Annotated in this window: 53 protein-coding genes and 1 tRNA gene (1 of these 54 only partly in view); 22 read left to right on the top strand and 32 right to left on the bottom strand. The window is 61.8% G+C overall.

The window, feature by feature from the left end; genetic code table 11:
• Together QP990_RS09230 and QP990_RS09225 are read right to left on the bottom strand one after the other, a co-directional pair.
• A protein-coding gene (locus tag QP990_RS09230) for a tripartite tricarboxylate transporter TctB family protein (protein ID WP_023020474.1) crosses the window boundary here: on the bottom strand, positions 1-356 show its beginning. 715 nt of this gene lie to the left of the window's left edge; 356 of the gene's 1071 nt are visible here — the first part of the coding sequence; it begins with the start codon at positions 354-356; the stop codon falls past the left edge of the window.
• Between the two features lie 9 nt (positions 357-365).
• Entirely contained in the window at positions 366-1295 is a 930-nt protein-coding gene (locus QP990_RS09225) for a Ppx/GppA phosphatase family protein (RefSeq protein WP_080971159.1), read from the bottom strand.
• Between the two features lie 33 nt (positions 1296-1328).
• On the opposite strand from QP990_RS09225, the gene QP990_RS09220 reads away from it, so the two are divergent.
• Positions 1329-2255 (top strand): hypothetical protein, encoded by a 927-nt coding sequence (locus QP990_RS09220; protein WP_023020472.1) that lies wholly within the window; start codon positions 1329-1331, stop codon positions 2253-2255.
• On the opposite strand, the gene QP990_RS09215 is transcribed toward QP990_RS09220, so the two are convergent.
• From QP990_RS09215 to mshA, 4 genes are all read right to left on the bottom strand, one after another.
• Entirely contained in the window at positions 2252-2959 is a 708-nt protein-coding gene (locus QP990_RS09215) for a response regulator transcription factor (protein WP_023020471.1), read from the bottom strand. The two genes, QP990_RS09220 and QP990_RS09215, sit on opposite strands and share 4 nt — an antisense overlap.
• Positions 2956-4218 carry a cell wall metabolism sensor histidine kinase WalK gene (locus QP990_RS09210; protein ID WP_023020470.1) on the bottom strand — a complete coding sequence of 421 codons (1263 nt, stop codon included), beginning with the start codon at positions 4216-4218 and terminating at the stop codon, positions 2956-2958. Before QP990_RS09210 ends, QP990_RS09215 begins: the two co-directional genes overlap by 4 nt.
• A gap of 63 nt (positions 4219-4281) precedes the next feature.
• The gene (locus tag QP990_RS09205) at positions 4282-5028 is read right to left on the bottom strand and encodes a phosphoglyceromutase (RefSeq protein WP_023020469.1); all 747 of its coding nucleotides are present in this window, start codon (positions 5026-5028) and stop codon (positions 4282-4284) included.
• 40 nt (positions 5029-5068) lie between these two features.
• Positions 5069-6334: a D-inositol-3-phosphate glycosyltransferase gene (gene mshA / locus QP990_RS09200; protein ID WP_023020468.1), complete on the bottom strand. Its 1266-nt coding sequence runs from the start codon at positions 6332-6334 to the stop codon at positions 5069-5071.
• A gap of 66 nt (positions 6335-6400) precedes the next feature.
• Here mshA and QP990_RS09195 point away from each other — a divergent pair, with 66 nt between their 5' ends.
• From QP990_RS09195 to QP990_RS09180, 4 genes are all read left to right on the top strand, one after another.
• A complete protein-coding gene (locus QP990_RS09195) occupies positions 6401-8116 on the top strand; it encodes a long-chain-fatty-acid--CoA ligase (RefSeq protein ID WP_023020467.1) in 1716 nt (571 codons plus the stop codon).
• Between the two features lies 1 nt (position 8117).
• Positions 8118-8603, top strand: a complete 486-nt coding sequence (locus QP990_RS09190) for a methylated-DNA--[protein]-cysteine S-methyltransferase (protein WP_023020466.1) — start codon at positions 8118-8120, stop codon at positions 8601-8603.
• Between the two features lie 70 nt (positions 8604-8673).
• Positions 8674-10383: a long-chain-fatty-acid--CoA ligase gene (locus QP990_RS09185; RefSeq protein WP_023020465.1), complete on the top strand. Its 1710-nt coding sequence runs from the start codon at positions 8674-8676 to the stop codon at positions 10381-10383.
• A gap of 11 nt (positions 10384-10394) precedes the next feature.
• On the top strand, positions 10395-11924 hold the full coding sequence (locus QP990_RS09180) for an AMP-binding protein (protein ID WP_023020464.1): 1530 nt from the start codon (positions 10395-10397) through the stop codon (positions 11922-11924).
• Here the strand turns inward: QP990_RS09180 and QP990_RS09175 are convergent.
• A complete protein-coding gene (locus QP990_RS09175) occupies positions 11921-13177 on the bottom strand; it encodes a YihY/virulence factor BrkB family protein (protein WP_023020463.1) in 1257 nt (418 codons plus the stop codon). The genes QP990_RS09180 and QP990_RS09175 overlap by 4 nt on opposite strands.
• A gap of 71 nt (positions 13178-13248) precedes the next feature.
• On the opposite strand from QP990_RS09175, the gene QP990_RS09170 reads away from it, so the two are divergent.
• Positions 13249-13725, top strand: a complete 477-nt coding sequence (locus QP990_RS09170) for an S-ribosylhomocysteine lyase (protein ID WP_023020462.1) — start codon at positions 13249-13251, stop codon at positions 13723-13725.
• Between the two features lie 144 nt (positions 13726-13869).
• Here the strand turns inward: QP990_RS09170 and QP990_RS09165 are convergent, their stop codons facing one another.
• Positions 13870-14976, bottom strand: a complete 1107-nt coding sequence (locus tag QP990_RS09165) for a UDP-N-acetylmuramate dehydrogenase (RefSeq protein ID WP_023020461.1) — start codon at positions 14974-14976, stop codon at positions 13870-13872.
• 24 nt (positions 14977-15000) lie between these two features.
• On the opposite strand from QP990_RS09165, the gene QP990_RS09160 reads away from it, so the two are divergent.
• The 3 genes from QP990_RS09160 (at position 15001) to QP990_RS09150 (ending at position 17286) form a co-directional block, all read left to right on the top strand.
• On the top strand, positions 15001-15492 hold the full coding sequence (locus QP990_RS09160; protein WP_023020460.1) for a DUF2505 domain-containing protein: 492 nt from the start codon (positions 15001-15003) through the stop codon (positions 15490-15492).
• A 20-nt stretch (positions 15493-15512) separates the two neighbouring features.
• Positions 15513-16325, top strand: coding sequence for a hypothetical protein (locus tag QP990_RS09155; RefSeq protein WP_023020459.1), 813 nt, complete (start codon positions 15513-15515; stop codon positions 16323-16325).
• A gap of 109 nt (positions 16326-16434) precedes the next feature.
• Positions 16435-17286, top strand: coding sequence for a DUF2993 domain-containing protein (locus tag QP990_RS09150; protein WP_034655702.1), 852 nt, complete (start codon positions 16435-16437; stop codon positions 17284-17286).
• Here the strand turns inward: QP990_RS09150 and QP990_RS09145 are convergent.
• The 8 genes from QP990_RS09145 to QP990_RS09110 form a co-directional block, all read right to left on the bottom strand.
• Complete coding sequence (locus QP990_RS09145) at positions 17283-17786, bottom strand: hypothetical protein (RefSeq protein ID WP_023020457.1); 504 nt, start codon at positions 17784-17786, stop codon at positions 17283-17285. The two genes, QP990_RS09150 and QP990_RS09145, sit on opposite strands and share 4 nt — an antisense overlap.
• Positions 17786-18076 (bottom strand): DUF2516 family protein, encoded by a 291-nt coding sequence (locus QP990_RS09140; RefSeq protein ID WP_023020456.1) that lies wholly within the window; start codon positions 18074-18076, stop codon positions 17786-17788. Before QP990_RS09140 ends, QP990_RS09145 begins: the two co-directional genes overlap by 1 nt.
• A gap of 5 nt (positions 18077-18081) precedes the next feature.
• Positions 18082-18519: a CGLAU_01105 family protein gene (locus tag QP990_RS09135; RefSeq protein WP_023020455.1), complete on the bottom strand. Its 438-nt coding sequence runs from the start codon at positions 18517-18519 to the stop codon at positions 18082-18084.
• Between the two features lie 19 nt (positions 18520-18538).
• Positions 18539-19891: a DUF445 domain-containing protein gene (locus tag QP990_RS09130; protein WP_023020454.1), complete on the bottom strand. Its 1353-nt coding sequence runs from the start codon at positions 19889-19891 to the stop codon at positions 18539-18541.
• Between the two features lie 250 nt (positions 19892-20141).
• Complete coding sequence (locus QP990_RS09125) at positions 20142-20516, bottom strand: hypothetical protein (protein WP_023020453.1); 375 nt, start codon at positions 20514-20516, stop codon at positions 20142-20144.
• 56 nt (positions 20517-20572) lie between these two features.
• Positions 20573-21322 (bottom strand): succinate dehydrogenase/fumarate reductase iron-sulfur subunit, encoded by a 750-nt coding sequence (locus QP990_RS09120; RefSeq protein ID WP_023020452.1) that lies wholly within the window; start codon positions 21320-21322, stop codon positions 20573-20575.
• Positions 21322-23337 (bottom strand): fumarate reductase/succinate dehydrogenase flavoprotein subunit, encoded by a 2016-nt coding sequence (locus QP990_RS09115; protein ID WP_023020451.1) that lies wholly within the window; start codon positions 23335-23337, stop codon positions 21322-21324. The genes QP990_RS09120 and QP990_RS09115 overlap by 1 nt, the downstream gene beginning before the upstream one ends.
• 15 nt (positions 23338-23352) lie before the next feature.
• The gene (locus QP990_RS09110; RefSeq protein ID WP_023020450.1) at positions 23353-24108 is read right to left on the bottom strand and encodes a succinate dehydrogenase cytochrome b subunit; all 756 of its coding nucleotides are present in this window, start codon (positions 24106-24108) and stop codon (positions 23353-23355) included.
• Between the two features lie 369 nt (positions 24109-24477).
• Here QP990_RS09110 and ramB point away from each other — a divergent pair, with 369 nt between their 5' ends.
• Positions 24478-25887 (top strand): acetate metabolism transcriptional regulator RamB, encoded by a 1410-nt coding sequence (ramB, locus tag QP990_RS09105; RefSeq protein ID WP_034656197.1) that lies wholly within the window; start codon positions 24478-24480, stop codon positions 25885-25887.
• A 135-nt stretch (positions 25888-26022) separates the two neighbouring features.
• On the opposite strand, the gene lpdA is transcribed toward ramB, so the two are convergent.
• The gene (gene lpdA / locus QP990_RS09100) at positions 26023-27435 is read right to left on the bottom strand and encodes a dihydrolipoyl dehydrogenase (RefSeq protein WP_023027802.1); all 1413 of its coding nucleotides are present in this window, start codon (positions 27433-27435) and stop codon (positions 26023-26025) included.
• Positions 27436-27969: 534 nt separating this feature from the next.
• Between lpdA and QP990_RS09095 the strand changes: the two genes are divergently transcribed.
• From QP990_RS09095 to rfbA, 7 genes are all read left to right on the top strand, one after another.
• Positions 27970-29346, top strand: coding sequence for an alpha/beta hydrolase family protein (locus QP990_RS09095; protein WP_023020446.1), 1377 nt, complete (start codon positions 27970-27972; stop codon positions 29344-29346).
• Between the two features lie 51 nt (positions 29347-29397).
• Entirely contained in the window at positions 29398-30477 is a 1080-nt protein-coding gene (locus QP990_RS09090; protein WP_023020445.1) for an alpha/beta hydrolase family protein, read from the top strand.
• 45 nt (positions 30478-30522) lie between these two features.
• Positions 30523-31848, top strand: a complete 1326-nt coding sequence (locus tag QP990_RS09085) for a M1 family metallopeptidase (RefSeq protein ID WP_023020444.1) — start codon at positions 30523-30525, stop codon at positions 31846-31848.
• A gap of 122 nt (positions 31849-31970) precedes the next feature.
• The gene (locus QP990_RS09080) at positions 31971-33452 is read left to right on the top strand and encodes an HNH endonuclease signature motif containing protein (RefSeq protein ID WP_023020443.1); all 1482 of its coding nucleotides are present in this window, start codon (positions 31971-31973) and stop codon (positions 33450-33452) included.
• A 73-nt stretch (positions 33453-33525) separates the two neighbouring features.
• The gene (gene rfbB, locus QP990_RS09075; protein WP_284799080.1) at positions 33526-34521 is read left to right on the top strand and encodes a dTDP-glucose 4,6-dehydratase; all 996 of its coding nucleotides are present in this window, start codon (positions 33526-33528) and stop codon (positions 34519-34521) included.
• 2 nt (positions 34522-34523) lie between these two features.
• The gene (locus QP990_RS09070; RefSeq protein ID WP_023020441.1) at positions 34524-35879 is read left to right on the top strand and encodes a sugar nucleotide-binding protein; all 1356 of its coding nucleotides are present in this window, start codon (positions 34524-34526) and stop codon (positions 35877-35879) included.
• Positions 35880-36728 carry a glucose-1-phosphate thymidylyltransferase RfbA gene (rfbA, locus tag QP990_RS09065; RefSeq protein WP_023020440.1) on the top strand — a complete coding sequence of 283 codons (849 nt, stop codon included), beginning with the start codon at positions 35880-35882 and terminating at the stop codon, positions 36726-36728.
• A gap of 3 nt (positions 36729-36731) precedes the next feature.
• Here rfbA and QP990_RS09060 read toward each other — a convergent pair whose 3' ends face one another.
• The 3 genes from QP990_RS09060 to QP990_RS09050 are packed head-to-tail and all read right to left on the bottom strand — an operon-like array spanning position 36732 to position 39299.
• Positions 36732-37346, bottom strand: coding sequence for an MBL fold metallo-hydrolase (locus QP990_RS09060; protein ID WP_023020439.1), 615 nt, complete (start codon positions 37344-37346; stop codon positions 36732-36734).
• Complete coding sequence (locus QP990_RS09055; protein WP_023020438.1) at positions 37346-38431, bottom strand: S-(hydroxymethyl)mycothiol dehydrogenase; 1086 nt, start codon at positions 38429-38431, stop codon at positions 37346-37348. Before QP990_RS09055 ends, QP990_RS09060 begins: the two co-directional genes overlap by 1 nt.
• Positions 38432-38483: 52 nt before the next feature.
• Entirely contained in the window at positions 38484-39299 is an 816-nt protein-coding gene (locus QP990_RS09050) for a GDSL-type esterase/lipase family protein (RefSeq protein WP_023020437.1), read from the bottom strand.
• A 101-nt stretch (positions 39300-39400) separates the two neighbouring features.
• Between QP990_RS09050 and QP990_RS09045 the strand changes: the two genes are divergently transcribed.
• Entirely contained in the window at positions 39401-41068 is a 1668-nt protein-coding gene (locus QP990_RS09045) for an AMP-binding protein (RefSeq protein ID WP_282438252.1), read from the top strand.
• Between the two features lie 66 nt (positions 41069-41134).
• On the opposite strand, the gene QP990_RS09040 is transcribed toward QP990_RS09045, so the two are convergent.
• Together QP990_RS09040 and QP990_RS09035 are read right to left on the bottom strand one after the other, a co-directional pair.
• Positions 41135-41210: transfer RNA gene (locus tag QP990_RS09040), tRNA-Thr, on the bottom strand.
• Positions 41211-41298: 88 nt separating this feature from the next.
• Complete coding sequence (locus QP990_RS09035; protein ID WP_084278962.1) at positions 41299-42537, bottom strand: DNA polymerase III subunit delta'; 1239 nt, start codon at positions 42535-42537, stop codon at positions 41299-41301.
• Here QP990_RS09035 and QP990_RS09030 point away from each other — a divergent pair.
• Both QP990_RS09030 and QP990_RS09025 read left to right on the top strand, forming a co-directional pair.
• Entirely contained in the window at positions 42536-44068 is a 1533-nt protein-coding gene (locus tag QP990_RS09030) for an adenylate/guanylate cyclase domain-containing protein (RefSeq protein ID WP_034655698.1), read from the top strand. The two genes, QP990_RS09035 and QP990_RS09030, sit on opposite strands and share 2 nt — an antisense overlap.
• Before the next feature lie 36 nt (positions 44069-44104).
• Complete coding sequence (locus QP990_RS09025) at positions 44105-45325, top strand: DUF418 domain-containing protein (RefSeq protein ID WP_023020433.1); 1221 nt, start codon at positions 44105-44107, stop codon at positions 45323-45325.
• Here the strand turns inward: QP990_RS09025 and QP990_RS09020 are convergent.
• Positions 45269-45856, bottom strand: coding sequence for a hypothetical protein (locus QP990_RS09020; protein WP_023020432.1), 588 nt, complete (start codon positions 45854-45856; stop codon positions 45269-45271). The two genes, QP990_RS09025 and QP990_RS09020, sit on opposite strands and share 57 nt — an antisense overlap.
• An 18-nt stretch (positions 45857-45874) precedes the next feature.
• Complete coding sequence (gene topA / locus QP990_RS09015; protein ID WP_023020431.1) at positions 45875-48850, bottom strand: type I DNA topoisomerase; 2976 nt, start codon at positions 48848-48850, stop codon at positions 45875-45877.
• A gap of 248 nt (positions 48851-49098) precedes the next feature.
• Here topA and QP990_RS09010 point away from each other — a divergent pair, with 248 nt between their 5' ends.
• Complete coding sequence (locus QP990_RS09010; RefSeq protein WP_023020430.1) at positions 49099-49728, top strand: DedA family protein; 630 nt, start codon at positions 49099-49101, stop codon at positions 49726-49728.
• Between the two features lie 17 nt (positions 49729-49745).
• Here QP990_RS09010 and QP990_RS09005 read toward each other — a convergent pair whose 3' ends face one another.
• Entirely contained in the window at positions 49746-49949 is a 204-nt protein-coding gene (locus QP990_RS09005; protein WP_023020429.1) for a cold-shock protein, read from the bottom strand.
• Positions 49950-50126: 177 nt separating this feature from the next.
• Between QP990_RS09005 and QP990_RS09000 the strand changes: the two genes are divergently transcribed.
• Positions 50127-52490: a Zn-binding domain-containing protein gene (locus tag QP990_RS09000; protein WP_023020428.1), complete on the top strand. Its 2364-nt coding sequence runs from the start codon at positions 50127-50129 to the stop codon at positions 52488-52490.
• Between the two features lie 23 nt (positions 52491-52513).
• On the opposite strand, the gene QP990_RS08995 is transcribed toward QP990_RS09000, so the two are convergent.
• The 7 genes from QP990_RS08995 to ssd are packed head-to-tail and all read right to left on the bottom strand — an operon-like array spanning position 52514 to position 57033.
• Positions 52514-52840, bottom strand: coding sequence for an Rv3654c family TadE-like protein (locus QP990_RS08995; RefSeq protein WP_023020427.1), 327 nt, complete (start codon positions 52838-52840; stop codon positions 52514-52516).
• Positions 52833-53147: a hypothetical protein gene (locus QP990_RS08990; protein ID WP_023020426.1), complete on the bottom strand. Its 315-nt coding sequence runs from the start codon at positions 53145-53147 to the stop codon at positions 52833-52835. The genes QP990_RS08995 and QP990_RS08990 overlap by 8 nt, the downstream gene beginning before the upstream one ends.
• A gap of 56 nt (positions 53148-53203) precedes the next feature.
• On the bottom strand, positions 53204-53392 hold the full coding sequence (locus QP990_RS08985) for a DUF4244 domain-containing protein (protein WP_023020425.1): 189 nt from the start codon (positions 53390-53392) through the stop codon (positions 53204-53206).
• Positions 53393-53416: 24 nt separating this feature from the next.
• A complete protein-coding gene (locus QP990_RS08980) occupies positions 53417-54013 on the bottom strand; it encodes a type II secretion system F family protein (protein ID WP_023020424.1) in 597 nt (198 codons plus the stop codon).
• Positions 54010-54798, bottom strand: a complete 789-nt coding sequence (locus QP990_RS08975; RefSeq protein WP_023020423.1) for a type II secretion system F family protein — start codon at positions 54796-54798, stop codon at positions 54010-54012. Before QP990_RS08975 ends, QP990_RS08980 begins: the two co-directional genes overlap by 4 nt.
• Positions 54791-55969 (bottom strand): TadA family conjugal transfer-associated ATPase, encoded by a 1179-nt coding sequence (locus QP990_RS08970; RefSeq protein ID WP_023020422.1) that lies wholly within the window; start codon positions 55967-55969, stop codon positions 54791-54793. The genes QP990_RS08975 and QP990_RS08970 overlap by 8 nt, the downstream gene beginning before the upstream one ends.
• Positions 55966-57033, bottom strand: a complete 1068-nt coding sequence (gene ssd, locus QP990_RS08965; RefSeq protein WP_023020421.1) for a septum site-determining protein Ssd — start codon at positions 57031-57033, stop codon at positions 55966-55968. The genes QP990_RS08970 and ssd overlap by 4 nt, the downstream gene beginning before the upstream one ends.
• Between the last annotated feature and the right edge of the window lie 228 nt (positions 57034-57261).

The raw sequence follows: 57261 nt of genomic DNA, 5'->3' as shown, positions 1-57261 counted from the left end.
GGCTGTGCCGCGCGCTTTGCCGCCGGCTTTGCGGCTGGGTCCGCGGCGGGCTTCTTCGTGGAATCGGCACCGGCCTTCCCGGCAACCGCCTTCTCGGCACCGGCCTGTTCGGCTGACTTGGGGGAACGGATGACGGGGGCGTCTTCGTCGATAGAGACGGAGGTGTGCTTGGCCTCAGCAGGAGAAGCCTTGACCTTTTTGAGGTTGCCGGTCAGCTCGGCAACGGAAATGCCGCCTTCATCCAGGCTGCGGCGGTGGCGACGAGAACGGTTGTCTTTCTTGCTTTCCTTCTCGCCGCGGGCTTTGTTATTGCGAGCCAGCAGCTCTGCCACGGTCAACTTATTCTGGTCAGCCATGATCTCTTCCTATTCCAATCCCTTGTCGGTCCGGCGCAAAATGACGCCCTCACGCAGCGCCCACGGGCAGATTTCCAGCTTCTCGATTTCCAAGGCTCGCATGGATGCCTCGGCCACCAGAGCGCCGGCAACGATTTGGTGCGATCGGTTAGAACTTACACCTTCTAGGTCCGCTCTGTCTGCCGCAGTCATGCGGGAGATGAAGGAAATCAACTGACGCAGACCCGGTGCAGTCAGCGTGCGCTTGACGTATGGGCCGGCAGACGAGGGCGCAGAACCGGTAAGTCGTGCAAGCGTACGGAAGGTTTTAGAGGTGCCCACGGCGAGGCCGGCGGGACCCATCGCCTTCATCTGTGCGGCAACGTCCTCAAGCTCCGCATCAATAAAATCGCGCAGCGCACTTACCTTCTTCTTCTCTGGCGGGTCGGTATCGAACCAATTATGGGTCAACCGGCCGGCACCTAGGTCGAGGGAGAAGGCAAGGTCGGGGTGCTCATCAGTACCGGTGGAAAGCTCCAGCGAGCCACCGCCGATATCCAGGTTGGTGATACGACCGGCGGACCAGCCATACCAGCGACGAGCGGAGAGGAAGGTCAGCTGGGCTTCTTCCACGCCAGAGAGGATTTGCAGGCGCACGCCGGTATGCTTTTCCACCTCATCGAGCACCTCCTCCGAATTGGGCGCTGAGCGCACCGCCGAGGTAGCAAAGGCAATGAATTCAGCGCAGCCAAGCTTTTCACCCAGCTCGCTAGCTTCAGCTACGGCACTGACCAGCTTCTTTACACCCTTTTCATGGATGTTGCCCTTCTTATCCAGCTGTTCTACCAGCCGGAGCGGGGTCTTCCAATCACTCATCGGAGTCGGTCGTCCGCCCGTCGCGGCATCGACCGCAACGAGGTGGACGGTATTGCTTCCGACGTCTAATACACCTAATCGCACACTAATAGCGTAGTAGGTCTACCGTGGTTAGGTGTGAATCGCCCAAAATCTGACACGGTATATCTAGGTTTTCCCGCGAGCTCGCCCGCGGCGGCGTCGATAAGAGCAGGCCGCGAAGAGGCCCCCGATTTCCCGCGGGAGTGGTTTGAATTTACCAATCCGAACGACCCGCACCACGTCTTTTCCATCGACCTGACATGGGTGGAATCGCACTACAGCTGCCAATTTGGTACTTCGGCATGCCGGGGCATCGACAAGCGCCAGCCCGAAGTGGGCTGCTGCGTGCATGGCGCTTATATGGCCGATGAGGAAGACCGCGACCAGCTTTATGACGCCGTCGCGCGCATGCCCGCCGAATATTGGCAGCTGCGCCCAGCGGGGGTAGATGAATTCCTCGCGCAAGACGCTACGGATGAATTAGAGCCGTGGCTGGAATGGGACGAACTCGACGGCGAGGACGGGGAACCGGAGCCGGCCCTTAAGACGCCGATTGTGGATGGCGCGTGCATTTTTGCCAACCGCACCGGTTGGGCAACGGGCACGGGCTGCGCGCTGCACCAGTGGGCGGTGGATGCCGGCGAAGAACTCACGGTGGTCAAGCCGGAGGTGTGCTGGCAGCTGCCGCTGCGCCGGTACGAGGATTATGAAGAACGCCCGGATGGGCAGGAGATCCTACGCACCCAGATAGGCGAGTATGACCGTCGCGGCTGGGGCAATGGCGGCGAAGATTTTGATTGGTATTGCTCAGCCGATTCCGCCTGTCACGCCAACCCGCTGCCGATGTGGCAGTCGCACGAGGACGAGCTGGTAGCCCTGATGGGCCGCGAGTCTTATGAGATTCTGGCCGCGCACTGCAAGGCCCGAGCGGCGGCGGCCGAACACGGCGTCCAGCTCACGCAGCACCCGGCCAGTGTGAAGGCCGGGAGCCTGCAGGCGGAAGGCCCGCAGGCGGAAGATTAGAGCTCGAATTTATAGCCCAGACCGCGCACCGTGACCAAGTGTTTCGGGCGGGAGGGCTGTTCCTCGATCTTGGAGCGGAGGCGCTTGACGTGGACGTCGAGCGTCTTGGTATCGCCGACATAATCAGCGCCCCAAATGCGGTCAATGAGCTGACCGCGGGTGAGCACGCGGCCGGCGTTGCGCAATAGGTACTCCAAGAGGTCGAATTCCTTGAGAGGCATGGATACCGGCTCATCTGCGACGGTAACGGTGTGGCGCTCCACGTCCATCTTGACGCGGCCGCCTTCGAGGATCTGCTCGGCAACCTCTTCCTCGGCCTCGGCCTCGGCACCGGCTCCAGAATCATGGCCGCGGCGCAGTACCGCACGGATGCGGGCGATAAGCTCGCGGGAAGAATAAGGCTTGGTGACGTAGTCATCGGCGCCCAGCTCGAGGCCGACGACCTTATCAATCTCGGCGTCGCGCGCGGTGACCATGATGACGGGCACGGACGAAGTAGTGCGCAGTTGTTTGCATACCTCGGTGCCGGACATGCCGGGCAGCATGAGGTCCAAAAGGACGATATCGATGTCGTTTGCGGCAAACTTTTCCAGCGCGGTAGGGCCATCATGCGCGATGATGGGCTCAAAACCTTCCTTGCGGAGGAGGAATGCCAGCGGATCTGCCAGCGACTCTTCATCTTCAACGATGAGGATGGTGGTCATTGTGCTTTATCCTTTCGACGTGCTGCAACGCGTGCCACTGCACGCGGGAGCCCAGGCGCCGCCGCGTCGACGGCATCCCTTTTCTCATTATCCTTCATGCCAGCTTCCTGCGCTGGCTTTTCTTCCCTATAGATGGGCAATTCAATGGTGAATGTAGAACCCGTACCCGGCCGGGACCATAGTTTGATATTGCCACCATGGTTGGCCACCACGTGTTTAACAATTGCTAATCCTAGGCCAGTGCCTCCGGTCTGCCGCGACCGGGCTTGGTCTACACGGAAGAAGCGTTCAAAAACACGTTTCTGGTCATCCGGTGCGATGCCAATGCCACGGTCCGTGACGCGGATGAGTACGACCCCACCATCCACCACCTTTTGGGAGACAGACACCGGCATTTTCTCCGGCGAGTAGTTAATCGCATTGGAGACCAGGTTGGATAGTGCTGTTACCAGCAGGGATCGATCGCCTTTAACCTGCACGCCGACAGAGGCGCCGCGGTTGAGCTCGATGGAACGGGCTTCGGCAGCAAGGTGGTTGCGCGAGAGGGCTTCATCGATGAGATCATCTACGGCCAGCGGTTCCATCTCCGGCAGGGCCTCGGCGCCCTGCAGCTTGGACAGGGAGATAAGTTCGCTGACCATATCGGCCATGCGGTTGGCTTCCTTATAGACCTTATTGCCAAAGTACTCCACGGTCTCTTGGTCGCCGGGGTCTTGTAGCAGGGCCTCCGCCAGCAGGGCAATGCCGCCGACGGGCGTCTTGAGCTCGTGGGAGACGTTCGCCACGAAGTCACGGCGGGCGGACTCCATGCGGACATTTTCGCTTTCATCGGTGCCGTAGACGATGACAAAGCGGCCGTCATTAAGAGTCAGTGGCTTAATCACCGCCCTGACCTGCGTGACGCGGTGTCCCGTGCGCCGCTTGGGAATAGCTATGTCAACGGTGCGGGTCTCCTTGTCTTCGAAGACCTCCTGCGCGGTCTCCCATACCTCCGGGTTAACGGCGCGGTCATGCACCAAGGACATCTCATGCGCGGCCGGATTAGACATGACGATTTCCTGGCTGCGGTCCAGCACCGTCAGCGCCGTCGGCGAGCCTTGCACGGCCAAGTGCAGCACCTGGCTAACCGTCGTGACCTGATTGGCCCCGGCATCGGTAGCCTGGCGGTAGCGCGCAATGCGCCCGCGCGCCCAAGAAATCGCCGGCAGCGCCAACCCGCAGGCCACCACGCCGGCGGCAAAGGAAAGAATCAATTCCACGTGTCTAGCCTATCCATCACAAAGTCCCCAGGGAATACTCCCCGGGGACTTTAGCGCAGTTACTTACTTACCGCCCTGCGCAGCAACGGCGGCGGCACCGGCAGCAGCAGCTTCCGGATCCAGGTAGGTACCGCCTGGGTTTGCTACCGAGCCGTCCTCGGTAATCTCATAAACCAGCGGGATGCCGGTGGGGATATTCAATCCGGCAATATCATCATCAGAGATATTGTCCAGGTGCTTGACCAGTGCGCGCAGGGAGTTGCCGTGAGCGGCGATGAGCACGGTCTCGCCCTTCTTGGCGCGCGGGAGGATTTCCTCTTCAAAGTACGGCACAAAGCGGGCGACAACATCCTTGAGGCACTCGGTCTGCGGGACCTTATCTAGGTCTGCGTAGCGCGGGTCATTGGCCTGGGAGTATTCGGAGTCATCGGCTAGCTCTGGCGGACGCGTGTCATAGGAGCGGCGCCATGCCATGAACTTTTCCTCGCCGTACTCTTCCTTGGTCTCAGCCTTATTCAGGCCTTGCAGGGCGCCGTAGTGGCGCTCATTGAGGCGCCAATCGCGCACTACTGGGATCCAGTGACGGTCGGCAGCATTGAGCGCGATATTTGCGGTGCGGATGGCGCGGCGCAGAAGAGAGGTATAAAGGACGTCCGGCAGAATGCCTTCCTGCGCGAGCAGCTCGCCGCCGCGCTTGGCTTCCGCCTCACCTTTTTCGGTCAGATCTACATCGACCCAGCCAGTGAACTGGTTGGACTCGTTCCACTTGGATTGGCCATGGCGAAGGAGAATTAGCTTTCCGTTAGTCATGTTTCCAGCATGCCACGAAATGGCTCCCAGCGTAGGAGGTTTAGTCTCCACTTGCCCGCCGTTGATGGCAGTCTGGAACCTCGATATGGCTGGCCTCGTCATAGATTTCTGCGAGCGCTGCGGCGGAGCTGGCCCAGCTAAAACGCGCGGCGTGGGCGACGGCGGCTTCGCCCATGGCGATGCGCATGGGGTCGTCGTCAAGCAGGCGGGCCAAGGCATCAGCCCAATCCTCCGGATCGTGCGAGTGCACCAGCAGGCCAGTTTCCCCGTCAGCCACGGCAATGGGTAGCCCGCCGACGGCGGCAGCAACCACCGACGTGCCAGAGGCTTGGGCCTCCAGAGACACTAGGCCGAAGGACTCGTTATAGCTGGGCACCGCCACAATATCAGCCGCGCGGTAGACCCCCACCAGTTCCTCCGGCGGGCGGGCACCCAAAAAGCGCACCCGCTTATCGACGCCCAACTCACGCGCCAACTCCCTATATGCCTCCGGCGCTGTATTGGCCCCCGACGGGCCACCGCAGATAACCACCCGCAGGTTGCGGGCCGGCTCGCGGCGGAAGAGCTCGGCCGTGGCGCGGATGAGTACCTCCGGGCCTTTGAATTTTTGTAAGCGGCCGACAAAGGCCACCACCTTGGTGTGCAGCGGAATGCCCAACTCGCGGCGGGAGCGCTCGGTATTGCGGTCCGTGCCAGGGGTAAAAAGCTCTACGTCGGCGCCGGGCGAGACCACGCGAATATTGGCTCTCTCGGCATCATAATGTTCGGCCAAGTCGCGGGCTTCTTGCTCGGTATTGACCACCAGCAAGTCCGCGTTATCCACCAATTGCTGTTCGCAGATGCGGCGGGCTTCGGACTCCAAGGTGTCATCCGCCGTCCGCGAGGCGTTTTTCACCGCGGCCAAGGTATGCGCTGTGTGAATAAGCGGGATACCCCAGAGATCCCGCAACAGCCAGCCCACCTGGCCAGAAAGCCAGTAGTGGGAGTGAATAAGGTCATATTTTTTACCCTGCCATTTGGCAAATTGCACCATGCCGCCGGCGAAAGCGGCCAGCTGGGTAGGGAGATCCTCTTTATCTAGCCCCTCGTACGGGCCCGCGACGATATTGATAACGCGCAGGCTAGGCTCCACCGCAATGATTTCGCCTTGGCTGGGCCGGGTGGCGCGGGTATAGACGTCTACCTCGATTCCCCGGCGGGCCAATTGGCGGGCAATATTGAGGACGTAGACGTTCATTCCACCCGCATCCCCTGAGCCAGGCTGCTCGATAGGGGATGTATGCATAGAAATCATGGCGATGCGCATGGCGCTCCATTCTAGCGGCGCTATACTGGCCCCTGCCAGAAACCTACGCTACCGAAAGGTCACGTTTTGTCCGCATATGAAACAAAGGCTTGGCTCCAGTATTACCCGGAATGGACACCGCATACGCTGGACTACGGCGATACCACGCTGCTGGATATTTATGACAACAACCTAAAAATCAACGCGGATCGGCCGGCTACCTATTTCTTTGGCCGTACGCAGTCCTATGCTGAGCTAGACCGCCAGGTTCGCGCAGCGGCCGCGGGCCTGAAGGCCTTCGGCGTGCGGCCAGGTGACCGCGTAGCGATCGTCGCGCCCAACTCGCCGCAGTACATCGCGGCGTTTTATGCCATTCTGAAGCTCGGTGCGCAGGTGGTACTGCATAACCCGCTCTACACCGCCCACGAGCTGGAAGGACTCTTCCAAGATCACGGCGCGCGCATCGCCATCGCTTGGGACAAGGCCGCGCCCACGCTGGAGAAGCTGCGGGCAACCACCAATCTGGAAACGGTCGTGTCCATCAACATGATCAACGCCATGCCCACCCTGCAGCGCGCCGCTTTGCGCCTGCCTATTCCGCCGCTCAAGTCCAAGCGCGAGCAGCTATCTTCCCCGGCGCCAAATACCGTGCCGTGGGAAACTTTGGTGGGCAACGCAATCGGTGGCGACGGCAGCGATATCACCACGCCGGAAGACGTGGACAAGGACACCATCGCGCTCATCATGTACACCTCTGGTACCACCGGCGCCCCGAAGGGCGCCATGCTCTCGCACGGGAACCTGTTTTCCAACCTCCTGCAGGGCAAGGCGTGGGTACCGGGCTTGGGCGATAAGCCTGAGCGCATGCTCGCCGCCCTCCCCTTCTTCCATGCTTATGGCCTGACCATGAACGTGACCCTGGCGCAGTTTATCGGCGGCGAGCTGGTTATCCTGCCTAAGCCAGATATGTCGCTCATTATGCAGCTGATGAAAAAGCACACCCCAACCTGGGTACCGGGCGTGCCGACGCTCTACGAGCGCATCGTGAAGGCCGCCGAGGATCAAGAAATCCCCATCAAGGGTGTGCGCGCGGCCTTCTCCGGCGCATCTACCCTGCCTTCGGACACGGTCAATAAGTGGGAGAACTACACCGGCGGCCTCTTGGTGGAGGGCTACGGCCTCACCGAGTGCTCGCCGATTATTGTGGGCAATCCCATGAGCACCGACCGCCGCCCAGGCTACGTGGGCATTCCGTTCCCGGATACCCAGGTGCGCATTGCCAACCCGGATAACCTGGACGAGACCCAGCCGGACGGCGTCGAAGGCGAGGTGCTGGCCCGCGGTCCGCAGATCTTCAAGGGCTACCTCAACAACGAGGAGGCCACCGAGGCCGCCTTCCACGGCGAATGGTTCCGCACCGGTGACATGGGCGTCATGGAAGAAGACGGCTTCATCCGCCTGGTCAGCCGCATCAAGGAAATCATCATCACCGGCGGCTTCAACGTGTATCCGGGCGAGGTGGAAGAAATCCTGCGCGAGCACCCGAGTATCGATGACGTCGCCGTGGTCGGCCGCCCGCGCGAAGACGGCTCCGAGGACGTCGTGGCCTGCCTCGACCTCGCCGATGGCGCCGCCCTGGACCCGGAGGGACTCAAGGACTACTGCCGCGAGCGCCTGACCCGCTACAAGGTCCCGCGCACCTTCTACCACTTTGAGGAGCTGGCCAAGGACCAGATGGGCAAGATCCGCCGCCGCGAGGTCCAGGCAGACCTCATCCGCCGCCTCGAGGCCGAGCAGAATTAACTTGTTCCGCCTAATCGATAGCCCCCTCGGACCCCTGCGTTTGCAGGCGAGCCCGCGGGGGGTTTCCCGCGTCGAATTCACCGCGGCCAGCACCCTGCAGGAAGCGGTGGGCGGTGTAGAGGAAGGGGGCATCGAAAAGCGCAGCGCGGACGTGCTCGACGCCGCCCAGGCACAGCTCGCGGAGTATTTCGCCGGCCAGCGCCGCGCCTTCGAGCTGCCCCTCGACCCGCCTGCGACGACCGACTTTCGCGCCGCAGTGCATGCGCAACTGGCCGAGATTGGCTATGGGGAGACGGTCACCTACCGCGACGTCGCCAAGCTGCTGGGCCGGCCCGGCGCGACGCGGGCCGTGGGCAGTGCGTGCGGTGCCAATCCCCTGCTCATCGTGCGGCCATGCCACCGGGTGCTGCGCAGCGACGGCGGGCTCGGCGGCTATGCGGGCGGTCTGGAAGCCAAACGTTTTTTGCTGACACTGGAAGAAAACTAGAGGGCTTCTTCACGTTTTCTCTATACTGATTTTTTAAAACTAATTATTTACCCAAACGAAAGGTTTTTGCGTGTCCGCTTCCACCTCCCGAGCTTGGCTCGATCACTACAGCGAATGGACCCCTCACACGCTGGACTACGGTAATAAAACCATCGTCGACTATTACCGCGATAACCTGCGGGTCAACGCCAATAAACCCGCCACCTATTTCTTCGGCCGCACGCAGACCTACGCGGAGCTCGACGCCCAAGTGCGCGCCGCCGCGGCCGGGCTCAAGGCTTTTGGTATTCGCCCAGGCGACAAGGTGGCCATCGTGCTGCCCAACTGCCCTCAGCACGTCGCGGCCTTCTATGCGGTGCAGCTACTTGGTGCCACCGTGGTCGAGCACAACCCACTTTATACCGCCCACGAATTGGAAGGCCTTTTCCGAGATCATGGTGCCCGCGTAGCAATCTCTTGGGATAAAACCGCCTCCACGCTGGAAAAGCTGCGCTCGACTACCCCGCTAGAGACCATCGTCTCCGTCAACATGGTCGATGCCATGCCACCACTCAAGCGCCTCGCGCTCCGCCTGCCTATCCCACCGCTAGCTGCTAAACGCGAGCAGCTCACCGAGCATGCACCAAACACAGTAGCGTGGTCTACCCTGATCGGCTCAGCTATTGGCGGCGACGGCAGCGCCCTAGAAATGCCACGCATCAGCCAGGCTGACGTCGCGCTCATCCTTTACACTTCCGGCACCACCGGAAAACCCAAAGGCGGAATGCTCTCGCACGGTAATCTCATAGCTAATTGCGTCCAAGGCCAAGCTTGGGTTCCAGAAATGGGAAAGCACAAAGAGCGCTTCCTCGCCGCATTACCGATGTTTCACGCCTACGGCATGACCACACTGTGCATTTTTAGCGTGTACATGGGCGCCGAGCTTATCTTGCTTCCTTCCCCACAAATGCCGCTCATCCTGGACATCGTGAAAAAGCGCACGCCTACCTGGCTGCCAGGGGTTCCCACCCTCTATCAGAAGATCATGGACGCAGCCGAAGACAAAGACGTGGACTTAAGCGGCATCCGCAACGCTTTTTCCGGTGCCGCTACACTGCCCGTAGAAATCGTGGAACGGTGGGAGTCCATGACCGGCGGACGACTCGTAGAAGGCTTTGGCATGACCGAGTGCTCCCCCGTGTTAATTGGCAACCCAATGAACGGAAAGAATCGCCCTGGCTATGTGGGGCTCCCATTCCCAGATGCCGAGGTACGCATTGCCAATCCGAAGAATCTGGATGAAACCCAGCCTGATGGCCAGCCAGGCGAGTTGCTCGCGCGTGGTCCGCAAATTTTCCAAGGCTATTTTGGCAACCAAGAAGCAACAGAGGAGTCCTTCCATAACGGCTGGTTCCGCACCGGAGACATGGCAGTCATGGAAGAAGACGGCTGGGTCCGCCTAGTCAGCCGCATTAAGGAAATCATCATCACCGGCGGCTTCAACGTCTACCCCGCAGAGGTAGAAGAGGCAATTGCAGAGCACCCCGACGTGGTGGATGTCGCCGCCGTGGGCCGCCCGCGCCAGGATGGCTCCGAGGATGTCGTCGGCTGCGTCACCCTGCGCGATGGTGCCGTGCTCGATCCCGAGGGATTGAAGGAATTCTGCCGCGAGCGCCTTACCCGCTACAAGGTCCCGCGCACGTTCTATCACTTTGAAGATTTGGCGCGAGACCATCTAGGAAAGATTCGCCGCCACCAGGTGCGTAAGGACCTGCTCGAGCTGTTGGAGGCAAAGGCCTAAACTTAACGGCTATGGCAGAAATTCACTATGGCGCTACCTTGACGGATTTCCTCACGGCGGCCGTCGCACAGTTTCCACAGCGCCCGGCCACCTACTTCGCCGGCCACACGCTAACCTATAGCGAGCTCGATGCCCAGGTGGCGGCCGCGGCCGGCGCCTTGCACGAGATGGGCGTGCGCCCCGGCGACCGGGTGGCGCTCCTGCTCCCTAATTGCCCGCAACACGTGGTGGCATTCTTCGCCATCCTGCGCCTGGGCGCGGTGGTGGTGGAGCATAACCCGCGCTATACCGCGCACGAGCTCACCCCGCTGCTCGCCCATCATGGCGCCCACGTGGCCATTGCCTGGGAGGACATTGCCCCCACCGTATCCGCGCAGGTGGAGACCACTATCTCCGTCTCTCTCACTGAGCCGCTTCCCCTTTCCGGTACCCCGGTGGAGCCGTACCCAGCCACGCTTGCCGACGCCGCCCTTATCCTCTACACCTCCGGCACCACTGCCCGCCCCAAGGGCGTGGTCTTAACCCATGGCAACCTCGCTGCCAACTGCCTGCAGCTAGAAACCCAGGCCCCGCTGCGCCCCGGCCATGAGCGCTTCTTGGCCGCTTTGCCCATGTTCCATTCCTATGGCCTGACGATGAGCGTGCTGCTCGCGGTGCGCTGCGCGGCCGAGATTATCCTGCTTGCCGCCCCACACACCGACGCAGTGACGGAAGCGCTTGCCACCCGCCGCCCCACCTGGATGCCGGGCGTGCCGACCATCTACGAACGCGCCATGAACTACGCTGCCACTGCCGCTGATTCCGAGTCTCCCTCGGATCTCGGCGGGGTGCGCTATTCCATCTCGGGCGCGGCCTCGTTGCCTTCGCGCATCATCGACCCCTGGGAGGCACGCACCGGTGGCATGTTGGTGGAAGGTTATGGGCTGACGGAAACCTCTCCCGTGCTGACCATCAATCCCCTTGATGACACCCGGCGCGCCGGCACCATCGGCCTGCCGCTGCCGGATACGCAGCTGCGCATCGGCGATCCTGCCGATCTCAGCCGCACCCAACCGGATGGCGTGGCCGGCGAGATCCTCGCCCGCGGCCCGCAGGTTTTTGGCGGCTACCTTGCCGACGCCCCCGCTACCTCAGCCGCCTTCCATGAAGGTTGGTTCCGCACAGGAGACATGGGCGTGCGCGAACCCGATGGCCATATCCGGTTGGTGGGCCGCATTAAAGAAATCATCATTACCGGCGGATTCAATGTTTATCCCGGCGAGGTTGAGGAGGCCTTAACCTCCCACCCCGATATCGCCCAAGCCGCCGTCGTAGGCACTCCCCGCTCCGATGGTTCTGAGGACGTCGCTGCCTGCGTGGTCCTAGCCCCCGGCGCCCGGGTCGACGAAGCTGCCTTGCGCGAGCACTGCCGCGGGCTGCTGGCGCGCTATAAGGTGCCGCAAAGATTCTTTGCCATGGATAAGCTCGCCGAAGATCAGCTAGGTAAGCTGCGCCGCCGCGATGTCCAGCGCGATCTCCTCGCCCGCCTTCACCGCGACTAGTCTGCGTCGTTTTCTGCTTTGCACACCGCTTGTTTGTAGATGCGCTCGGACCGCTCTTCTAGGTCAAGTTGGGCGCGGGCTTGGGATTTGGCGGCGGCATCGGAACGCGGCGGAGCCTGAATATGCCGCGCGGCGTGCAGACCCAGTTGCAGCTCTTTGGCTCGCAATACCTCCGCATCGATTTTGATGCCCAAAATGAGCATCGTATTAGATAACCATACGGCCATGAATACGGCCATGATGAGGCTGAAGGCGCCGTAGACGCTGGCCCCAGCAAAGCGCTGGGTATACAGCGCAAAGGCTCCCCACACCACGACATTGGTGCTAAGCGCCACCACGGAACCGAGAGTTATCCAGCGGAAGCGCGCTGGCCGCACATTCGGGGAAAAGTGGTACAGGATGGCAATCAACGTCAGCACGACCACCACGGTGAGCGGGAAGCGCAGCCAATTCCACACCGGCATAAAGATGCCGCCCAAAAAGTCCGCGGTGCCTTGCATCTCTAGCTTGCCGGCTAACGGTTCGACCACACCGCTGACAATGGTATCGCGCAGCAGGTTAGCAAAAAGCACGATCACCGCGCCGATGACCAGGACGATAGTAAGCCCCCACATGAGTGCCCAGGTGCGGATTATTCCGCGGCCCTCTACCCGCCCGTAAACGGTATTGGCGGTGCGCGAGAAGGCACGCACATAGGCCGAGGCGGCAAAAAGAGAAACCAGCACGGATACCACCAGCGCGAAGGTGCCTTGGGCTGTGGAGCCAATGATGGAGCCCACGAGGTGCTCGGCCTGCTCCGTCATCGAACTCGGCACGTAATCCGCAATGAACTGCGAGGTTAATTCATGTACCTCGGCGCGCCGAGAGGAAAAGATGAGCGTGGCTATCGAATAGGCCGCGAGCACCGTAGGAGCAAAGGCCATGAGCGTGAAATACGTCATCGTGGCGGCGCGATCCATCAAGGCATCGTGGAAGAAGTCCGCCCACACGCGGCGGAGCACCAGCCCCCAGCTTTCCTTGCGCAAGCGGTTACCGCGGGCCAGCGGGTCCACATTTTCGGTGTGGCCTTCGATCTTGACCACGGTGGGCGCGGTACTCGGCACGATTTTATCCGCGCCCTCATAGACGGATTCTCTTACCGGAGTGGCTGAAGCGCTCGGCCGTGCAGTGGCGGACGGGTCGCCAGCAGACAGATCGTCGGCCGCCATGTTCGCGGCGCCAGGAACCTCGGCGGAATCGTCCAGTGTGCTCATATTATCCCAGCGTATGCGGTAAAGAATCTATTTCAGGAAGTGACACTCAGCTGTGATTACACTGGAGAAGCATGACTGAACAGAATGATAAGAAGCTCAACGTAAAGTCCTTCGAACTCGACCACCGCCTCGTCAGCGCGCCGTATATTCGCGTGGCCGACCGCACGGACTTGGGTGGCGGCGTCGAAATCATTAAGTACGACTTGCGCTTCTGCCAGCCTAATCAGGATCACCTTGATACCAAGGCGCTGCATTCGGTGGAGCACATGATGGCCAACTTCATGCGCAATTACACCGATAAGCTCATCGGTTTTGCCCCAATGGGCTGCCGTACCGGCTTCTACGCCATCACTAATGGCATGGAACAAGACGAGCTGCTGCGCGCGGTAGAAGGCGCGCTCAACGATATTCTTAACGCCACCGAGGTACCCGCAGCCAACGAAGAGCAGTGCGGCTGGGGTGCGCACCACAGCCTGGAGGGTGCGCAGGAGGCGGCCCGCGCTTTCCTAGGTGCTAAGGATGAGTGGCTTCAGGTCATGGCGGCCTAATCCAGAAACCTTCGCGGGCGCGACAAACGCGACAGTCGCCACGCCCGCAAAGCGGCCACGATAGACCCGAAAACCGTGTGGTTTAGGGCGCTATCGTGGCTGCTTTATAGGTTTTAGGCCCCAGTGTGCAGGGGCAACCCCACGCTACTCGTCGAGGGCGAGGCCAATCCAGACGGGTTCGGGCACGAGCTCCACGCCGAAAGCATCGCGGACGCCATCGCGGATGGTGCGGGCAAGGTCCACGATATCGGCAGCCGTAGCCTCGCCGCGGTTGGTAAGCGCCAGCGTGTGCTTTGTCGAAAGCGTAGCCCAGCCAGAGCCTGGGTAGCCCTTGGCAAACCCGGCGCGATCAATGAGCCAGGCCGCGGAAAGCTTTTCCCGGTCGGCCTCGGAGGAGGGGTGGCGGGGCATGGAGTCCGCGGTGGCGTCGCCAAGCGAGGCACGAACCTTGGCCTGCACGGCGTCGGCAAGAGCGGAGTCCACCACCGGGTTGGTAAAGAAAGAGCCGGCGGACCAGGTGTCATGATCGGAAGGGTCGAGCACCATGCCCTTGCCGCGGCGCAGTTTTAAGACCTCCTCGCGGACCTCGGCCACGGGGCGGCGCTCGCCGGGGTTCTGAGTAAGTTGGCCAAAGCGCAACGGGCGGGATAAGCCATCGTTGTTGAGCTGGAGTTCTACCTCGAGCACGACGGCGCGGCCGGTGAATTTCAAGTTGGAATAGCGATACGCCAGCTCCAGATCGGAGGCGGGGACCCACTCATTGGTATCGGTGCGGCGATTATAGAGGCGCACGCGGGTAAGTACCTCGGAGATTTCCGCGCCATAAGCACCCACGTTTTGCACCGGAACCGCGCCCACCGTGCCGGGGATGCCGGACAGGCACTCGATGCCACCCAGGCCAAGCTGAACGGAGCGGGCCACCACGTCATCCCAGTTGGCGCCCGCCTGCGCGCGCACCAGACCGGATTCGGTGTCCATGGACACCTCAGCAAAGTCGAGGATGACGGCGACGACGTCCACGGAGCCATCGGCCACCAAGAGGTTGGAGCCGCCGCCGACGACTATGAACTTCACCGCAGCGCGATCCAGGGCGCGGACAACGGACACGGCGGCATCCGGCTGCGAGCAGCGCAGTGCGGCCTGCGGTTTTCCACCCACACGCAGCGTAGTCAGATCCGCGAAGGTGGTGGTGGAGTCCAGTTCCACGCCGTCGATCGCTGTGAGCTGTTGCGTCAAAGATTTATCAAGCACGCCTACCAAGGTAGTCTGTTAAGCATGTCAACCCGTAGTGAAAACACCGTAACCATCAATCAGCCCATCGAAAAGGTGCACAAGGCGCTGCTCACCAAGGAATACTGGGAGTACATCGTGGCCAACCTCTCCCCTGAGGCGGGTCAGGTGCATGACTTCAGCGATAACGTTGCCACCCTTTTCGAGGTTCTGCCGACCACCCTGCTGCCAGAGGCAGTGCGCGCCATGGTCTCCCAGGACCTCAAGGTCAAGCGCGTGGTCACCGTAGGCGAGCTCAACGGTGAAGCCGCTGACGTTAACTACACCGCAGATGTCAAGGGCACCCCGGTGGACTTCAAGGGCGATATCTCCCTGGCTGGCGAGGGCGAGATGACCAAGCTGTCCTACGTCAACGAGGTTTCCGTCAATATCCCGATGATGGGCGCCGCCATCGAGCCGAAGGTGGGCGAATCCCTGGCTGAGCTCTTCGATAACGAAGGCAAGCTCACCGAGCAGTGGATCTCTGAGAACGCCTAAGTTCTACAGCACCGAAATCTATGGCCGACCACGCACATAATCTGCGCGCTAGCGCAGCTGCGGGTCGGCCTTTTGGCGTTATTACCCGCGGCACCACCAATCACAATCGCCTGCGCCGCTGCGATAGATGGATGCTCGCGCACCCGGAGATTTCCACGCTGCTGCGGCACGTGGAAAAGCCGCTCGCGCTCGACGTAGGCTACGGGGCCTCGCACGCCACCACCGTGGAATGGGCAGGGTGGCTGCGCCGGGCGAATCCGCAGGTAGACGTCCGCGGGCTCGAAATCCACCCGGACCGGGTCCTGCCACCGCGCGACGGCGTGCGCTTCGAGCTTGGCGGCTTTGAACTGGCCGGCTACCGGCCACAGCTGGTGCGCGCATTCAATGTGCTACGCCAATACGACGTGGACCAGGTCCAGGAGGCCTGGCAGACGGTGTGTTCTCGGCTTGCCCCCGGTGGCTTCTTTGTGGAAGGCACCTGCGATGAGCTGGGCCGGCGCGCGGCCTGGTTGCTGCTGGATGCCCACGGCCCACGGACTCTCACCCTGGCGTGGGACCCGTTCGATGTGGCGCGCCCCTCAGACATCGCCGAGCGCCTGCCCAAAATCCTCATTCACCGCAACGTTCCCGGCGAGCCCATCCACGAGCTGCTTAAGGCCGCCGACGAGGCCTGGGACCACGCGGCGGGGTGGGCGCCCTACGGCCCGCGCGTGCGTTGGCGCATGGCACGAGCCGCGCTTGCCGACGCCCCCTTTACTATCCACACCATCCGTCGGCGCCTGCGCGATAATGTGCTGACCGTGGACTGGGAGTCCGTCGCGCCACGGGACTAAACGCGCCGCGCGATGATGGCAGCTGGGGCAGCTGTGAAGTGCCTAGCAATGTGCCCGAGAACTCCCGCAAACTTTGCCCCGCGCCGTCTCATGCGCCACACTGGTACGCATGGCTTCGAAGAAATCGGCGGGTTCACTCGCCTGGAAAATCATCATTGGCATCCTCGTGGCACTACTCGTGCTCATCCTCTTGGCCGAGTTCGGCCTGCGCTGGTTCATCGGTCACCAGATGACCTCGCAATTTAACCAGGCTGCCGAGGAAGAAGGTATCCAGGTCAAAGAAGATCCCTCCGTCAGCTTTGGCGGCAGCCCGCTGCTCGTCGGGCTATTTAAGGGCTCCATTTCCCAGATGGACATGACCACGCCGTCCACCCTGCAAATCGATGGCACTGATATCAAGGGCCAGCCTGCCTCCGAGATCCACGTAGAAGATATGAGCACCGACCAGGAGAATCCGGTGGCCGGCAAGCTGCGCGCTTCTACCACCGTGCCGGATGACTACCTGCTGGCGTCCTTCCAGAAGGGCATTTCCGAGCAGGCCGGCAGCGAAAAGGTGGGCAATATGGTGGTCACGGAGATTAACGCCAACGAGCAAGACCACGTGCTGGACGTGAAGTTTGCCGGCGGCCTTGCCAACCTCTCGCTAGAGCCCACCGCCCACGATGGAAAGCTCGATATCCGCGCCACCGAGGCCTCCATCTTCGGCCTCGAGCTGCCGGATCAGGCCACCGAAGCTATCTCTTCCGCCCTGCAGAACGGCATGTCGGATCAGTTCGTGGGTTCTGACATGAACGTCGATTCCGTAGAGGTGCTCGATGGCGAGCTCAAGCTCACCATCACCGGCACCGATGTCCCGATGAACGACATGGATAAGTTCGCCGGCGGCGGTGACTCCGCGGGCCAGGGCGGCGCCACGGGCAATGGCGCGCCGCAGCAGGACGCGCAGGAGAAAGCCGCCTAAACCGCGGGAGCGGGAAACTCGAGGACCGGAAGTGTGGCAGCGGCCAACTCCGGTCCTTTTTTCTTGCCTTCTTCACCGGCCGCGGATTCCGCGTAATCCGCGGCCTTGCGGCTGCGCACAATGAGGCGCTGGTAGCCGGCTTGATGGGCGGCTTTAAGGGTGGCGTCGGCAAGCGGGGCGTCCGGCACGATGAGGCCCAAGCGGGCCGGATCCGGGCAGGCCTCGCGGATGGCAATGAGCTCGGAGAGCACGGCATTGGCATCCGTTAAGGTCTCATCGAGGCTGACCCATACCTCGCTGGCGCCCGATTGGATGGCCAGGCGCGCCTCGGAGGCCTTGATGAGAGTATGGTGGCGGCCGGTAGGATACCCCGCGACAGAAATAATATCGGCCGCGCCCGCGCCTGCGGCAAGGGAAACATGGTGCGGGGAGACAAGGACGGTGTTATCGGCGGCGCGCTCCTTGACCGTCGCGGCCGGGGCGTCAAGCAAATTAAGCATTAGTAGCTGTAGTCGCCGTTGATAATGGCCTTGAGCTGCGGGCGCACATCAAACCAGTACACGCCGGTAATGACCGCGCCGATCCAAGACAGGAATGGCATGCCGGTGGCCATCGCTACCGCCGAGCCCGCCAGCAGGCCTACCCACACCCACTTACCTTGTCGGTCACCGGCTCGGAAGGCATCCTCGCGGGTGGTGGCAGCGAGGACCGCGCCGATGATGGCGGTCAGGGCGAGGACCTGGAAGAGGTAGCTGTCTAGATGCAAGGCAAGATCATAAAGAAAATACATGTAGTTTAATTCTGTGGATCGTCAGTCTCGATTACTTCACCATCGATAATATTATCGCCCTGCGAAGGAGCCGAATCCTGGCCAGGGCGCGCCGCATTCTTCTTTTCCGCGCGGCGGGCCTGGGCGGAATTATAGGCGTCCATGACGCCCTCGCGGGTCTCGTTATAGACGGTGGAGAACTTGCCCTTAGCGGCGTCGAAAGCAGCGGACTCACGGGTGCCATCGGCGGCCTTCTTCACAGTGGCACCGAGCTCCTTCGCGGTGGCAGTGGCCTTATCCACCAAGCCCTCCTTGCCGGAGGCGCCATAGGGGCTTTTGGCCTCGGCGCCATGAGCGTGCTGGGCGCGCTCCTCCTGCAGGCGACCGCCGAAGTCCTTGGCTACGTCAAAGGCAGCGCTGCCAGCATCCTTCAGGGAATCAAAAATCTTCTTATTATCGTTCATTGTTCATTACTCCTTTTTTCTAAGCGCCAAAGATAAGGTGATTGACCGCGAATATCACCAATCCTGCCAGGGAACCGACGACGGTGCCGTTCAAACGAATAAATTGCAGGTCCTTGCCCACCATGAGCTCGATATTTTGGGAGGCTTCCTCCGCATCCCAGCGCTTGATGGTCTCGGGGATAATCGCAATGATTTCCGGGGCAAATTTCTCCACCGCGTAGCGCGCGGCTTTGTCTACGAGCGCATTTGCCTGGGCTAAAAATTCGGAGTCCTCGAGTAGGCGGTGCGCCAGCTCCTTGACCTTGGCCGTAATCTTTTGGCGCAGGAAAGACTCCGAGTCATTGAGCTGGTCAATGAGCGTGGTGGAGACCGTGCGCCACATGGCCGCGGGTGCCTGCTGCGCTTGCTCAGAGGCGAGCATCTCTTGCTTGATGCCCTCGATGCGCCCGCGCATGTCCTCATCCCACTGCAGATCGGAGGCCAGCTTGGACAAGTTGCGGCGAATGGCTAGGCGGGCCTCGTGGTTGCCGTTGCGGCGGACCTCATCGGCGAATTCTACGAGCTCGGTATAGACCTTCTCCCCCACCATCTCGCGGGCAAAGCGCGGCGCCCAGCCGGGCATGCGCTCATCGATGGCGGTGACCACGGTGGACTCCATGCTGAGAATCTTGCCGTGTGCCCAGTCGATGAGGTCATCCTCCAAGGGGCGTGCCTTGCCATCTGCAATATAGCCCTCCAACAACCTTCCCAGCGGCGGGCCCCATTCCGGCGCGGCTAGGCGGTCCATGACCTGGGTGCGAATAAACTGCTCCGCCTCTTCCGCATCCAAATCCGACACCACGCTGGCCGCACGCTCACCAATCCAGGCGGAGACCTCCTCCGCCTTGCCGGGCTCGACTCCCTGGCGTGCCAGCCACAATGGCAGCTCCGCCTCGCGCACCTTGGCGCTCAGCGCATCCGCGGTGAGGAAGTTTTCCTCCACGAAGTCACTCAAGGCATCGCCCACGCGGTCCTTATTTTTCGGAATCAGCGCGGTGTGGGGAATGGGCAGTCCCAAGGGTCGGCGAAAGAGCGCGGTCACCGCAAACCAGTCCGCAAGGCCACCCACCATGCCGGCTTCGGCCGCTGCACGCACGTAGCCCACCCACACAGGTGCCCCGCTTTCCGACGCCTGCCACCACGAACATCCCAAAAAGATCACCGCCGCACCAATCAGGAACGACAGCGCAATCGCCTTCCACCGCCGCAAGTCCGCCCGCCGGGCCTCCTGGTTACCAGCCTGCGGCACGGGAGCAGCACCCGACGATGCCAACTCCGGTGCCGACGCCGATGCGGCTGCCGATTCGAGGCCTTCGTCCGCGCGGTGGGTCATGAGTTCTCCTTGGGGTTGTGAAGGTGCTTTCGAGCTTCATTCTCTAACACTAGTGCCAGCAACGAACATGCTCGGTGGCAGTCGTCGTTGCAATGATGTCCTGAATCGCCGGCTGGTCCATCTGACATTGCCACTTGGGTACTGAGAGATCACGCAACCCCCGCCTCCTTGCATGGATTGCATGCTGTGGAGACGGGGGTGACGTCGAGTCAGTACAGAAACTTAGGCATTGCCTGGTACAGCAAGCGCCTTAGTTAGCTCGGCCAGTTTCCTTGCGGTACTTGCGGTAGTAGCGGCGGCCATAGTGGACGGTGCTGAAGGCGGCGATAGCCACAACGGCTAGAGCGATGATGCCGATGATGGTGGTCAGGGTGTAGTCACCCTCGCCGGCGGTGCCCAGCGGGGTATCCCACACGCCGAGGCCCCAGATGAGGATTCCGGCAGCCGGGAGGCAAGACAGGATCAGACCCATGCCCACCCAGGTGGAGGTGCGAATGAGGGAAGAATGAGGAGCACCGAAGGAAACTGGGTCGTAGCCTTCAATGTAGGTGTCCTGAATCTTTCCGGAGAACTCCGGGTAAGTCTCGCTGGTGTAGTCAGCGACTGCGTGGGTGTTATCGCTCATGGCGGAGTCTTTCTGTCTTTCTCTCGTTCCTTGTATTCCTACGGAATAACCTTAGCTTAGTCGTCCTTGCCACGGAAAGCAGCACGTGCACGTTCGCGGGTAACCGCGGATACTGCGGTCAGGGGAACGCCGGCCGGGCAAACATCAGCGCACTCACCGTAGAGGGAGCAGTGGCCGAAGTTGGCTTCCAGGTCATCGACCATGTTGCGGGCACGGCGGCCACGCTCTTCCTTACCCAGCGGCATGAGGGACAGGTGCACCAGCTTCGCACCGGTAAACAGGTGTGCAGCACCATTCGGGCAAGCAGCAACGCAGGCGCCGCAGCCGATGCAGGCAGCGTGGTCCAGCGAGTACTCGGAAGTCTCATGGTTGACGTGCAGGGTATCCGCATCCGGAGCGGTACCAGCATCCATGGAGACGTAGCCGCCCTGCTCCATCACGTGATCCAGTGCCGCACGGTCGACGATCATGTCCTTGATAACCGGGTAGGCAGCGGAACGGAATGGCTCCAGTTTGATGGTCTGTCCTTCGGTGAAGTTGAACAGGCGCTGCTGGCAGGCCGGGGTGTTCTGTCCAGGGCCGTGTGGACGGCCGTTGACGGTCAGACCACAGGTACCACAAATGCCCTCACGGCAGTCAGAGGCGAAGGCGAAGGGCTCCTCGCCGCGCTCAATGTAGCCCTCGTTGACGTGGTCCAGCAGTTCCAGGATGGACATCTGCTCAGAGGCATCGTCCACCTGGACGGTCTCGAAGTGGCCTTCTTGGGTCGGTCCGGCTTGACGCCAGATCTCAAGTGTCAGTTTCATTACTTGTAGTTCCTTGTCATCAGCGGGATCGAATCAAAGTACAGCGGCTCGGCGTGGCGGATGAACTCGTTCTTATTAGCGCCCGGCTCCCAGGCGGAAACGAAGCACCAGTTCTCGTCGTCGCGTTCTGCCTCGCCGTCCTCGGTGAGGTGGTCCTCGCGGAAGTGAGCGCCACAGGACTCGTCGCGGTCCAGGGCGTCAACACACATGAGCTCGCCCAGGTCCAGGTAGTCGGCAACGCGCAGGCCGTATTCCAGCACCTGGTTCATGTCGTTGGCCTCGCCCGGGATGCGGACATTAGCCCAGAAGTCCTCGCGCAGCTCACGGATCTTGGTGATGGCTTCCTTGAGGTCTTCCACGTTACGGGACACACCGCAGCCGTGGTACAGGATGTCGCCTAGCTGGCGGTGGTAGTAGGAAGGACCGTGCGGGTTCTCGCCGCGCACGCCCATGAGGCGGTCGATGCGCTCTTGGGACTGAGCCAGGGTTGCCTGTGCCTCTGGGGAATCCTCCGCCAGCTTCTCCTCATTGAGGTGGTCAGCCAAGTAGTTCGGGATGGTAAACGGCAAGGTGAACCAGCCGTCAACGGAAGCCGAAAGCAGGGAGTTAGCACCCAGGCGGTTAGCACCGTGGTAGGTCCAGGAGCACTCACCGGCGGCAAAGAGGCCGTCGATGGAGGTCATCTCATTGAAGTCGGTCCACAGGCCACCCATGGTGAAGTGGCAGGTCGGAGCGATACGCATCGGAGTTTCGTAAGCGGACTCGCCAATGGCCTCTTCGTACATCTCGATGAGGTTGGAGTAGCGCTCGCGGATCTTGTCCTTACCCAGGCGTTCGATGGCGTCGCGGAAGTCCAGGTACACCGAGTTGTGCAGCGGGCCAACACCCAGACCAGCGTTAATCTGCTGGGAGATAGCACGGGAAGCAACGTCACGCGGAACCAGGTTGCCGAATGCCGGGTAGCGGCGCTCCAGGAAGTAGTCGCGCTCTTCTTCCGGAATGGTATTCGGGTCGCGGTCGTCGCCTTCCTTCTTCGGGGACCAAATGCGGCCGTCGTTACGCAGGGACTCCGACATCAGGATGGTCTTGGACTGCCAATCGGAGTTGACCGGTAGGCCCGTCGGGTGGAACTGCACGAAGGCTGGGGAAGCCAGGTAAGCACCGCTGTCGTACGCACGCATCATGGCGCTGGCGTTGGAGTTCTTAGCCAGGGTGGACATGTGGTAGACGTTGCCGTAGCCGCCGGTACCCAGCACGACTGCGTGGCCGGTGAAGGCCTTGAGCTCACCGGTGATCAGGTTGCGGGTAACGATGCCGCCAGCGCGCTTCTTGCCATTGTCGTTGTAGACGATGATGTCCTGCAGGTCGTTGTGAGCGAAGAGCTCCACGTTGCCCAGGCCAATCTGGCGGTAGAGCGCCGAAGTGGTGGACAGCTGCAGCTGCTGGCCTGTTTGACCACGGGTGTAGTAGGTGCGGGAGACCTGTACACCACCGAAGGAACGGGTAGCCAGGGTGCCGCCGTACTCGCGGGCGAATGGTGCGCCGATGGCGTTCATGTGGTCAATAACGCGCACGGACTCGTTGGCCAGGCGCCAGCAGTCGGACTCGCGGCAGCGGTAGTCGCCGCCCTTGACGGTGTCCTTGGTGTGGCGGTAGGCGGAGTCATTGTCCACCTTCTTGGCACGGGAGGCGTTGACGCCACCCTGCGCTGCGATGGAGTGCGCGCGGCGCGGGGAGTCGTGGTAGGTAAATACCTTTACCTTGTAGCCCAGCTCGCCCAGTGCGGCCGCAGCGGCGCCGGCGGACAGGCCGGTACCAACCACGAGGACCTCAAACTTACGGCGGTTCAGTGGGGAAACCAGCTGCATGTGGTCCTTTTGGTGGGACCACATATCCTTCATCGGCACGCCGTGCGGCTCGTGGGATTCCAGAATGTTGCCGGCAGATACGCCCGGAACGATGGACTGCGGATGCGAGAACTTGGGATGCTCGCGCTTGAGTTCAGTATTAGTCATGGGTTTCTAACTCCTTTAGCTGACCAAGCCCAGGGCAACGGACAAAGGCATAACGATGTTGCCGATGCAGACAACGGCCGGGATGACGTACGCCAGGATCAGGAAGGTCTGACGCCACTTCGCACCGGTGATACCCAGGTCAGAAGCGGCGAGTCGAATGCCGTGGGTGAGGTGCAGGAACAGGAAGCACATGGCGATCACATACACGATGGTGACCGGCCAGCGGCTGAAGGTTGCGATCATATTGGCCTTCACCGCACCCTCCACGAAGTCACCTGGGGCGATGGGCTGTACGCCCAAGGTCAGGTCCAGCAAGTGGAAGATGATAAACAGCAGCAAAACGATGCCGGTAACCAGCATGGACTTGGTGGCGAAGGAATCAAGGCCGCCCATCAGGTTGCTACGGCGGAACTTGCCGCGGGAGGCCTTGGAACGTGCGGTGAGGGCAAACGCACCATAGATGTGGGCGATGATGGCAACCAGCAGGACCGCGCGGATGATCCACAACGCACCCTCATGCGGGAACAGTGGCTCGCCCATGGAGCGCAGGAATGCACCATATTCATCAAGAGCCTCGTCGCCGCCCTCAGCCGGCAAGTACAGCTTCAGGTTGCCGGCCATGTGGCCGACGACGAAAAGTGCAAATAGCAGGCCGGTGACGGCCATGATGAGCTTCAGAACCCAAGAGGGCACTCCCGGCTTCTGACGGATTGGTTCGTTAGTAATGTGGCCGTGAGCTACTGCCTCACGGTCGGGATTTCTTAAAGTCATGACACCTCCATTGTCGTCCTCACCTTAACTGGGCTTAACCGCTGGTTACCAGTCAATTCCGGCGGCGTTTCATCTAACGGTACGGCGGTACGGTTAAACTCAGAATTCTTTTAGGTAAGGGTTGCCTTAGATGGCCGGATTCAAAACGTCACTACCTTGGCTGCTCGCAATTTCGCAATATTGACGTTGCGTAAATCTTCCTCCAGTTGTGAACTTGGTCACCCAGTGTTACGGGAGTGATCCCCTTACCCCTTTATGTGTCAAACTTTCGCATGAAACCCACATATTCCCCACAGGAGGGTGAATATTCTTCACAAGATCTTTGCGATTAAGGTGCACACGCGCAGGCCACCCAGTAACCTTTCCGGCATGAGTAAGACGTATGTGGGATCCCGCCTTCGCCAACTTCGCCGTGAGCGCGATCTCAGACAGGCTTCCTTAGCCGCCACGCTGGGCCTTTCGGCCAGCTACGTCAACCAGATCGAGCACGACGTTCGGCCACTTACCGTTCCGGTCCTCCTTCGCATCACCGAGGTCTTCGGAGTTGACGCCACCTTCTTCTCCCGCGACGATGACTCGCGCCTCCTCGCGGAGATCCAGGACGTCATCCAGGACAAGGAGCTGTGCCCCTCCCCCGTCGAGCTGCAGGAGCTCTCCGAGCTGGTCTATAACCACCCCACCGTCGCCCGCACGCTGGTGGATGTCCACCGCCGCTATCGCAATGTGCGCGATAAGCTCTCACTCGCCACCGATACCCGCCGCACCACCGAGGCCACCCAGGCACTGTCCATGCCGCACGATGAGGTGCGCGATTTCTTCTATGCCCGCCAGAACTACTTGGACGGCCTGGACCACCATGCGGAGCAGCTTGCCGACGCCCTCTCGGTCACCCAATTCGGCATCCGCGACACCGAACATGCCCTAGCCCAGCGCCTGCGCGATCTCCACAACGTAGACATTCACATCACCTCACAGATGGATGGCACGCTGCACAGCTTCGACCGCGAGACCGGCGAATTTCGGCTCGCCTCGCGCTTAAGCGAAGGGCAACGCGCCTTCCGCATGGCCGCGGAGCTGAGCTTCCTCGAGGCTGGCGAGGAGATCGCATCTTTGGTAAAAAATGAGCCGTTTACCTCGGATGCCTCGCGTAACCTAGCACAACGCGGATTGGCCAGCTACTTCGCCGCCGCCACCGTGATGCCCTATACCCTGCTACATTCTGAGGCTGAACGCTCCGGCTACGACGTGGAATACCTCTGCCAGGTCTTCGGAGTGGGCTATGAATCCGTCGCCTCTCGGCTGTCCACCCTGCAGCGCGATAACCTGCGCGGCATTCCTTTTACCTTCGTCCGCGTCGACCGCGCCGGAAACATGTCCAAGCGACAATCCGCCACCGGCGTGCACTTTTCCAATAATGGCGGCACCTGCCCGCTGTGGAATGTCTACGAGACCTTCACCCAGCCGGGCATTATTTCCCGTCAGTTGGCCCAGATGCCCGATGGCCGCAATTACCTGTGGATCTCCCGCGCGGTACAGCACCATCAAGGCCGCTTTGGCGATACCAATAAGCTTTTCGCCATTGGCCTGGGCTGCGAGGCTCGCCACGCCGACCGCACCGTCTACGCAGAAGGTCTCGACCTCAAAGATCTCTCTTCTGCTACCCCTATCGGCTCCGGTTGCCGCACCTGCCCGCGCGAGAATTGTGCGCAGCGCGCCTTCCCACCCATTAACGAGGTCATCAGCATCGATGCCCACCGCTCAGCGGTGGCACCGTACTAGTTACACATCACCACGACGAGCCTTTTCGGGGGCGTAGACATACAAAACGGCACCGCGGTCCCTTTGCCCGGTGGGCGGGGGACGGCGCGGTGCCGTGGGTGTTGCGCTCAAGGCGACGTCGCCAAGCGCCCCTGCTTAGAGGTTAATCATGTGGCCGCCGATGCCCTCGGCAGCTTCCTTCATGGCCTCAGAGAGGGTCGGGTGGGTGTGAACGTTGCGGCCGATTTCCTCAGCGGTGAGGTCGAAGCGCTGCGCCAAGGTCAGCTCCGGCAGCAGCTCGGAGACATTGGAGCCGACCATGTGGCCGCCGATGAGCTCGCCATACTCGCCATCCGCAATGAGCTTGACAAAGCCCGCGGTCTCGTTGAGACCGGCAGCCTTGCCGTTGGCGGAGAACGGGAAGGTAGCGACCTTGATATCGCGGTCCGCGAACTTCTCCTTTGCGGCCTCTTCGGTGTAGCCGAAGGAAGCGACCTGCGGGTTGCAGAAGGTAGCGCGCGGCATGTTCATGTAGTCACCCAGAAGCTGGGTCTCCACGCCGGCGATGGTCTCTGCGGCGACAACGCCCTGTGCCTCAGCAACGTGTGCGAGCTGCAGCTTCGCGGTGACGTCACCGATGGCGTAGATGTGGTCCACGTTGGTGCGCATGGTGTCATCGATGGCGATGGCGCCGCGCTCGGTGAGCTCAACGCCGGTGTTCTCCAGGCCGAAGCCCTCGGTACGTGGGGCGAAGCCGATGGAAATCATGGCGCGGTCCACGGTGAGGGTGTCCTGCTTGGAGCCATCCTTGGACTCGACCTCAACGGTGACATTATCGCCGTTGTCCTTCACGGAGGTGGTCTTGTAGCCGGTCAGCAGCTTGACGCCGAGCTTCTTGTACTCCTTGGCAATGGCCTTGGAGACGTCCTTGTCCTCGTTCGGCAGGACGCGGTCCATGAACTCCACGATGGTGACGTCCACGCCGTAGTTGGACAGAACATAAGCAAATTCCATGCCGATGGCGCCAGCGCCGACGATAACCATGGACTTCGGGGCCTCATCGTTGAGGATCTGCTCCTCGTAGGACACGATGTTGCCGCCGAGCTCTACGCCCGGCAGGGACTTGACCACGGAGCCGGTAGCGATGATGCAGTCATCGAAGGTGACGGTCTTGCCCTTGTCATCGCCGTCAGTGATTTCAATAGTCTTCTCATCTTTGAAGGAGCCAAGGCCGTTGATCTCGGTGATCTTGTTCTTCTTCATCAGGTAATGAACGCCCTTGACGATGCCCGCGGAAACCTTGCGGGAACGCTTGTGGGCTACACCGAAGTCGAAGGAAACATCGCCGGAGATGCCGAAGTCCTTTGCTTCATGGTTGAAGGTGTGGGCAACCTCAGCGTTCTTCAGCAGTGCCTTGGAAGGGATGCAGCCTACGTTGAGGCAGACACCACCCCAGTACTGCTTCTCGATTACGGCAACTTTCTTACCAAGCTGAGCTGCACGGATGGCGGCCACGTAGCCGCCAGGGCCCGCGCCGAGTACTACTACGTCATAATGTTCATTAGTCACGCCCTACAGGATACGTAACTTTCCCCTCCATGTCGCGCATTGGGTCACACTCTTTTGCCCGTGTACCCCACGCTTCGGGGGTAAAACGCACAAAGGCCCTGCACGGTGACGTCGGCAAGCGCGCGACGTCGTGCAGGGCTATGGGCTCGGTATTTTAGAACAGGCCGAGAGCCAGGGCAGCGTTGGAGGACATGGAGGAACCCATATGCAGGAACTGGCCCAGAACTTCGTTGATGGATACGAGGATGGAATCGAAAACGTTCATTTTTCTTCTTTCTGTTTTTGCCTAGAGCGAGGGATGGGCCCGCGGATGGGACCGCACTATTCACACGTTTAGAACTAACGGGAATTGTAGCGCCGCCGTTACATGAGCGCTGGGTTAGCGCTGCGTTCAGAATTATGACACACAAACCACATGCGTCACAGGTTTTGCTACATTAAAAGGGCTATTAAGGCATAGAGTCTTGCTAACACTCCCGCTATGCGGAACGATACCTACTGAGAAGATTCTCTTAACTCGAGGAAGCTAAAAATATGCATACTTTGCGCTCTATCGGCTCCAGCGTCGCAGGCATCGCCATCGCGGCAGGAGTCCTCTCCGCCCCTATCGCCTCCGCCGTCGAGCCGGCCAAGATTCAGGGGGACGCCACCCCATCCACCATCCGCGAGGTAAACCTCACTGACTCGGCAGATCCGGAAAATATCAACTACGCCATCACCACCGAGGGCGAAAACCGCGTGGTAGATATTGCCGGACTAAAGGACAAGGACAAGTGGAAGGGTTATGCCTTCGGCCACAAGAGCGCCCAGGGCAACCACTACGGCAACCACGTCAAGGTCATGACGGCTACCTCCGCCGCCATGGGTGGCCGCGAGGTCCCGCTTGCGGTCATCTCCCCAGACGGCAACTTTGAAAAGAAGCGCCCCACCCTGTACCTACTCAACGGCGCGGGCGGCGCTGAGCAGGGCATGGACTGGATCACCGCCACCGCGAAGCGCGACGTCAACCCAGAGCAAGAGGGCGTGCAGGACATGGTGGATTTCTACACGTCCAAGGACGTCAATGTGGTCATCCCACAGGCCGGTGCCTTCTCCTACTACACTGACTGGGTTTCTACGCCGGATGCCGGCTACCTCAAGGGCCCACAGAAGTGGGAGACCTTCCTGACCAAGGAGCTGCCAGGCGCTCTAGAGGATCATATCGGAGGCAATGGCAAGCGCGGCATCGCTGGCATGTCCATGGCCGCTACCTCCTCCCTGCTGCTGGCGGAGCACAACCCGGGCTTCTACAACGCGGTGGGCTCCTTCTCCGGCTGCGCGGCTACCTCTCGCCCGCTGCCGCGCCTGTACACCCAGCTGACTGTCAACCGCGGCGGCGGCTCGGCCGATCAGATGTGGGGCGCTATGGGCAGTGAGTACAACGTGTACAACGACGCATTGGTCAATGCCACCCCGAAGAATTTGGGCCCATCCGAGACCTACGTCTCCGTGAATAGCGGTTTGGGCGGTGCCAATGACTGGGGCGCTAAGGGATCGTCCACCCTCATCGTGGAGGGCGGCGTCATCGAGGCTGCTATGAGCTCCTGCACCCACGATCTCAAGGCCAAGATGGATTCCCAGGGCATGAAGGCGGATTGGAACTTCCGCAATACCGGCACCCACTCCTGGCCGGGCTGGCGCGATGACATCTTCTCCTCGTGGAAGACCTTCGAGCGTGGCTTTAACAAGGACGCCGCAGAAGCTCCGGCCGAGCCGGAAGTAAAGCCCAACGAGCTTTCCATCGATGCGCCGCAGGCTCAGGAAAATGCGCAGATCAAGGACGCCCCGAGCGCCGCTGACCAGTCCCCTGATAAGGACTTCGTCGAGGGCAAGGAAGCCGAAGCTCCAGAGGCTGCCGGCGCTGCGGAATAAGTAGCGCAGAAGTATAATCAACGAGTTCATTAACTACAGGAAAGAAGCACAATGAAGCGTCTTAGCTCCATCCTGGCCGCCACCGCAGTGTGCGCAGGCTTGGCTAGCGCCCCGATGGCGGGCGCCGCACAGCTCACCCCGCAGCAGGTAGCAGGCAACGCCGCCCAGTCCACCCTGGCCCCACTAGAGGTCACCCCGGAGTTGGAGCAGCAGACCTGGTACCAGAAGTACAAGGACGATCCGCGCGTCGATAAGCTGCAGGCCACCTCCCCGGCTATGAACGGCCGCAAGATTCCGCTGGCTGTCATTCGCGCGACGGATGAGAACCGCCCGACCATCTACCTGCTTAATGGCGCAGGCGGCGCGGAGCAGGACATGGACTGGCTGAAGCTTTCCGATGCCGTGGATTTTTACCACTCCAAGAACGTCAACGTGGTCATCCCGCAGGCTGGTGCCTTCTCCTACTACACCGACTGGGTATCCGAGCCGAACTCCCAGTATCTTAAGGGCCCGCAGAAGTGGGAAACCTTCCTCACCAAGGAACTGCCGGGCGCTATCGAGGGACACATCAAGGCCGATAACCACCGCGCCATCGCGGGTATGTCCATGTCCGCTACCTCCTCCCTGCTACTGGCGGAGCATAACCAAGGCTTCTATGACGCCGTTGGTTCCTACGCCGGCTGTGCGGCTACCGCCTATCCGGTAGAGCACAAGGCCGTTGAGCTCACCGTTAACCGCGGTGGCGCTTCCGCAGAGCAGATGTGGGGCCCCTTCGGTTCCCCCACCAACCGCTATAACGATGCGATGATGAACCACGAGAAGCTGCGCGGCACGGAGCTGTACATCTCCTCCGGTTCCGGTCTGGCCGGCAAGGAGGATACCTTCTCCTATCACGTGGCTCAGGGCACGAACCCTGCGGCGGCCGCGGCAGGCTCCGCTGTCCTGCAGGGTGAGGGCGGTGCCATCGAAGCTGGCGTGAACTACTGCACCCACAACTTCAAGGCCAAGTTGGACCAGGCTGGCATCCCGGCTACCTATAACTTCCGCAATACCGGCACCCACTCCTGGCCGCACTGGATTGCGGACCTCAAGGATTCTTGGCCGGTCTTCGAGCGCGCTTTCAATAAATAAGCTCGTTTCTTTCCGCGGCTAAAAGGGCGGTAGGCTTGCAGCATTATGAAGTTGCTTCCTACCGCCCTTTCGCGTACCCACACTGACCCTTATACCGGCGTGGATTTTAACCTCGGATTTGAGGTGTCCCACTACACGCTGGATCTGACCTACCGCGTGGAGCCCAACTTGCTCCACGGCGAGGCCGTTTTAACAATCCGAGCGACCGCCGATTTAACGTCTTTGACCTTGGATTTGGGCGGGGCGATGGTGGCCCGTCGCGTGACCGCGAAGGGTGCACCGCGGGTGGCAAAGTTCCGCCAGTCTTCCGGTAAGTTGCGTCTTCGTTTCGCTGCGGAAATCGCCGCCGGTACGGAGTTTGATCTGGTTATTCGCTACGGCGGTAGCCCTCGCCCCATCCGCACCACCTGGGGCGAGATTGGTTGGGAAGAAACCGAGTCCGGCTCGCTGGTGGCTAGCCAGCCCAATGGCGCGCCGAGCTGGTTCCCCTGCGACGATACACCGTCTGAAAAGGCGCTCTATGACATCATCATTACGGCCGATGATCCCTTTATCGTTGTGTCTAATGGCGACCTCGTCTCCCGCAGGGCGGGCGGCTCCACCACGCGCTGGCATTACCGTACCCGCCAGCCCATGGCCACCTACCTGGCTACGGTGCAGGTAGGTGAGTTTTCCAGTTTTGCCTTGGGCCCTTCCACTCGGGCTTGGGCTCCAGCCGCGCTGCGCGAGCGGGTGCTGAATGAATTTGCCCAGCAGCAGGAGATGGTGGACTTCTTTACCTCCATTTATGGCCGCTACCCGTTTGCGGATTACCAGGTGGTCATCACGGAAGATGAGTTGGAGATTCCGCTCGAAGCGCAGGGGCTTTCTATCTTTGGATCCAACCATGTGAAGGGAGACCACGCCTTCGAGCGCCTTATCGCGCATGAGCTTTCCCACCAGTGGTTTGGCAATTCCGTGGGCCTAGGCGAGTGGAAGGATATCTGGCTCAATGAGGGCTTTGCCTGCTACAGCGAGTGGTTATGGGCCGAGCACAAGGGCGAGACCACCGCGCGCGAGGCAGCACGGTCCCACTACAACGTCCTAGGCCGCAAGGCGCAGAACCTCACCGTTTCCGATCCGGGTGCGCGCGATATGTTCGATGACCGCGTGTATAAGCGCGGTGCTTTGACCGTGCACGCCATTCACCGCCTGCTTGGCGACGCCTTCTTTAGCACCCTCCGCAGCTACCTCACCGAGCACCAGCATTCGGTGGTGGAGCCTTCCATGTTGCTAAATTCCTTCCGCGCCACCGCTCCTGATGCCGCGCTTTTCGACGCCACCGTAGACGCTTGGCTCAACCACACGGCCCTTCCTTCATTCCCGAGTTAGTGGTTTTGGCCCTGCGTTTGTTTGGGGATTGTCTAATCTATTGACCAATCCCTTCTTTCCTGTTGACGGGGTGTTTTATCTAGATAGAATAGAACATGTAAACGAACAGGAGGGGAGGGATTATGCAGACCACCAAGCACGCGGAGATAGACTCCGCCATCGCCCAAGTTGCCGCCGGGTTAACCCAACTGCGCGGCCTCATGCAGGATCCCTCCGACCTCTCTTTCGAGCTTCTTCACCCTCATTTCGAGCACTTGGAAAGGGCGCTGGGCAACAAGGCCGCTATTGACGCTGCCTTCGCCTTCATCGCGGAGCGCGATGACGCCGGCCGCCGCGTGGGCTCCTCCAAAGCCAAGGACTACCTGACCGCCCGCCTAGGTCTTAGCGAGTCCGAAGCCGCCGCCCGTCTGCGCAATGGGCGCAACCTATTTGCCCCTATCCCCGAACCGGAGCCCACTCCCCCACCTGCTGATCCCGATGCTGATGACGCCACACGCGCACAGGCCGAGGAAGAAGCCCGCCGCCGCGCCGACCGCGAGCGCCGCGAAGAGGAAAAGCGCCGCAAGAAGCTTTTCGAAGAAGAGCCTATCCCTGAGCGCATCCTTAACCTCATCGAGAATGAGCTGCGCAGCCTCAGCAAGTACGCCATCCCCGGCCCAAGCGAGCTGCGCAACCAGGCCCTCGAGCAGGCCAAGCGCCGCTCCTTCGATTCCTTACGCGAGTGGCTGCGTAAGGCAGTTCGCAAGGCGAATAAGCACGCCCTCAATCCTGCCGGCGAGCCCGATCCGCACGCCGCTACCCGCAAGCGGCGCTTTAGCATCTCCCGCCAAGATGCTGACGGCGGTGTGCATATCTCCGGATACCTCGACGCCTCCGCGGCCGCCATCCTTGCCAGTGCCTTTGCTCCCGCCAAAAATAAAGGCAGCGCCGATCTCAGCGCCGAGGATGATACCCGCACTTATGCCCAGCGCATGGCGGACCAATTGACCGCTGCCTTGTCGAGCTACCTTTCTGCCACCCAAAAGGACTCAGCGGGCCTTGGTTCTTTCTTCGTCGCCACCACCTTGGAAGAACTGGAGGCGATGGGCGGCGATACCCGCTTCGCCACCAGCACCGGCATCGAGCTTTCTCCGCTCGATCTCCTCCGCTTGGGTGCCGCGCAGCACGATTTCTTCTGTGCGGTGGATGAGAAGGGCTTTCCCCTCGAACTTGGCCGCACCAAACGCACCGCTTCCCTCTGGCAGAAGCTCGCCCTCGCGGCCTCCGAGCTTGTCTGCACCCACCCCGAGTGCCACCGCCCCTGGCAGGACTGCGATGTCCACCATCTGCAGGCTTGGTCTCACGGCGGCGCCACCGACCTAAAAAATCTGACGCTGCTGTGCCGTCGCCACCACGTGGACAATAACGACTACCGCGATGGCCGCAACGGAATGGGTCACGCCGAACGGGACCCCGGCACCGGCCGGGTGGGCTACCGGGCCGCGCACGCGAGCGGGCTATCGCCCACAGTAGAGGTCAACGACCACCCCGCCGCGGAACAAGCCCCGGGACGCAGGCTCACGGATCCGCCCTCGCCACCACCGTCTCCCTCGGGCGCGGCCTGACCTCTTGCGCGCGGGCCCGCGGCCTGCCACAGCAGCCCGTCCGACTGCCCTACACTGGATAACCATGCAAACGATGCTCGTCACTGGCGGCGCCGGTTTTATCGGCGCCAATTTCGTGCGCCTCATGCGCCAGGCGCGCCCCGATACCCGCGTTACGGTGCTTGATAAGCTCACTTACGCCGGAAACCGCGCCAACCTCGCCGATCTGGATATTGACTTCGTCGAGGGTGATATCGCCGATTCTGCGACGGTAGAACCGCTCGTCGCTGCCGCCGATGTAGTAGTTCACTTCGCCGCCGAATCCCATAACGACAATTCTTTGCGTGACCCCTCCCCCTTCCTCCACACGAATATCGTGGGCACGTTCACGCTGTTGGAGGCGTGCCGGAAGCACGATACCCGCTTCCACCATGTCTCCACCGACGAGGTTTTCGGTGATCTCGAGATTGGGGCAGAAACCAAGTTTGACGAGAACACCGCCTACGCCCCCTCCAGCCCGTACTCCGCCACCAAGGCAGGTTCTGACCACCTCGTGCGCGCATGGGTGCGTTCTTTTGGGCTGCGCGCCACCATCTCGAATTGCTCCAATAATTATGGGCCGTATCAGCACATCGAGAAGTTCATTCCCCGCCAGATCACCAATATTCTCTCCGGCCGCACGCCCAAGCTTTATGGGACGGGCGAGCAGGTCCGCGATTGGATTCATGCCGATGACCACAACGAGGCAGTGCTCGCCATCCTAGAGCGCGGCCGGATTGGAGAGACCTACGCTATCGGCGCGGATCAGCCAGATATCAGCAATAAGCAGGTCATCGAGCTTATCTGCGAGATCATGGGCCACACCCGCGATGGACGCGCGCTCTATGAGCACGTGGCGGACCGCCCCGGCCATGATCAGCGCTATGCCATGGATGCCACCAAGCTGCGCCGCGAGCTGGGCTGGGCCCCGCGGTTTACGGATATCCGCGCCGGCCTCCAAGACACCATCGCGTGGTACCGCGATAACGAAGACTGGTGGAAGCCCGAGAAAGAAGACGTAGAGACCCGCTACAAGCAGCAAGGACAGTAGACATGCGCATAACTGAAACCGCCATCCCGGGACTACTCATCATCGACCTCGACGTGCACGGGGACAATCGCGGCTGGTTCAAAGAAAATTGGCAGCGGGAAAAGCTCACCGGTCTCGCGCCCGAACTCGCGAGCTTTCAGCCGGTGCAGAACAATATTTCCTTCAACCACGCCGGCGCTACCCGCGGGCTGCACGCCGAACCTTGGGACAAACTCATCTCGGTGGCGCAGGGCAAGATTTTTGGTGCGTGGTGCGACCTGCGCGAGGGGTCGGAGAGCTTCGGCGAGGTTATTACCCACGAGATTGGGCCGGAGACGGCGGTGTTTGTGCCGCGAGGCGTCGCCAATGGCTTTCAAGCGCTGGAGGATACCTCTTATAGTTACCTGGTCAATGAGCACTGGTCGTCCGAAGCGCGCTATGCCGCGGTGAACCTCGACATCGTGGACTGGCCGATGGTGCCCACCGAGGTTTCTGAGAAAGACAAGCAGCACCCCAGCCTCGAAGAGGTGAGCCCGATGCCCGCCCGGCGCATCCTCGTCACGGGTGCGAATGGGCAGTTGGGGAGGGCACTGAAGCGCCTGCTTGGCGACGCCGAATTCTGCTCCCACGCCGACTTCGACATCACCAATCCGCCGGAGCGAAATTGGAAGCAGTACTCGACCATCATTAATTGCGCGGCGTACAACGACGTCAACGGCGCCGAAAACGACCGCGCCGCTGCCTGGGCCGTCAACGCGGAAGGACCGGCAAAGCTGGCACGCATCGCCGCAGAAAACCAGATCACGCTGGTGCATGTCTCGAGCGACTATATCTTCGATGGGGCGAACGAGGTCCACACCGAGGCGGAGTTGCCGTCGCCGCTCAGTGCGTACGGGGCGTCGAAAGCCGCGGGTGATACCGCAGTGCAGACCGCGCCGCAGCACTATGTCATTCGCACCTCGTGGGTCTTTGGCGATGGGGAAAATTTCATGTCCACCATGCGCCGGCTGGCTAATAAGGGCGTGGAGCCGAAGGTCATCCATGACCAGCGTGGCCGCCCCACGTTTGCCGAGGACCTAGCCAAGGGCATCGTGCACCTGCTCAAGTCCGACGCGGATTACGGCGTGTATAACCTATCCAATTCGGGCGATACCGTGGGCCGCGATGAGATTGCCATGGCGGTATTCATCGGGCTCGGCCACGATCCGTCCGAGGTCACGCCAGTGACGACCGAGCAGTACCGCGAAATCGCGGGACCGGAGGCGCCGCGGCCCAAGGAATCGACGTTTGCGCTGGATAAAGTCGAGGCCACCGGTTTCAAGCCGCAGAATTGGCGCGCCGCGCTGGCCCTGTACCTGGCGCTCTACCCGGAGGATTAAATGAAGGGCATCATCTTAGCCGGCGGTTCCGGCACGCGGCTCTACCCGATTACCAAGGGCATCTCGAAGCAGCTCATGCCCATCTATGACAAGCCGATGATTTACTATCCGCTGACCACGCTCATCCAGGCGGGGATTCGGGAAATCCTCATCATCACCACCCCGGAGGATGCGGGTGCCTTCCAACGCCTCTTTGGTGACGGCTCCCAGCTCGGACTCATGATCGATTATGCGGTCCAGCCGCGGCCGGAGGGGCTCGCGCAGGCCTTCTTGATTGGCGAGGATTTCATTGGCGATGACAGCGTCGCACTCGTGCTCGGCGATAATATCTTCCACGGCTTCGGCGGCGAGCTCACCCACTGCCAGGATCCGGAGGGTGGCATCATCTTCGCCTACGAGGTCTCGGATCCGCAGCGCTACGGCGTGGTGGAATTCGATGCTGCGGGGCATGCGCTCAGCATCGAAGAGAAGCCGGAGGTCCCGCGCTCAAACCACGCGGTGGTGGGCTTGTATTTCTATGACAACTCCGTCGTGGACATTGCCAAGGGCATCCAGCCCAGCGGCCGCGGCGAGCTGGAAATCACGGCGGTTAACGAGGAATACCTGCGCCGCGGCGAGCTGAATGTCCAGCGCCTGCACCGCGGTAGCGTCTGGCTCGATACCGGCACGGTGGACTCCATGAGCGAGGCTTCTGCCTATGTTGAGGTGATGCAAAAGCGCACCGGGATCGTTATCGGATCGCCCGAGGTTGCTGCCTATGAGGCGGGCTTTATCGACCGCGCCCAGCTAGAAGCACTCGCCGAGCCGCTGCTTAAGTCCGGCTACGGCGAGTACCTGCGGGCGTACTAACAGCTAGTAACCGCGCTCGATGTATTCGTCGAGGCGTGCGGCCTCGGCACCCACCGTGGTGGCGTCGCCATGCCCCGGCAGGACCTTGGTGTCCTCCGGCAGGGTGAAGACCACGTTCTTCAGCGACTCGATGATCACATCGAAGTCGGAGTACTTGCGGCCAGTGGCACCAGGGCCGCCATTGAAGAGCGTATCGCCCGACAGCAGCGTCTCGCCCACGTGCAGCACCACGCAGCCCGGCGAGTGGCCTGGGGTGTGGTAGACCGTGATTTTCTCGCCGCCGATATCGAATTGACCGCGATCCGCCAGCGGCGTATATGGGGCATCGCCGTTGGATTCCTGCCACAGCATGTCATCGTCCGGGTGCAGGTAAACCTCGGTATCGAAGCGCTTGGCGGCCTCGGGGGCGAGCTCGCAGTGGTCATTGTGCGCGTGGGTGAGCAGGATGCCTTCCACGTGGCGATCGCCTACCAGCTCCGCTACGGCATCGAGATCGTGAGAGGGATCCACCACATATACATTGGAGTCATCGCCCACGACGTAGACGTTATTATCCACGTCCCACTCGCCGCCGTCGAGGCGGAACTTGCCAGAAGTAACCGTGCTATCGATGCGCATTAGAACTCCACCACCGAACGCAGGACCTTGCCGGACTTCATGGTGGCGAAGGCCTGCTCGACGTCGTCAAGCGCAATGCGCTCGGAAACGAACTTTTCTAGCGGGAAATTGCCGGCCTTGGATAGCGCTACATAAGCGGGGAAATCGCGCTCCGGGAGGCAATCGCCGTACCACGCTGGCTTGATGGAACCGCCGCGGCCGTAGAGGTCGATGGCGGGAATGTCCACGTGGTCGGTGAGGTTTGGCACGCCCACCATGACCATGCGGCCGGCGTGGTCGCGGGAGTAGAAGGCCTGGCGCCAGGTGGGCTGGATACCCACGGCGTCGATGGAAACGTCGGTGCCGAAGCCGCCGGTGAGCTCGCGGACGGCGTCGATGACTTCCTGTTCCGACAGGTCCTTGGAGCAGATAGTATCGGTCGCGCCGAATTCGCGGGCGGTTTCCAGCTTGGATTCGTCAATGTCCACGGCGATGATCTTTGCCGCGGCTGCCAGCTTGGCACCCGCAATGGCGGCCATTCCGACGCCGCCGCAGCCGAAGACGGCTACGGACTCGCCGAGCTGGATGTCACCGGTATTCACGGCTGCGCCGAGGCCCGCCATGATGCCGCAGCCCAACAAGCCTGCAGCGGCTGGGTCAGTGTCTTCCACCTTGGTGCACTGGCCCTCGTGGACCAGGGTCTTTTCCGCGAAGGAACCGATGCCCAGCGCAGGAGTGAGCTCGGTGCCGTCCTCGAGGGTCATCTTCTTCGAGGCGTTGTGGGTATTGAAGCAGTACTTTGGCTCGCCCTTCTTGCAAGCGCGGCACTCGCCGCATACGGCGCGCCAATTCAAAATGACGAAGTCGCCCTCCTCCACGTGGGTGACCGCAGAACCTACGGTCTCCACCACGCCTGCGGCCTCGTGGCCGAGCAGGAACGGGAAGGCGTCTTCAATATCGCCATCGCGGTAAGCAAGGTCGGTGTGGCATACGCCGCAGGCCTGCACGCGCACGATGACGTCATTAGGGCCGGGGTCGGGGACAACAATATTGACGGTTTCGACTTCCGCGCCCTTGGAACGGGCAATAACAGCTTTTACAGTCATGCGCCCGAGCGTACCGATATTTTCAAAATCGGCACATTAATGAAAATATTTTTTAAGAGCGGGCGATGACGTTGGCCGTATGCTCGTGGCCGCGCTGGTTCATGTGGATGGGCAGGTTGCCGTCACCACCAGTAAAGTCCACCAGACCAGCCCACATGCGCTGGTTTGCATCGGCGCACATGCCGTTATTGCGGGTGGAAGGTTTCATATCCAAGAACTGCACGCCAGTGCGTGCCGCCAGGTCCACCTGCATCCACTGTGCCTTATTCTCAAAGTCCTGGATTGGCGGCAGGAAGGTGGAGTCGGCCGGGCGCGGACCGAAGTGGAAGAGGCAGTAGTACGGGCCAGAACCAATGGTGGGGTAGCCAACGATCTGGACGCGGGCGTTCGGGGCCGCGCGCTTGATGCGTTCGATTTGTGGGGCGGTGCGGTCCGCGAACTGCTTGCGAATCTGCGGCAGGTTGAGCTCGCGGTGGTTATAGGTGTCGTTGAAACCGGTAGTAATAACCACGCGGTTAGTAGCCGGGCTCAGCGCGCCGGTACGGATGGCCGCATCCACCTGCTGGGAAACCTGCGGGCCGCGAGACATGGACACGGCACCGGAGCAGGAGAAATCACGCACCGGAAGGCGCAGCTTGGCACCGGCACGCTTGGCGTAGTTATTGGAGGTAGGGCAATCCACGCCCACACCCTTAGAGGGATCGAAACGGTGAGCAAAGTAGGAGCCGGCATCTGGATCCGCGAGGACAGAATCGCCGAAGGCTACTAGGTTGCGCTCCGCGGCGGTGGCCTGCGGCGCGACTGCCACGCCTACGACGGCCAGCGCGGACGCCACCACGGAGAGGACTTTGAGCTGCAGAGATTTCATGAGATCCTTTTCTAGAAACACCAGTAACTTCAGGTAACTGTAGTCACTTCTGTAATTTCGAGTTGGCGGCTACACCGCGCGCCTCTCTCACGATATCGTCCATGGTTACCTTTTTGTTATCTTCGCTTTTTGGAGCTACCCCAACCGTGAATTTTTCTGATTTCACATTCCACGCTGCAGCCCTCGGCCGGTTCGTGCCGGCGCTTCTTAACGCCGGACTCATCAGCCACCAAGGCGGCGCGAAGGCCCAGCTCAACCTGCTGCCGAACCTGGCCCGCTACCGCTTTACCACCGCACGCGAGATCGAGCAGGGCTACCTTGCCTGTCCGGAGCGCTTGGCGCTTATCGACGACGACGGCACCCTCACCTACCGCCAGCTGCGCACCCACACGCAGGGCTTCGCCCGCTACCTCCGCTCGCTGGACCTGCCCGAGATTCGCCTCGGCGTCATGGCGCGCAACGGCCGCGGCATCATCATTCCGCTCGGCGCCAAGGGCTATGTGGGCGCTTCTATTTACCTGCTCAACGTAGGCTCCTCCCCGGAGCAGCTGGCCGGCTGCATTGAGGAAAACGGCATCAATGTGCTCGTCGTGGATGATGAATTCATCGACCGCGTGGACACCGATATCCCCGTAATCATCGCGCACGATACCGGGGCTAGCGAGCTGCCGAAGTTAGACAAGATTGTGAAGAATCCACCGGCCGTGGAGCTGCCGCGCTTCCCCAAGCACGGCCCGATCGTGCTCATGTCCTCCGGCACCACCGGCATTCCGAAGGGCATTGTGCGGCCGGAACCGACCCTGCCGGTAGTGCTGGCCTCCATCGTGGATACCATTCCATGGCGCGCCGACCAGCGCCTGCAGATCACCGCCTCCATCTTCCACACCTGGGGATGGGCCTGCATCAATATCGCACTCGGACTGCGCAATACCATCGTCACCCGCCGCGTATTCGACGCGGAGCAGGTGCTTGACGATGTCCAGCGCTACCGCCTCGATGGCATGATTTCCTCCCCCATCTTCTTTAAGCGCCTAGTGGAGCGGGACCCAGCCGGTGAGTTCGATACCTCGAGCCTGAAATTCATCGCCTCGGCCGGCAATGCGCTGACTCCGGAGGTGGTCAAGGAGACCAATGAGCGCTTCGGCGCCATCCTATGCAACGTATACGGATCCACTGAGCTCGCGCTCGCGACGACCGCCACCATGGATCAGGTGGCCGCCAACCCCACCATCGCCGGGCGCGTGGCCTCGGGCACGAAGCTGCGCATCCTCGATAAGGAGGGCCACCCGGTTCCGCGCGGCGAGGTGGGAGAGATCTACCTGACCAACTCCACCGCGATGACCGGCTATACCAACCCGAACCTGCGGCTCAATAAGGTGGACGGGCTCATTTCCATCGGCGATTTGGGCTACATCGATGAGCACGACTTCCTGCACGTGGTCGGCCGCGCCGATGACATGATCATTGTCGGCGGCGAAAACGTCCACCCGCAGTCCGTCACCGAGGTCCTCGAGGCCATGCCCGGCATCCACGAGGTCCATGCCGGTGGCGTGGAAGATAGCGAGACCTTCCAGCGCATCGCCGTGTGGGCGGTGCCTACTGCCGACGCCACCGGAAAGGCCCTCACGGCCGACGCCATCCGCGAGTGGGTCCGCACCAAGCTCGCCGATCACTCCGTGCCGCGCGATGTGCACTTCCTATCCCAGCTGCCGCGCAACGCCACCGGCAAGGTGGTCCCGCGCCTACTGCACAACCACGGCGAGGCTTAACGCTCTGCCCCCACTGCCGTGCCCACAACGGCGAAAGGCCGCAGGCTAGATAACCTGCGGCCACTGTGGAGCCGCCTGCGAGAATCGAACTCGCGACCTTTTCATTACGAGTGAAATGCTCTACCGACTGAGCTAAGGCGGCACGCTGCTTGGCATATGCCAGTGCAGCAAGAGAAAGTTTAACCTAGGGGCGCCGCGGAATAGAAATCGGCCCCCGACTACGCACCCGCTTATAGGCACGCGCGACGCAGTCGGCCCACCAACCCGTCGAAGGCAATCTGCGTGCCGACGTTTTGTGTGAGCTGCTCGCGGCACAACGTGATGGCGGCCTGGCAGTCCAGCAGACCTTCCTCACTCACGCGTTGCGCTAGCTCGCCAGAAAGACCGGCGAAGTCCGGGTGGGTCAGGTCCACCTGCGCGCCAACTTTCTGCATGAGCGCATCGCGGTACACACCGGAGAGATCGATAAGTACTAAATCCAGGTTGTCGATCACGCGCCGCTTCGCCCGCTTCTTGTGCTGCTCCTGCAGTTCCTTAATGGCGGATCGGGCATCGCGCTGCGCTTTAGCCGCGCCTTTGCCCTTCGCACCTACGCCGAGGGTCTGCTCCAGCTTCGCCAGTTCGGCTTCTTCTTGTTCCTTATGCGATTCCTTCGCCTCCGAGTCGACCAATTTCAGCAGCGAGGTGACCGCCTGAAAGCCTTGGGAGCCGTGGAAGACCTCTTCTGCCAGGTTGATGGCCACCGCGCGGCGCTTTTGTACCGCCGGGTCGTTGACGAGGCGCCGCGCCCTGCCGACGTGGCGGAGGGAGGTGAGGGCGGCCAAGTGGGCGTCGTGATCCGAGGCGCCCTCGCTGACCAGCTGGGCGGTAATACTCTCCACCGACGGGGAGGGAATGTAGAGGTGGCGGCAGCGCGAGCGGAGGGTCTGGGAGAAGTCCTCGGGGGCGTCGGAAGGAGCGCACATGATGATCACTGTGCGCGCCGGCGGTTCTTCCACGGTCTTGAGCAGGGCATTCGCACCGTTATTATTGAGGCGGTCGGCATTGTTGAAGATCACTACGCGCCAGGGCGCCACCGTGGGCAGGCTCGCGGCGCGGCCGATGACCTCGCGCACCGTATCCACCGGAATGATGACTTCCTGCGGATCCACCAGCACCAAGTCAGTATGCTGCTTCGCATCCAGCACTGCCTGGCAGGCCTCGCACCGGCCGCAGCCCGGCTCTTCCGAGTCCGTGCACATGAGTGCGGCCGCAAAATCGAGGGCGGCCAGGGATCGGCCGGAGCCCGGCGGGCCGGTAAATAGCCAGGAATGGCTCATTGCCCGCGGGTCTGCCCCCGGCGTCCCCCGAGCTGCCCGAGCGGCATCCAGGATGGTGCGGGCCACGCCTGGGGTATCTGCCAATCTTTGCGCAACGCTTCCGGTATTCACTCGCCCTAGCCTACTGGTCTTACTAAAGTATGAAGACATGAACAGACTATTGCGCGGCGCACGATGGCTCATGGGAACCCAATGGCCGGTCTACGCTGCCTTAGTCCTCGGTGCGAACCTCATCGGCGCCATCGCGATCATGACATTCGTCCTCTATTTCCTTCCTATGCCGGAAATCAAGGACTTTGCCGCCGAGCTGCCAAGCTTGATGGGTGTCGCCGCGGTGTACCTCATCTTCGCCGTGATTATCGGAATTGCCGTAACCCTCCTGCTCTTCCGCCCGGTGCTGGACTGGCAGCGCAACCCGGACGAGCACGATCCAAATATGGTGCGCAACCTGGTGCTGCGCATCCCCGTCTACCAGTCCGCAGTGGCGGCCGCGGTATGGCTCATCGGCATCATTTTGGCCGTGGTCATTTCCGGGCGCGAATCCGGCCGCTTGGGGCTTGTCGTAGGCGTATCCGCTACCTTGGCCGGCTTGGTGGTTATCATCCTGACCTACCTGCAGGCAGAGCGCCTTGTGCGCCCAGTTGCCGCCCAGGCGGTGGCGCGGCGCTTTGAGGATTCCACGCTCGAGCCACCCATCAAATACCGCCTGATATCCACCTGGCTGATGACTTCCGGGGTGCCGCTCATCGGCATCCTTCTGGCGCTGATTGCCCAGCTCACCGGGCTTTTCCCTGGAACCGCCGGCGATCTTGTTCCCGCCATTACCGCCTTGGCGCTTACCGCTCTGGCTACCGGTTTTATCGGCACCAGCTTTGCGGTAATGAGCGTCGTAGACCCGATTGTGGAGCTACAGAACGCCATCAATCGGGTGCGCCGCGGTGAGACCAATGCCGAGGTCGATATCTATGACGGATCCGAGCTAGGCGTGCTGCAAGCCGGTTTCAATGAAATGATGCGTGGCCTGCGGGAGCGCAACCGCGTGCGCGATATTTTCGGCCGCTACGTCGGCAGCGAGGTGGCCCAACGTGCGTTGGAGGAGCGCCCAGAATTAGGCGGCGAGGATCGCAAAGTGGCGGTGCTTTTTATTGACGTCATCGGTTCCACCACGTTTGCCGTTAACCACTCCCCCGAAGAAGTTGTGGAGGAGCTCAATAAGTTCTTCGAGCACGTCGTCAAGGTGGTGCACCGCAATAAAGGAATTATTAATAAATTCCAGGGCGATGCAGCCCTCGCAGTTTTTGGCGCTCCCCTCAACGTTTATGATTCCACCTCCATGGCCCTGCAGGCCGCCCGCGATCTGCGCAGTGAATTGCGCGGACTCGAGTTGCAAGCCGGCATCGGCGTGGCCGCGGGGCACGTTGTCGCCGGGCACATCGGCGGCGCCGATCGCTTTGAATATACCGTCATCGGTGATGCCGTCAACGAGGCCGCGCGCCTGACCGAGCTGGCCAAGGACACCCCGGGCCAAGTATTGACCAACGCCGCCACGCTCAAAACCGCTAACGAGGCCGAGCAGGCCCGCTGGACTATGATGAAATCCATTGAGCTGCGCGGCCGTCACCGCATGACCCAGCTGGCTCGCCCTATCCGCGCTACCCTGGCAGAACGTTCCGAGGTATAACGAGGTTTTTAAGTGAGCTCAGCTCCCCGGCCCCGCATGATCGTGCCCGATGTGGCGCGCGGCATGGCCCTTCTAGGCATCGCCATGGCCAATATGACCACGGCGTGGATCATCACCACCGACCGGCCAGCAAGTTATTTCGGCGGCATCATCGATGGCAGCGTGTGGGATAAGGCGGCCGTCGTCTTCGCCGCCTTCTTTGTCCACAACCGCGGCCTGCCCATGTTTTCCACCCTGCTGGGTTTTGGCGTGGGGCTCATCGCGCTGAGTCTGTGGCGGCGCGGGTTTCCGGTGCAGGGGGCGCGCAGGGTCATCGCCAAGCGCTATGCCTTCTTGGCGGTGATGGGAGCGGCGCACATGGTGCTGCTGTTTTGGGGCGACATCATGTTCTTCTATGGCGTGGCCGGAATCGTGATTGCATTCCTGCTGCGCAAGCGGGATTCCTCCCTCATGCGCGTGGCCTATATTCTATTCGCACTATGCGCGCTGGGCGGGATTGTGGCCTTCATTTCCGGCGCGCTGGATCCCCTCGGCGTGGTGGCCACGGAGGGCATCGGCACCATCGAGTCCTACCCCGATTTGCTGCTCAGCCAGCTTGTCACCCTAGGCAGCCAGGCCTTGGCCACGCCGATCATTTTATTGATGTACCTGCCCGTCATGCTGGTGGGCTTTGTGTGGGCGCGCCAAGGCGTGCTTGCCGACGTCCCTTCCCACCGCCCCACCCTCCTGCGCTGGGTGGCCATCGCGGTGGTCATTACCGTGGTTATCGGTACCTTGTGGTCTTTGAGCACGCTTGGGGTCATCGAGCAGCGCTGGGCGAATGCAGCCAATAATGCCAACTCTTTCCTCGGCGTCTTCACTGGCCCCGGCATCCTGGCCGGGCTCGCGTTGGTGCTGCAGCCAGTACAGGAGCGACTTTCGGCCGGCGCACCGCTGCCCGCAGTATTATGGCCCTTTGCGGCGCTGGGCAAGCGCTCCATGAGCGGCTATGTGGGGCAGTCCATCCTCTTTTTCTGCCTCGTGCACCCGTTCATGCTGGACTTTGGCCACGAGCTAGGGACTTTTGGCCAGGGCGCGCTCGCTTTTGCGGTATGGCTGGCCACGCTCATCTTCGCCTGCGTGCTGGAAGCCTTCGACCGCCGCGGCCCCTTCGAGGCGGTGCACCGCCGCCTTTCCTATGGTCCGACGATGCAGCCGCAGTTACCGGGCTCGGGTGCGGCTAAGGCCGTCAATCAGCAGCAGATGGCCGATAACTAGGGCGCCGGTTTCGGCCGTGCACACTAGCCGCGCCTTGTGCTTGCGCTGCTTCAGCGCCGCACGCAAGGCGGTTAGCGCCTCGGCCGCGACGAGCACATTAGCGCCGTGACTCATGCCCTTGCCGGCGTCGGTGCGCAGCACTGGGTCGCCCGCCAGCGCCGAGGTGGCAAGCACGGCCGCGCCACCCACTGCCACTGCGGCGGACGTCGGCTGGCTACGGGTAGCGGCAACGCCCGCACCCCATGCGGCCGCCCGCAGGCCCCAGCCCAGGGCATCGTTGCGCGCGCCGCGGCGATACAGGCTCCAGGCATAGGCGGCGTGGTTCGCCGTTAAAGCCGCCACGCCCAGCGCCGAAGGACGAGTCAGGGTGCGGGCCTTTTCCACTTGGGCGATGACCCCGGCTAGGATACCGGCGCCAACGGCGGGGTCTTCGCGGACCGAGGCGATAAGCTGCGGCTGTGCGCTGATATCGGATACGGCGCGCCGCAGGGCCGCAGCGCCTTCCTGGGTGCGGGCAAGGAAATCGTTCATGCCCGCTACCTTACGCGGTTATTTCTTGCGCGAGCCGGCCTTTACCACGTTCTTCGTGCCGGGCGATGGTTTCTTGGTTGCCTTCTTGCCGGCCTTCTTCGTGGACTTTTTGGTGGCCTTCTTAGTCGCCTTCTTCTTGGTCGTCTTCTTAGAGGACTTCTTGGTGGACTTCTTCTTGGTTTCGCCGGATGCTTCCTTGGCGCGGCGCTCGGAGAGGAGCTCGTTCGCGCGGGCGTCGGTAAGCTGCTCCGGGTCATCACCGCGGCGCAGGGAGGCATTGGTAGTGCCGTCGGTGACGTACGGGCCGAAGCGGCCATCCTTGACGGTCATGGGCTTGCCGGAGACGTCATTATCGCCTAGCTGCTTGATCGGCGGCTGGGCCGCGGCGCGGCCGCGACGCTTCGGCTCGGCATAGATGCGGCGGGCCTCGTCCAAGGTAATGGTGAAGATCTGCTCTTCCTTGGCCAAAGAGCGCGAATCAGTCCCTTTCTTCAAGTACGGGCCGTAGCGGCCATTTTGGGCGGTGATCATCACGCCGTCATCCTCGCCCACCTCGCGCGGCAGGGACAGCAGCTGGAGGGCTTCTTCGAGAGTCACCGTAGAGGGTTCCATCGAGCTAAACAGTGAGGCCGTACCCGGCTTCAGCTTATTCTCGATGTACTCCTTGACGCGCTTTTCCTTCTGCTTTGCGGCCGTCTTGGTCTCCCAATTCTTGGCGCGCTTGCCCTCCTCGGCGCGTTGCTTATCCTCCTCGGCCCGCTCTTTGGCGACGACCTCTTCGGCCTCGCCCTCGGCCTTCTCCCGCTCATCATCGCGGACAACCTCGGTGACATACGGGCCGAAGCGGCCCTCCTTAGCCACAATCATGCGTCCATTTGCCGGGTTTTCACCCAGTTCGCGGCCGCCCTGTGGGGTGGCAAAGAGTTTTTCCGCCAGCTCCTCGTTCAAGCCGTCCGGAGTGACGGTTTCAGAGAGGTTGGCGCGCTGGTACTCGATGCTGCCGTCGTCATTGGTGCCAACGGCGCGCTCGATATACGGGCCATAGCGGCCCACACGGACGAAGACATCGCGGCCCTCGGTATCGGTGTAAAGGCGCAGGGAGTTGACCTTGCGGGCATCGATGGCTTCTAGGTTGACGTCGATAAGCGATTTCAAGCCACCGTGGCGGGCAATGGAGGCTGCCTTTTGCTCGTTGGCCTCGGCGTTGCCGAAATAAAAGCCATTGAGCCAGGCGGTGCCGTCCTCGATACCGGTAGCAATCTGGTCCAGCTCATCCTCCATAGAAGAGGTGAAGTCATAGTCGACCAGCTCGGTGAAGTTCTCCTCCAACAGTCCCACGACGGCAAAGGCAACCCACGATGGCACCAGCGCATTGCCGCGCGAGACCACATAGCCGCGGTCCTGGATGGTCTTGATAATGGACGCATACGTGGACGGGCGGCCGATACCCAAGTCCTCCATTTTCTTGACCAAGCTGGCCTCGGTATAGCGCGCCGGCGGGTTGGTGGAGTGGCCCTCGGCGGAGACCTCCTTGGCGTTCAGGGCGCGACCCTCTTCCAAATGTGGCAGGTGGGTCTCGCCCTTCTTGTCACCCTTGGCGTCATCTGCGCCATAGGCCTTCAGGAAGCCCGGGAAGGTAATGGTGCGGCCGGTGGCGGAGAATTCCACGTCATAGCTGCCATTATCCGTGGTGGCGGTGCCGGCCACGGTGACCTTCATGGAGGTTCCCTTGACATCGGCCATCTGGGAGGCGACGGTGCGCTTCCAAATCAGGTCATAGAGCTTAAACTCCTCCGCGTCCAATTGACCGGAGAGCTGGCCCGGGGTGGCGAAGGACTCGCCGGCTGGGCGAATCGCCTCGTGAGCCTCCTGGGAGTTTTTCACCTTGCGGTCATAAACACGCGGGGAATCAGAAACGTACTCTGCGCCATAGATGCTGGTGGCGGAGTTGCGCGCAGCTGATAGGCCCTGCTTGGACAGCGAAGTGGAGTCAGTACGCATATAAGTAATGTGGCCGTTTTCGTACAGGCGCTGCGCAATGCGCATGGTGCGCTCGGAGGTAAAGTGCAGGCGGCGGCCGGCTTCCTGCTGCAGCGTAGAGGTCATAAACGGCGCATAAGGCTTGCGCGTATAAGGCTTGTGCTCGACACCAGCGACCTGCATGTCCGCGCCGCTCAGTGCGGTTTCCAGCGCCTTGGCCTGCGGCTCGGTGATGACGATGACGTCCTTGCTCTTCACGTTTCCGCGGTCATCAAAGTCGCGGCCCAGGGCCACGCGCTTACTATTGACGGCCGTGAGGCGGGCGTCGAACGTAGCGGGATTATCCGCATCCGCAGCGCCGGTGTCCAAAGTAGCGGCTAGATCCCAATAATCCGCGGGGATAAACGCCATGCGCTCGCGCTCGCGCTCGACGATGACGCGGGTAGCCACCGACTGCACGCGGCCGGCAGAAAGCCGCGGCATGACCTTCTTCCACAGCACCGGGGAGACCTCGTAGCCGTAGAGGCGGTCGAGGATGCGGCGGGTTTCCTGGGCGTCGATAAGGTTATAATCCAGATCGCGCGTATTATCCGCCGCCTCCAGGATGGCGGATTTGGTGATCTCGTTGAACACCATGCGGCGTACCGGAACCTTGGGTTTTAAGACCTCAAGCAGGTGCCAGGCGATGGCCTCGCCCTCGCGGTCGGGGTCTGTTGCGAGGTAGAGCTGATCGCACTGCTTCAGCTTGGATTTTAGGTCCGCGACCTTCTTCTTCTTATCGGGGCTCACCACATATAGCGGGGCGAAGTCATCCTCCGGGTTCACTCCGAGGCGCGCCCAGGATTCCTTCTTAAACTTAGCCGGCACGTCCGCAGCGCCGCGGGGAAGATCGCGGATATGGCCCACGGAGGCCTCCACGATGTACTTATCTCCGAGGTAAGGCTGAATCTTCTTCGCCTTCGTCGCCGACTCGACGATCACCAAGGTCTTTCCCGGCCCGGCTGCTTCTGCCACTTCGACTTCATCCCTTTCGATGATGCGAACAATAAGGTATGCACGCTTTCAGCAATCGCCCCTAGCGTACACAGTTGATCTGTGTTTCCTTTCTCGCACCATATACGCGGTTCTGCCAAAAGGCCGTTTTCAGGGGCACTATGTACCCCCACGGAACGGGTCTATACTGGCCTACTTAGAATGCCCAGTAACTGTGAAAGCATTGTGGGGCACGATAGCACACCTAAGCCGACACCCGGGGAGGATTCATGGTCGACACAATCACTATGTGGATCGAAACCGTCATGTCCACAGAGTGGATCTACCCGCTGGTCGCCGCGCTGATCTTTGGTGACTGCTTCTTCCCCGTCCTGCCTTCAGAAATCCCGCTCAATATGGCCGGCGCCTGGTCCGGCTCGCAGGGCTTCCCCCACCTGCCCACCATGTTCTTCGTGGCGCTCATCGCCGCCATGATGGGCGATAATCTCTGTTTCCTGCTAGGCACGCGGTTCATGCCCTTGCTTAAGCGCGTGCCAAAGGGATCTAAGGCCTACGAAGGGCTGAACTGGGTCAAGCGAAATATGCGCCGCGGCGGAGGGGCCGCCATTATTATCGCCCGCTTCATCCCTTCAGCCCGCTTGTTTATGACCATCCTGCTGGGGTCCATGAGGTTCCCGTGGATCGTCTTTGTTTTCTTCGACACCATCGGCGTCGCCCTCTGGGCTGGCGAGGCGCTGGCCATTGGTTATCTCGGCGGCATGGCCTTTTCTAATTCGCCAGTACTCGCCGTGGTGGTCAGCATCATCGCAGCCATCATCATCGGCGTGGGCCTGCAGAAGCTGCAGAATAAGTTCACCGAGTGGTGGGATACCCGCCGCGGCTACGCGGAGACGCCGTAGCGGGGAGAACAGGCCGCCTAGATGACGGACACGGACTGGGCCTGATCACCCTTCGGGCCGGAGCCAACCTCGAAGGTGACCTGCTGATTTTCCTCTAGGGTGCGGAAGCCGCTGCCCTGAATCTCGGAGTAGTGGACGAAGATATCGCCGGCGCCATCCGCGCGCTCGATAAAGCCGTAGCCCTTTTCAGAGTTAAACCACTTAACGGTTCCTTGTGCCATGGTGTGCAGTCCTTTTCTTGCTTATCGGTGCAGCGATTCCGCACCAAGGGGGTTCGGTAAATGCGTCCTTTAGCAGTACCTTAAAGTGTAAACACCGCACCAAGACATCATTGGCCTTATATCAGTGTGACACGTTCCACGCCAAAGCGATAGACCAAACCCACAAGGGGGTAAAAATTGTCTCACCCGGAAACAGATAATCCCCTGGGAACAGAGCTCCTCGAATTCATCCAGCGCCGCCTCGATGAGTCCACTCTCACCTTTCACACCACCCTGCCCCCTCAGCGCACCCAGTATGCGCAGTGGCCGGAGTGGGTACTGCCGCAGTTGCGGGAGAAGCTGGTAGAAGGGGGCGTCGGCAAGCTGTATCGGCACCAGGCTGAACTCGCACAGGCCGCCTGGGAAGGCGAGGATGCGGTGATTGCTACCGGCACTTCTTCAGGAAAATCCCTGGGCTACCAGCTGCCCATTTTGAGCCGGCTGGCGCAGGAGCCGACCGCTTGCGCGCTGTATCTCACCCCCACTAAGGCACTGGGTTCGGATCAGCTGCAGGCGGTGCTGGAGCTGTGCCGGGGGATTCCGGCGCTCAAGGGTGTGGTGCCCGCGCCCTATGACGGCGATACGCCGCAGGAATCCCGCGCGGGTGTGCGCGATCATTCGCGGTTCATTTTTTCCAACCCGGATATGGTGCATATGTCCCTGCTGGCCGCGCATGCCCGGTGGGCGCGGCTGCTGCGGCACCTGGAATTCATCGTCATCGATGAATGCCATTCCTACCGGGGCGTATTCGGCGCCAATGTGGCGCTCGTGTTGCGGCGGCTGCTGCGCTTGTGCGCGCACTATGGCTCGCGGCCGACGGTTATCTATGCCTCGGCCACCATGAAGGACCCGGGCCGGCATGCACAGCGCCTCACCGGCCGGCCGGCCCGCGCAATTACGGAGGACACCGCCCCCACCGGTGCGCGCACCGTAGCCCTGTGGGAGCCAGGCTTCATCGAGGGCGCCGAGGGTGAGCACGGGGCGCCGGTGCGCCGCGCCGCCACCACCGAAGCGGCCGAGATGATGGCCTCTTTCATCGCCGAGGGTGCGCGCACCATGACCTTCGTGCGTTCGCGCCGCTCGGCCGAGGTGGTGGCCATGCGTGCGGCCGAGGTGCTCTCCGGTAGTTTGGGCCGGCCCGATTTTGCCCAGCGCATCGCCGCCTACCGCGCGGGTTACCTGGCCGAGGACCGCCGTGCATTAGAGCGCGCGCTTGACGACGCCTCCTTGCTCGGCGTCGCCACCACCTCCGCGCTCGAGCTGGGCATCGACGTCGGTGGGCTCGATGCCGTGGTCACGGCCGGCTTCCCGGGGACCGTCGCCAGTTTTTGGCAGCAGGCCGGGCGCGCCGGCCGCCGCGGGCAGGGCTCGCTCGTAGTACTCATCGCCCGCGATGAGCCGATGGATACCTATCTGGTCCACCATCCCGAGGCGCTGCTGGGCAAGCCGGTGGAGGCCAGCGTATTCAACCCCGCCAATCCCTATATCCTTTTCGGCCATGTCTACTGCGCTGCGGTAGAAAAACCACTGGATGATGCCACGATTGCTGCCTGGGGAGCCCAGGACGTGGTCCATCAGCTGGCCGAGTCTGGCCTGCTGCGCCGCCGCGAGCGAGGCTGGTTCGCCGTACCCATTCCTGCCCACTCGCCGGAGGAGCTCTCCCCGGAGACGGCGCATACCGCCGTTTCCTTGCGCGGCGGGTCAGGCGAGGAAGTGATGATCGTGGATTCTTCCGACGGCCGCCTGCTCGGCACCATCGATGCCGCTCGCGCCACCAGCCAGGTGCACCCCGGCGCGGTGTACCTGCACCAAGGCGAAAGTTTTGTCATCGAGGAACTCATCCTCAGCGATTACCTGGCGCTGGCCCGCCCCGAGACCCCGGATTATTCGACGACCCCGCGCTCCACCACGGATATTCGCATCCTGCGCGAGGCCGATAACCTGGTCAATTATTCCCCGGGCCTGTGGGTAGCCGACGTGGAGGTAGAGGTCACCGATCGCGTCACCGGTTACCAAGTGCGGCTTGCCGATGGCACCATTGGTGACGACATCCCCCTCGATCTCCCCGAACAGCGCCTGGTTACCCGATCCGTGGCCTATACCATCGATCCGCTGGCACTTTCCGCCATGGGCGTGACGGCCTCCGATACGCCCGGCACCCTACACGCGGCCGAGCACGCTGCCATCGGCTTACTGCCGCTTATCGCCACCTGCGACCGCTGGGATATCGGCGGCGTATCCACCGCACTGCACCCCGATACCCAGCTGCCCACCGTTTTTGTCTATGACGGCCATCCGGGCGGTGCCGGCTTTGCTGAAGAAGGCTTCCGCCGCTTCCCCGAATGGATAGAGGCCACCTTCGAGGCGGTGCGCTCGTGTCCTTGCGAATCCGGTTGCCCGTCGTGCGTGCAATCACCGAAGTGCGGCAACGGAAATAATCCGCTCAGCAAAGATGGTGCTATCAAGCTACTCGGCGCGCTGGTCACCATGACGCAGGGCTAGCCGCGCTGCCTCCTTCCGCTGGCTCACACCGGCCCGGCCTTGGCCTGGGTAGAGCGGCCGCGCACTGCCGCGGTGACGATGACGTCGCGACCGGATTCGGTGCAGGTTTCTAGGGTGGCGCCATTCAGGGCGGCGGTATCGCCCGCGGCGGTGCAGGCATCCTCGCCAGTAGCAAGTGCCCAGGCGCCAGCGACCGCAGCGAGGTCGGCGGCCACTTGCGCCTCGTGGCGTGCGGCTACGCGCGAGCCCACCGCCGCCACGATAAGCAGCAGGCTCACGATGGCGACAATGATGCCGGCCGCAGCGATGGTGGCATAGCCTTCCTCGCCCCAGCGTTGCGGCTTACTCATTTCCGCCCACCTCGGCGGGAAAGACTGCCTCGGAGCGCATGGTGCCGATGGGGGCTTCCACGCTTACCGACGCCTTCACCAGCCCACCGCTTTCCTCCACGCTGACTTGGGCATCTTCGCGCGCGGGGTGGTATTCGACGCCGATGGCATGCGCACGCGCGGCCGCACCCGCCATGTCCACAGCGGCGATATAGGATGCCAGCGTGGCAATAGCACCCACGATTCCCGCCGCGACCAAGACTAGGGAGCTTAAAGCTAAGGCGGCCTCGATGGTCACGGAGCCATCGTCATCAAATACCTTGTGCATTATTCCTCCTTTCTGCCGGCGGGAATGGTCCCGCCGGCTGGGGTTACGTAGAGCTGCTAGCTGGGGGTATTAGAGAGGGCGTCGGTTATGATGCCTTCGATGGCATCCACCACGCCGCCGCCGTTGATGACCATGTAGAGCACCCCGGCAAGCGCCGCTGCTGCTAGAGAGCCCATGGCATATTCGATGGTGCTCATCCCCTCGTCATTGCGGATGAGCTGGGGATACTTAGTAAGTGCGTGCATGATTAGTGTCCTTTCAAGTGAGGTTTAGAGAAGTTGCGCGCCCAGGCTGATTACTACGGGCGCAAGGCCTAGAACGATGAATGCCGGCAGGAAGCACACCGCCAGCGGGAGGGCAATGAATACTCCTGCGCGCTCCGCCTGTGCTGTGGCGTGGGCGGATGCTTCCGCGCGCAAAGAAGTACAGATTCGATGACATCCGGCCGCAATGGTGGCGCCGGATTGGCCCGACATGATGACAAGCTGTGCTAAGTCCTCCAGCCCCGCCTGGCCCTTCATATGGCCCCACGCGGACTGCGTGGAAACTCCAACGCCTAGCAGCGCGGAGACGGTCTCCCACAGGTCCTGCGTCTGAGCGTCCGCGGTGCGAGCGACCGCGGTGGCGGCTCCGTGCACGGACAGCCCTGCGGCCAGGCACGCTGCGAAGAGTTCGACGTCGCCAGCTACTATCAGCGGGTCCAGCGGTGCTGCGGGCTTGAGCTTGCTTATCAGTCCCCCACGCGCTTTCGGGCCATCGCGCGGGGTCTTGGCGGTGGTCTCAGTCGCACTGGTAACTGCCAGCCGGCCAGTGTGCGGTGGGAGGCCAACGAGGGCGGCCAAGGCCACAAAGATGAGCGGGGTCATGCAGCCGCCTTCCGAATAATGACGCGCGACCAAGCGAAGCCGCCGCAGGCCAGCGCCACGCCTACCACGAGAAGGACACCGCCCAGCCCGCCGCCGAAAAGAAAGCCGAGCGAGTTAGCGCCCATGGCCCCGCCCATGGCGATGCCGGCTACTGGCAAGCACGCGAGCACCGTGGCGGTCGCTTGGGGGCCTTGCAGACTAGCGGAGGTGGATTGCTGGTGGCGTCGAGAAGCATCGAGGCGGCTTTGGGCTTGGTCGAGCAAGCTGGCCACCGCAATACCGTGGTAAGTGGAAAGCTCCAGTAGGTGGCCTAAGCGGGAAAGCTCCGGCAGGGCCTTTGTATCCTCCGCATCCGTGAGCGCCATGTGGGGCGGCGCGCCACGCGCAGCGAGGGCGGCCGTTGCTTCCAGTGCGGCGGATACCTCCCGCGGGGTAGTTCCCGGCAGGGCCTCTACCCCGCGGGCAAGTGCCCCAGCCAGGGTCGCCCCTGCCCGCAGGTCCGCGGTGACCACTCCCAAATAGGCGGCCAGCCCTTCGTGGCTGCGCCGCTGCGTACGCGCGGCCACGAGGTCTTTGGTGTACCAGGACACGCACCAAGCGATTATGGCGGCGGCGATAGCGATGCTGATGCGACCCACTGAGTAAAAGACCAGGCTGCCGCAAAACACCGCCCCCAGGATGACCACGGAGCTGGCCTGTACCTGGCGCGTGGCCGATGCCAAGCGGCCTGCAATCGAGGGCGCGGGCAGGAGCAGCGCGGCGGCGAGCAAGAGGAAACTAAGCATGGCTGGCCTTCCCGGCGCGCTCGCCCAGAAGTTGTGCGGAAAATTCCGCAAAGCCATCCGCCGGTCCGTCTTCGGCACTCCAGATGATGCGCGGGGTAACCGGGTTTCCCTCGAGCACGCCAATATGGGCAAGGCGGCGGCCCTGCGGGGTGCGTTCCATGGTCAGCACCATGTGTACGGCCGCTGCCAGTTGTGAGTGCAGTGCCGCGCGGTCCAGGCCGCCAAGGGCGGCGAGGGCCTCCATGCGGGCGGGGACTTCAAAGAGCGAATTGGCATGGAGCGTACCGGCGCCGCCGTCGTGTCCGGTGTTGAGGGCGGCGAGGAGATCGACCACCTCGCGGCCGCGGATCTCGCCTACCACGATGCGGTCTGGGCGCATGCGCAGCGCTTGTCGGAGCAATTGTGACATCGTGACCTCGCCGCTTCCCTCCGCGTTGGCCCGGCGCGAGACCACGCTAACGCAGTGTGGGTGGTGCGGGGAGAGCTCGGCGGTGTCTTCGATGACGAGGATGCGTTCGCGCTCGGAGACGGTTCCCAAAAGTGCGGATAGCAAGGTGGTTTTGCCGGAGCCGGTTCCACCTATAACCAGGAATGAGACTCGCTTGTCCACCACAGCGCGCAGCAGCGTAGCGATATCTTCTGGCAGCGTGCCGTTGTCTACTAGTTGGGGCAGGGTGGTCTGGGCTTGGCGCAGTACGCGCAGGCTCAGGCAGGTTCCGGCCACCGCAGGCGGGCTCAGCAAGGCATGGACGCGCAGGACGACGCCATCAGGGCGGCTAACGCGGCCATCGGCATAAGGTTGAGCATCATCGAGGCGCGTGCCGGAGGCTGCCGCCAGCCGGCTGGCCAGTTGGCGGACTTCGCCATCATCGCGGAAGGTGATGTCAGTGCGTTCGAGGCCCTCGCCGCGGTCCATGAATACCGCATGCGGCCCGTTAACAACGACATCGGTAACCCCCTCTCGCCCCAGCAATGCATCAAGCGGGCCCATTCCGGTGGCGTCCTGGCGCAGGCGGCGTAGTAGGTCGAGTACCGCGACGTCACTAATCACGCCGGCTTCTGCACGGATGCGCCGAGCCAGGGCTGCCGCATCATGCACCAAGTCGGCCTCGGCGGCGATGATACGCTGCATCTTTTCCAGCGTTTCCTGTGCTACTTTCTGCTCACTCACGCGCCTACCTCCTCGAGGACCGCGTGTGCAGCCTTGCGCAAGGGTGCCGGGAGGCGCTGCGGGAGGCCGCCTATTTCCACCGCGCGCGTAAGGCCCCGGGCCGTTGGCAGTTCTGCCAACACCGTGCTGTGGATGATGCTTTCTACTTCCGCCGCGCTTAACGATGCCCACTGGCGTTGCCGCAGCACCACCACACAGCTGCGCCGCGCAGCCCCGAAGCGCGCAATTAGTTGCGCGGCCGATGCAGCCGAGCGCACTTCTGCGGCCACCACTATGACCACGTGGGTACACGCATCCGGAACGGTCTCCGGGGTGCAATCCACCACGCATAGCCCTTCGCCCGCGTGGGCCGCGCCCACTACTCGCGCGAGCAGGTCCTTTTCCAGGCGGAAGGGATCCGCGACGGTACTGCGCGCGGTCGAGAGCACCGCTACCCCATCCGGCGTAGTGGGCAGCGCGCGGTAGAGATCGGTGGCATCGATACTGCCATCGCCTACGGTAAGCTCCGGCCAGCGCGCCCCCGCTTCGGCCTCTACGCCAAGCAGGAGGTCGAGGCCACCGGAGTATGCGTGGGCGTCGATAAGCAGGGCGCGCCCATCCGCAGCGCACTGGGTGCGGGCCAAGGCGGCCGCGAAGGTAGAAGCCCCCACCCCGCCGCTCGCCCCAACCACGGCGATGGTGGCGCTACCCGGTCGCGTGTCCTGCGGGGTGCCCGCGGCCGCAATGCCCGCGAGCAGCTCCTTAACCTGGGCGGGAATGATAAAGGCGCTCTCCGCGTGACAGGCTAATGCCGCTTCATAGTCAATCGGTCCAGGGTCCGCGGCAAGGAATAGTACTGGCACAGGCGCGGTGTAGGGGCGTTGCGCTGCCGCCACCACGCGGGCCATGAGGGAATCAACCAGGACCGCAAAGGCGCCTGGCAGACTGCGCGGGACGTCGCGGGGATCGGTTACGGTAAGCACATCGTGGCTGGTAGCAGCCGCGGCATGGATAGCCTCGGCGCGCAGTGCTTCGTCACCGACGGCAACGACGATGGCAGCGGAATCAGGATGTAATGCGTTCATGCCTCATAGCCTGAAGCATCCGTGCAACCGCAGCGAGGGCTCTCCGGTGGCACTGTGGATAACCCGCGATAAGTCACCGTGTGGTCCTGATTTGGTTGCCACTTCAACTAAAAACCTGTGGATAACCTCGTATCACATGGCGCTAGATATAGGGTTAAGGGTCAAAAAGTGTGTCCGGAATCGCGGATTTTCACGGATTGACCTGTAGGTTTCCGGAAAGTATATGCT

Origin of the sequence: Corynebacterium sp. MSK071 (assembly GCF_030232125.1) — a bacterium.
In the GTDB taxonomy this organism is placed as follows: domain Bacteria; phylum Actinomycetota; class Actinomycetes; order Mycobacteriales; family Mycobacteriaceae; genus Corynebacterium; species Corynebacterium kefirresidentii.
The sequence above is the reverse complement of the archived record's forward strand: the minus strand, read 5'-3'. Positions and strand labels throughout refer to the sequence as shown.

Bases quoted from the DNA above. Each gene is read 5' to 3' on its own strand.
- QP990_RS09215 (WP_023020471.1), bottom strand. From the start codon at position 2,959: ATGACCACCATCCTCATCGTTGAAGATGAAGAGTCGCTGGCAGATCCG.
- QP990_RS09205 (WP_023020469.1), bottom strand. From the start codon at position 5,028: ATGACTAACGGAAAGCTAATTCTCCTTCGCCATGGCCAATCCAAGTGG.
- mshA (WP_023020468.1), bottom strand. From the start codon at position 6,334: ATGCGCATCGCCATGATTTCTATGCATACATCCCCTATCGAGCAGCCT.
- QP990_RS09180 (WP_023020464.1), top strand. From the start codon at position 10,395: ATGGCAGAAATTCACTATGGCGCTACCTTGACGGATTTCCTCACGGCG.
- QP990_RS09175 (WP_023020463.1), bottom strand. From the start codon at position 13,177: ATGAGCACACTGGACGATTCCGCCGAGGTTCCTGGCGCCGCGAACATG.
- QP990_RS09170 (WP_023020462.1), top strand. From the start codon at position 13,249: ATGACTGAACAGAATGATAAGAAGCTCAACGTAAAGTCCTTCGAACTC.
- QP990_RS09160 (WP_023020460.1), top strand. From the start codon at position 15,001: ATGTCAACCCGTAGTGAAAACACCGTAACCATCAATCAGCCCATCGAA.
- QP990_RS09155 (WP_023020459.1), top strand. From the start codon at position 15,513: ATGGCCGACCACGCACATAATCTGCGCGCTAGCGCAGCTGCGGGTCGG.
- QP990_RS09150 (WP_034655702.1), top strand. From the start codon at position 16,435: ATGGCTTCGAAGAAATCGGCGGGTTCACTCGCCTGGAAAATCATCATT.
- QP990_RS09145 (WP_023020457.1), bottom strand. From the start codon at position 17,786: ATGCTTAATTTGCTTGACGCCCCGGCCGCGACGGTCAAGGAGCGCGCC.
- QP990_RS09140 (WP_023020456.1), bottom strand. From the start codon at position 18,076: ATGTATTTTCTTTATGATCTTGCCTTGCATCTAGACAGCTACCTCTTC.
- QP990_RS09135 (WP_023020455.1), bottom strand. From the start codon at position 18,519: ATGAACGATAATAAGAAGATTTTTGATTCCCTGAAGGATGCTGGCAGC.
- QP990_RS09130 (WP_023020454.1), bottom strand. From the start codon at position 19,891: ATGACCCACCGCGCGGACGAAGGCCTCGAATCGGCAGCCGCATCGGCG.
- QP990_RS09125 (WP_023020453.1), bottom strand. From the start codon at position 20,516: ATGAGCGATAACACCCACGCAGTCGCTGACTACACCAGCGAGACTTAC.
- QP990_RS09120 (WP_023020452.1), bottom strand. From the start codon at position 21,322: ATGAAACTGACACTTGAGATCTGGCGTCAAGCCGGACCGACCCAAGAA.
- QP990_RS09115 (WP_023020451.1), bottom strand. From the start codon at position 23,337: ATGACTAATACTGAACTCAAGCGCGAGCATCCCAAGTTCTCGCATCCG.
- QP990_RS09110 (WP_023020450.1), bottom strand. From the start codon at position 24,108: ATGACTTTAAGAAATCCCGACCGTGAGGCAGTAGCTCACGGCCACATT.
- ramB (WP_034656197.1), top strand. From the start codon at position 24,478: ATGAGTAAGACGTATGTGGGATCCCGCCTTCGCCAACTTCGCCGTGAG.
- QP990_RS09095 (WP_023020446.1), top strand. From the start codon at position 27,970: ATGCATACTTTGCGCTCTATCGGCTCCAGCGTCGCAGGCATCGCCATC.
- QP990_RS09090 (WP_023020445.1), top strand. From the start codon at position 29,398: ATGAAGCGTCTTAGCTCCATCCTGGCCGCCACCGCAGTGTGCGCAGGC.
- QP990_RS09085 (WP_023020444.1), top strand. From the start codon at position 30,523: ATGAAGTTGCTTCCTACCGCCCTTTCGCGTACCCACACTGACCCTTAT.
- QP990_RS09080 (WP_023020443.1), top strand. From the start codon at position 31,971: ATGCAGACCACCAAGCACGCGGAGATAGACTCCGCCATCGCCCAAGTT.
- rfbB (WP_284799080.1), top strand. From the start codon at position 33,526: ATGCTCGTCACTGGCGGCGCCGGTTTTATCGGCGCCAATTTCGTGCGC.
- QP990_RS09070 (WP_023020441.1), top strand. From the start codon at position 34,524: ATGCGCATAACTGAAACCGCCATCCCGGGACTACTCATCATCGACCTC.
- rfbA (WP_023020440.1), top strand. From the start codon at position 35,880: ATGAAGGGCATCATCTTAGCCGGCGGTTCCGGCACGCGGCTCTACCCG.
- QP990_RS09060 (WP_023020439.1), bottom strand. From the start codon at position 37,346: ATGCGCATCGATAGCACGGTTACTTCTGGCAAGTTCCGCCTCGACGGC.
- QP990_RS09055 (WP_023020438.1), bottom strand. From the start codon at position 38,431: ATGACTGTAAAAGCTGTTATTGCCCGTTCCAAGGGCGCGGAAGTCGAA.
- QP990_RS09050 (WP_023020437.1), bottom strand. From the start codon at position 39,299: ATGAAATCTCTGCAGCTCAAAGTCCTCTCCGTGGTGGCGTCCGCGCTG.
- QP990_RS09045 (WP_282438252.1), top strand. From the start codon at position 39,401: ATGGTTACCTTTTTGTTATCTTCGCTTTTTGGAGCTACCCCAACCGTG.
- QP990_RS09030 (WP_034655698.1), top strand. From the start codon at position 42,536: ATGAACAGACTATTGCGCGGCGCACGATGGCTCATGGGAACCCAATGG.
- QP990_RS09035 (WP_084278962.1), bottom strand. From the start codon at position 42,537: ATGTCTTCATACTTTAGTAAGACCAGTAGGCTAGGGCGAGTGAATACC.
- QP990_RS09025 (WP_023020433.1), top strand. From the start codon at position 44,105: ATGATCGTGCCCGATGTGGCGCGCGGCATGGCCCTTCTAGGCATCGCC.
- QP990_RS09020 (WP_023020432.1), bottom strand. From the start codon at position 45,856: ATGAACGATTTCCTTGCCCGCACCCAGGAAGGCGCTGCGGCCCTGCGG.
- QP990_RS09010 (WP_023020430.1), top strand. From the start codon at position 49,099: ATGGTCGACACAATCACTATGTGGATCGAAACCGTCATGTCCACAGAG.
- QP990_RS09005 (WP_023020429.1), bottom strand. From the start codon at position 49,949: ATGGCACAAGGAACCGTTAAGTGGTTTAACTCTGAAAAGGGCTACGGC.
- QP990_RS08995 (WP_023020427.1), bottom strand. From the start codon at position 52,840: ATGAGTAAGCCGCAACGCTGGGGCGAGGAAGGCTATGCCACCATCGCT.
- QP990_RS08990 (WP_023020426.1), bottom strand. From the start codon at position 53,147: ATGCACAAGGTATTTGATGACGATGGCTCCGTGACCATCGAGGCCGCC.
- QP990_RS08985 (WP_023020425.1), bottom strand. From the start codon at position 53,392: ATGCACGCACTTACTAAGTATCCCCAGCTCATCCGCAATGACGAGGGG.
- QP990_RS08980 (WP_023020424.1), bottom strand. From the start codon at position 54,013: ATGACCCCGCTCATCTTTGTGGCCTTGGCCGCCCTCGTTGGCCTCCCA.
- QP990_RS08975 (WP_023020423.1), bottom strand. From the start codon at position 54,798: ATGCTTAGTTTCCTCTTGCTCGCCGCCGCGCTGCTCCTGCCCGCGCCC.
- ssd (WP_023020421.1), bottom strand. From the start codon at position 57,033: ATGAACGCATTACATCCTGATTCCGCTGCCATCGTCGTTGCCGTCGGT.